Source organism: Shewanella sp. 8A (assembly GCF_023475945.1).
Classification (GTDB): Bacteria; Pseudomonadota; Gammaproteobacteria; order Enterobacterales; family Shewanellaceae; genus Shewanella; species Shewanella xiamenensis.
This window is the reverse complement of the sequence record NZ_JAMDJP010000002.1, coordinates 57,672-115,342: the sequence shown is the minus strand read 5'-3', so window position 1 is coordinate 115,342 and position 57,671 is coordinate 57,672. Positions and strand designations below refer to the sequence as shown.

General features: G+C 45.0%; 54 protein-coding genes (2 of these 54 cut by a window edge). 30 read left to right on the top strand and 24 right to left on the bottom strand.

Annotated elements, in window-relative coordinates:
* The 4 genes from zapD to M0413_RS02070 form a co-directional block, all read left to right on the top strand.
* A protein-coding gene (gene zapD / locus M0413_RS02085; protein ID WP_037413632.1) for a cell division protein ZapD crosses the window boundary here: on the top strand, positions 1 to 451 show its 3' portion. The gene continues 284 nt to the left of window position 1, outside the view; 451 of the gene's 735 nt are visible here — the last part of the coding sequence; the start codon falls outside the window, past its left edge; its stop codon occupies positions 449 to 451.
* Positions 452 to 546: 95 nt separating this feature from the next.
* Positions 547 to 756, top strand: coding sequence for a DNA gyrase inhibitor YacG (gene yacG / locus M0413_RS02080; RefSeq protein ID WP_037413634.1), 210 nt, complete (start codon positions 547 to 549; stop codon positions 754 to 756).
* Between the two features lie 86 nt (positions 757 to 842).
* Positions 843 to 1,238, top strand: coding sequence for an 8-oxo-dGTP diphosphatase MutT (mutT, locus tag M0413_RS02075; RefSeq protein WP_037413635.1), 396 nt, complete (start codon positions 843 to 845; stop codon positions 1,236 to 1,238).
* Between the two features lie 143 nt (positions 1,239 to 1,381).
* Complete coding sequence (locus M0413_RS02070; RefSeq protein ID WP_144346672.1) at positions 1,382 to 1,918, top strand: thioredoxin family protein; 537 nt, start codon at positions 1,382 to 1,384, stop codon at positions 1,916 to 1,918.
* An 87-nt stretch (positions 1,919 to 2,005) separates the two neighbouring features.
* Here the strand turns inward: M0413_RS02070 and M0413_RS02065 are convergent, their stop codons facing one another.
* Positions 2,006 to 2,932 carry a Ppx/GppA phosphatase family protein gene (locus M0413_RS02065; protein WP_037413637.1) on the bottom strand — a complete coding sequence of 309 codons (927 nt, stop codon included), beginning with the start codon at positions 2,930 to 2,932 and terminating at the stop codon, positions 2,006 to 2,008.
* Positions 2,933 to 4,252 carry an ATP-dependent RNA helicase RhlB gene (rhlB, locus tag M0413_RS02060; RefSeq protein ID WP_037413639.1) on the bottom strand — a complete coding sequence of 440 codons (1,320 nt, stop codon included), beginning with the start codon at positions 4,250 to 4,252 and terminating at the stop codon, positions 2,933 to 2,935. It lies immediately after the preceding gene.
* Positions 4,253 to 4,403: 151 nt separating this feature from the next.
* Between rhlB and trxA the strand changes: the two genes are divergently transcribed.
* Entirely contained in the window at positions 4,404 to 4,730 is a 327-nt protein-coding gene (gene trxA / locus M0413_RS02055; RefSeq protein ID WP_011070766.1) for a thioredoxin TrxA, read from the top strand.
* A gap of 212 nt (positions 4,731 to 4,942) precedes the next feature.
* On the top strand, positions 4,943 to 6,208 hold the full coding sequence (gene rho / locus M0413_RS02050) for a transcription termination factor Rho (RefSeq protein ID WP_037413641.1): 1,266 nt from the start codon (positions 4,943 to 4,945) through the stop codon (positions 6,206 to 6,208).
* A gap of 112 nt (positions 6,209 to 6,320) precedes the next feature.
* Here rho and M0413_RS02045 read toward each other — a convergent pair whose 3' ends face one another.
* From M0413_RS02045 to M0413_RS02030, 4 genes are all read right to left on the bottom strand, one after another.
* Positions 6,321 to 9,779 (bottom strand): zinc-dependent metalloprotease, encoded by a 3,459-nt coding sequence (locus tag M0413_RS02045; protein WP_037413642.1) that lies wholly within the window; start codon positions 9,777 to 9,779, stop codon positions 6,321 to 6,323.
* A gap of 22 nt (positions 9,780 to 9,801) precedes the next feature.
* The gene (locus M0413_RS02040) at positions 9,802 to 10,671 is read right to left on the bottom strand and encodes a hypothetical protein (RefSeq protein ID WP_047534358.1); all 870 of its coding nucleotides are present in this window, start codon (positions 10,669 to 10,671) and stop codon (positions 9,802 to 9,804) included.
* A 62-nt stretch (positions 10,672 to 10,733) separates the two neighbouring features.
* On the bottom strand, positions 10,734 to 11,153 hold the full coding sequence (locus tag M0413_RS02035) for a hypothetical protein (RefSeq protein WP_188871154.1): 420 nt from the start codon (positions 11,151 to 11,153) through the stop codon (positions 10,734 to 10,736).
* A gap of 301 nt (positions 11,154 to 11,454) precedes the next feature.
* Entirely contained in the window at positions 11,455 to 12,384 is a 930-nt protein-coding gene (locus tag M0413_RS02030) for a LysR family transcriptional regulator (RefSeq protein ID WP_037426378.1), read from the bottom strand.
* 119 nt (positions 12,385 to 12,503) lie between these two features.
* Here M0413_RS02030 and M0413_RS02025 point away from each other — a divergent pair, with 119 nt between their 5' ends.
* Entirely contained in the window at positions 12,504 to 13,526 is a 1,023-nt protein-coding gene (locus tag M0413_RS02025; RefSeq protein ID WP_037426381.1) for a zinc-binding alcohol dehydrogenase family protein, read from the top strand.
* On the top strand, positions 13,523 to 13,807 hold the full coding sequence (locus M0413_RS02020; RefSeq protein WP_047534353.1) for a putative quinol monooxygenase: 285 nt from the start codon (positions 13,523 to 13,525) through the stop codon (positions 13,805 to 13,807). The genes M0413_RS02025 and M0413_RS02020 overlap by 4 nt, the downstream gene beginning before the upstream one ends.
* A gap of 64 nt (positions 13,808 to 13,871) precedes the next feature.
* Here the strand turns inward: M0413_RS02020 and M0413_RS02015 are convergent, their stop codons facing one another.
* From M0413_RS02015 to M0413_RS02000, 4 genes are all read right to left on the bottom strand, one after another.
* On the bottom strand, positions 13,872 to 14,603 hold the full coding sequence (locus M0413_RS02015; RefSeq protein ID WP_037413651.1) for a fumarate reductase iron-sulfur subunit: 732 nt from the start codon (positions 14,601 to 14,603) through the stop codon (positions 13,872 to 13,874).
* The gene (locus tag M0413_RS02010; protein ID WP_249553011.1) at positions 14,603 to 16,609 is read right to left on the bottom strand and encodes a fumarate reductase flavoprotein subunit; all 2,007 of its coding nucleotides are present in this window, start codon (positions 16,607 to 16,609) and stop codon (positions 14,603 to 14,605) included. The genes M0413_RS02015 and M0413_RS02010 overlap by 1 nt, the downstream gene beginning before the upstream one ends.
* Positions 16,610 to 16,672: 63 nt before the next feature.
* Positions 16,673 to 17,344: a fumarate reductase cytochrome b subunit gene (locus M0413_RS02005; RefSeq protein ID WP_224021181.1), complete on the bottom strand. Its 672-nt coding sequence runs from the start codon at positions 17,342 to 17,344 to the stop codon at positions 16,673 to 16,675.
* Between the two features lie 231 nt (positions 17,345 to 17,575).
* Complete coding sequence (locus M0413_RS02000) at positions 17,576 to 18,301, bottom strand: fumarate reductase cytochrome b subunit (protein ID WP_047534338.1); 726 nt, start codon at positions 18,299 to 18,301, stop codon at positions 17,576 to 17,578.
* 427 nt (positions 18,302 to 18,728) lie between these two features.
* Between M0413_RS02000 and prmA the strand changes: the two genes are divergently transcribed.
* The 6 genes from prmA to M0413_RS01970 all read left to right on the top strand — a co-directional run bounded on the left by prmA (position 18,729) and on the right by M0413_RS01970 (position 23,378).
* Positions 18,729 to 19,610: a 50S ribosomal protein L11 methyltransferase gene (prmA, locus tag M0413_RS01995; protein ID WP_069453756.1), complete on the top strand. Its 882-nt coding sequence runs from the start codon at positions 18,729 to 18,731 to the stop codon at positions 19,608 to 19,610.
* 174 nt (positions 19,611 to 19,784) lie between these two features.
* A complete protein-coding gene (gene dusB / locus M0413_RS01990; protein WP_037413666.1) occupies positions 19,785 to 20,753 on the top strand; it encodes a tRNA dihydrouridine synthase DusB in 969 nt (322 codons plus the stop codon).
* A gap of 16 nt (positions 20,754 to 20,769) precedes the next feature.
* A complete protein-coding gene (gene fis, locus M0413_RS01985; protein ID WP_006083371.1) occupies positions 20,770 to 21,075 on the top strand; it encodes a DNA-binding transcriptional regulator Fis in 306 nt (101 codons plus the stop codon).
* A 210-nt stretch (positions 21,076 to 21,285) separates the two neighbouring features.
* A complete protein-coding gene (locus tag M0413_RS01980; protein WP_139122604.1) occupies positions 21,286 to 21,657 on the top strand; it encodes a hypothetical protein in 372 nt (123 codons plus the stop codon).
* Positions 21,658 to 21,711: 54 nt separating this feature from the next.
* Complete coding sequence (locus M0413_RS01975; protein WP_069453759.1) at positions 21,712 to 22,404, top strand: hypothetical protein; 693 nt, start codon at positions 21,712 to 21,714, stop codon at positions 22,402 to 22,404.
* Positions 22,405 to 23,012: 608 nt separating this feature from the next.
* On the top strand, positions 23,013 to 23,378 hold the full coding sequence (locus M0413_RS01970) for a hypothetical protein (protein ID WP_069453760.1): 366 nt from the start codon (positions 23,013 to 23,015) through the stop codon (positions 23,376 to 23,378).
* Positions 23,379 to 23,700: 322 nt separating this feature from the next.
* Here M0413_RS01970 and M0413_RS01965 read toward each other — a convergent pair whose 3' ends face one another.
* The 7 genes from M0413_RS01965 to yjjG form a co-directional block, all read right to left on the bottom strand.
* On the bottom strand, positions 23,701 to 25,128 hold the full coding sequence (locus M0413_RS01965) for a DUF3987 domain-containing protein (RefSeq protein WP_069453761.1): 1,428 nt from the start codon (positions 25,126 to 25,128) through the stop codon (positions 23,701 to 23,703).
* Positions 25,128 to 26,039 carry a primase-helicase zinc-binding domain-containing protein gene (locus tag M0413_RS01960; RefSeq protein ID WP_069453762.1) on the bottom strand — a complete coding sequence of 304 codons (912 nt, stop codon included), beginning with the start codon at positions 26,037 to 26,039 and terminating at the stop codon, positions 25,128 to 25,130. Before M0413_RS01960 ends, M0413_RS01965 begins: the two co-directional genes overlap by 1 nt.
* A complete protein-coding gene (locus tag M0413_RS01955) occupies positions 26,029 to 26,319 on the bottom strand; it encodes a hypothetical protein (RefSeq protein ID WP_069453763.1) in 291 nt (96 codons plus the stop codon). The genes M0413_RS01960 and M0413_RS01955 overlap by 11 nt, the downstream gene beginning before the upstream one ends.
* Before the next feature lie 119 nt (positions 26,320 to 26,438).
* Positions 26,439 to 26,597: a helix-turn-helix transcriptional regulator gene (locus tag M0413_RS23105; RefSeq protein ID WP_502957296.1), complete on the bottom strand. Its 159-nt coding sequence runs from the start codon at positions 26,595 to 26,597 to the stop codon at positions 26,439 to 26,441.
* 134 nt (positions 26,598 to 26,731) lie between these two features.
* Positions 26,732 to 27,595: a hypothetical protein gene (locus M0413_RS01950; RefSeq protein ID WP_069453765.1), complete on the bottom strand. Its 864-nt coding sequence runs from the start codon at positions 27,593 to 27,595 to the stop codon at positions 26,732 to 26,734.
* The gene (locus M0413_RS01945; RefSeq protein WP_069453766.1) at positions 27,595 to 28,848 is read right to left on the bottom strand and encodes a tyrosine-type recombinase/integrase; all 1,254 of its coding nucleotides are present in this window, start codon (positions 28,846 to 28,848) and stop codon (positions 27,595 to 27,597) included. Before M0413_RS01945 ends, M0413_RS01950 begins: the two co-directional genes overlap by 1 nt.
* Before the next feature lie 277 nt (positions 28,849 to 29,125).
* Positions 29,126 to 29,830, bottom strand: coding sequence for a pyrimidine 5'-nucleotidase (gene yjjG, locus M0413_RS01940; RefSeq protein WP_069453767.1), 705 nt, complete (start codon positions 29,828 to 29,830; stop codon positions 29,126 to 29,128).
* Positions 29,831 to 30,208: 378 nt separating this feature from the next.
* Between yjjG and M0413_RS01935 the strand changes: the two genes are divergently transcribed.
* From M0413_RS01935 to M0413_RS01910, 6 genes are all read left to right on the top strand, one after another.
* Positions 30,209 to 31,111, top strand: coding sequence for a LysR family transcriptional regulator (locus M0413_RS01935; protein WP_249553009.1), 903 nt, complete (start codon positions 30,209 to 30,211; stop codon positions 31,109 to 31,111).
* A 160-nt stretch (positions 31,112 to 31,271) separates the two neighbouring features.
* Positions 31,272 to 31,628 carry a hypothetical protein gene (locus M0413_RS01930; RefSeq protein WP_249553007.1) on the top strand — a complete coding sequence of 119 codons (357 nt, stop codon included), beginning with the start codon at positions 31,272 to 31,274 and terminating at the stop codon, positions 31,626 to 31,628.
* A gap of 116 nt (positions 31,629 to 31,744) precedes the next feature.
* On the top strand, positions 31,745 to 31,975 hold the full coding sequence (locus tag M0413_RS01925; protein WP_249553005.1) for a hypothetical protein: 231 nt from the start codon (positions 31,745 to 31,747) through the stop codon (positions 31,973 to 31,975).
* Between the two features lie 420 nt (positions 31,976 to 32,395).
* Positions 32,396 to 33,559: a DNA cytosine methyltransferase gene (locus M0413_RS01920; RefSeq protein ID WP_249553003.1), complete on the top strand. Its 1,164-nt coding sequence runs from the start codon at positions 32,396 to 32,398 to the stop codon at positions 33,557 to 33,559.
* Between the two features lie 76 nt (positions 33,560 to 33,635).
* A complete protein-coding gene (locus tag M0413_RS01915) occupies positions 33,636 to 36,605 on the top strand; it encodes an ATP-binding protein (RefSeq protein WP_249553001.1) in 2,970 nt (989 codons plus the stop codon).
* Entirely contained in the window at positions 36,598 to 38,457 is a 1,860-nt protein-coding gene (locus tag M0413_RS01910) for a response regulator receiver domain (protein ID WP_249553000.1), read from the top strand. Before M0413_RS01915 ends, M0413_RS01910 begins: the two co-directional genes overlap by 8 nt.
* A gap of 4 nt (positions 38,458 to 38,461) precedes the next feature.
* Here M0413_RS01910 and M0413_RS01905 read toward each other — a convergent pair whose 3' ends face one another.
* Both M0413_RS01905 and M0413_RS01900 read right to left on the bottom strand, forming a co-directional pair.
* Entirely contained in the window at positions 38,462 to 39,760 is a 1,299-nt protein-coding gene (locus M0413_RS01905; RefSeq protein WP_249552998.1) for a restriction endonuclease, read from the bottom strand.
* 297 nt (positions 39,761 to 40,057) lie between these two features.
* Positions 40,058 to 41,173, bottom strand: a complete 1,116-nt coding sequence (locus tag M0413_RS01900) for a Fic family protein (protein WP_249552997.1) — start codon at positions 41,171 to 41,173, stop codon at positions 40,058 to 40,060.
* Between the two features lie 303 nt (positions 41,174 to 41,476).
* Between M0413_RS01900 and M0413_RS01895 the strand changes: the two genes are divergently transcribed.
* A complete protein-coding gene (locus M0413_RS01895; protein WP_249552995.1) occupies positions 41,477 to 42,325 on the top strand; it encodes a sulfotransferase family protein in 849 nt (282 codons plus the stop codon).
* A 15-nt stretch (positions 42,326 to 42,340) separates the two neighbouring features.
* Here M0413_RS01895 and M0413_RS01890 read toward each other — a convergent pair whose 3' ends face one another.
* The 4 genes from M0413_RS01890 to M0413_RS01875 all read right to left on the bottom strand — a co-directional run bounded on the left by M0413_RS01890 (position 42,341) and on the right by M0413_RS01875 (position 47,448).
* A complete protein-coding gene (locus tag M0413_RS01890; RefSeq protein ID WP_249552994.1) occupies positions 42,341 to 43,765 on the bottom strand; it encodes an MFS transporter in 1,425 nt (474 codons plus the stop codon).
* A 99-nt stretch (positions 43,766 to 43,864) separates the two neighbouring features.
* On the bottom strand, positions 43,865 to 44,929 hold the full coding sequence (locus M0413_RS01885) for a phosphotransferase enzyme family protein (protein WP_055647870.1): 1,065 nt from the start codon (positions 44,927 to 44,929) through the stop codon (positions 43,865 to 43,867).
* Entirely contained in the window at positions 44,913 to 45,794 is an 882-nt protein-coding gene (locus M0413_RS01880; protein ID WP_249552992.1) for a nucleotidyltransferase family protein, read from the bottom strand. The genes M0413_RS01885 and M0413_RS01880 overlap by 17 nt, the downstream gene beginning before the upstream one ends.
* Before the next feature lie 157 nt (positions 45,795 to 45,951).
* Positions 45,952 to 47,448 carry a hypothetical protein gene (locus M0413_RS01875; protein WP_069453775.1) on the bottom strand — a complete coding sequence of 499 codons (1,497 nt, stop codon included), beginning with the start codon at positions 47,446 to 47,448 and terminating at the stop codon, positions 45,952 to 45,954.
* Positions 47,449 to 47,821: 373 nt separating this feature from the next.
* On the opposite strand from M0413_RS01875, the gene gmk reads away from it, so the two are divergent.
* The 9 genes from gmk (at position 47,822) to M0413_RS01830 (ending at position 56,990) form a co-directional block, all read left to right on the top strand.
* Positions 47,822 to 48,445: a guanylate kinase gene (gmk, locus tag M0413_RS01870; RefSeq protein ID WP_069453776.1), complete on the top strand. Its 624-nt coding sequence runs from the start codon at positions 47,822 to 47,824 to the stop codon at positions 48,443 to 48,445.
* A gap of 58 nt (positions 48,446 to 48,503) precedes the next feature.
* Positions 48,504 to 48,782, top strand: coding sequence for a DNA-directed RNA polymerase subunit omega (gene rpoZ, locus M0413_RS01865; RefSeq protein WP_007651394.1), 279 nt, complete (start codon positions 48,504 to 48,506; stop codon positions 48,780 to 48,782).
* 43 nt (positions 48,783 to 48,825) lie between these two features.
* Positions 48,826 to 50,928: a bifunctional GTP diphosphokinase/guanosine-3',5'-bis pyrophosphate 3'-pyrophosphohydrolase gene (gene spoT / locus M0413_RS01860; protein WP_037426421.1), complete on the top strand. Its 2,103-nt coding sequence runs from the start codon at positions 48,826 to 48,828 to the stop codon at positions 50,926 to 50,928.
* A gap of 22 nt (positions 50,929 to 50,950) precedes the next feature.
* The gene (gene ridA / locus M0413_RS01855) at positions 50,951 to 51,334 is read left to right on the top strand and encodes a deaminase RidA (RefSeq protein WP_011070722.1); all 384 of its coding nucleotides are present in this window, start codon (positions 50,951 to 50,953) and stop codon (positions 51,332 to 51,334) included.
* A gap of 232 nt (positions 51,335 to 51,566) precedes the next feature.
* On the top strand, positions 51,567 to 53,231 hold the full coding sequence (locus M0413_RS01850; protein WP_249552990.1) for an AMP-binding protein: 1,665 nt from the start codon (positions 51,567 to 51,569) through the stop codon (positions 53,229 to 53,231).
* A 158-nt stretch (positions 53,232 to 53,389) separates the two neighbouring features.
* Positions 53,390 to 54,340, top strand: coding sequence for a calcium/sodium antiporter (locus tag M0413_RS01845; protein WP_069453779.1), 951 nt, complete (start codon positions 53,390 to 53,392; stop codon positions 54,338 to 54,340).
* Positions 54,341 to 54,525: 185 nt separating this feature from the next.
* Complete coding sequence (locus M0413_RS01840) at positions 54,526 to 55,230, top strand: tetratricopeptide repeat protein (protein ID WP_249552988.1); 705 nt, start codon at positions 54,526 to 54,528, stop codon at positions 55,228 to 55,230.
* Between the two features lie 84 nt (positions 55,231 to 55,314).
* A complete protein-coding gene (locus M0413_RS01835) occupies positions 55,315 to 56,394 on the top strand; it encodes a sensor histidine kinase (RefSeq protein ID WP_249552986.1) in 1,080 nt (359 codons plus the stop codon).
* Positions 56,394 to 56,990, top strand: coding sequence for a response regulator transcription factor (locus M0413_RS01830; protein WP_037413708.1), 597 nt, complete (start codon positions 56,394 to 56,396; stop codon positions 56,988 to 56,990). The genes M0413_RS01835 and M0413_RS01830 overlap by 1 nt, the downstream gene beginning before the upstream one ends.
* Positions 56,991 to 56,995: 5 nt before the next feature.
* Here M0413_RS01830 and M0413_RS01825 read toward each other — a convergent pair whose 3' ends face one another.
* Positions 56,996 to 57,671, bottom strand: partial view of a DUF1963 domain-containing protein gene (locus M0413_RS01825; RefSeq protein WP_249553126.1) — the 3' portion only. Its footprint extends 440 nt past the window's final position; 676 of the gene's 1,116 nt are visible here — the last part of the coding sequence; its start codon lies beyond the right edge, outside the window; it ends in the stop codon at positions 56,996 to 56,998.

Below are 57,671 nucleotides of genomic sequence, written 5' to 3'. Positions count from 1 at the left end.
AGAACCATTACAACGTCCCGAACGCTGTGGGAGCCAGCTAAAGCAAGACAGATTCTTATCTGCTCTCAGGCAACGCTTTGGTATGCCAGGTGCCTGCTGTAACTTCGACCTTCCCCAACTGCATTTTTGGCTCGCCAAACCCTGGGAAGAAAGACGCCAGGATTATCAAGCTTGGATAAGTCATTTCGATCCCCTACTCACACCCATCACGCTTTTGCTTCAACTGACCCGCAGTACCGCTGATTTCGATAATGCCACCGCTCATGCCGGTTTTTATCAAGGGGATAGCACTCAAGCCCTGTCATTAGTTAGAGTCAAAGTCGATGCTTCCCACGGTTGTTATCCCACGATCAGTGGCCATAAAAATCGTTATGCCATTCATTTTGTACAATTCGATCAACAACGCCACTCAGACCGTAGCATCGAATTCTTACTAGCGACCTGCGCGTGAAGCCTTTACACTAAAGCCATTGATAACCGTTATTCGTTATTCGTTATTCGTTATTCGTTATTCGTTATTCAGCAGTAAATCAAGAGATCCCCATTATGCCGTTAACCGTCAACTGCCCAATTTGTAAAACTCCAGTACAATGGAGCCCTCAGTCAGAGTTCAAACCTTTTTGCAGTGAGCGCTGTAAGATGATCGATCTCGGTGATTGGGCATCGGAGAAACACGCCATTCCAGTCAAATCTGAGTTTGATGTCGACGCTTTAGACGAACTTGGTTACGACGAAGAAAGCTTCTTTAAAGAATAAGCCTCATACAACAACTCCGTATATTTACCAACGACCAGAACCGACGAGTCTCGGATTGTTGTTCATACAGTGATAAGTAGAAATTTATGACAAAACGTATTCATGTTGCCGTGGGCATTATTCTTAATACTGACGGACAAATCCTACTCGCCAAGCGCCCAGAGCATTTACATCAAGGCGGCAAATGGGAATTTCCCGGTGGAAAAGTGGAGCAAAACGAAACCGTTACCCAAGCCTTAATTCGTGAGTTAAAAGAAGAAGTGGCGCTTAACGTCCATTCGAGCGAACCTTTTATGGCCTTAAGCTACGACTACCCAGATAAACAGGTACTACTCGATATTCACACTGTGAGTGACTTTACGGGCGAGGCGCAAGGGCTTGAAGGACAACAAATCGTCTGGGTCGATAAGCACGAGCTCACCCATTATGACTTCCCTGATGCTAATAAACCTATCCTCGCCAAGCTATTAGCACAAAACTAATCACATCTTTTTATGGGTAATAGCCAGATTTACATTAGCGATACGTGATCTGGCTTGCAGCAAATTCATTCACAACTTTTACAAAACGTAAATTAGTGCTTGAATGCAAATTCATTATTCTTCTTCGATTTTGAGGGCATATCATGCACAATAACGTTAAAGCATTACTCGCCACGACCGCGTTATTTTTTAGTTGCCAAGTACTAGCAAATGGCGGCTGTGGCTTTGAAGAGCAAAAACAGGGCTTGATTGCCACCTGCAGCGAGGAGAAACAAGAAGTGATTTTAACCGGTGTAGTTGAAGCGCAACATTTAGTAAAAGATCTCAATGAGTTTGCTGAGGGCTACAAAAGCTACCAAGTCGATACCGACGCCTTAGCACCACTCAAAAAAGTCACAGAACCAACAGAAATCGTCGTGATTATTGGTACTTGGTGCCCAGACTGTCATCGCGAAACGCCACGTTTTATCCGCATTATCGAAGAAGTGGCGAACCCCAATATTAAAGTGACTTATATTGGTGTCGATCGCAGCAAGCAAGACCCTGAAGGACTGGCGGCAAAATACGAATTCAAACGTATTCCTACCTTTATCGTGCAACAACAAGGTAAAGAAATTGGCCGTATCGTAGAGCGTCCAACCGTCTCGCTCGAAAAAGATTTAGCCGACATCTTAAAGTAATCGTACCCGAATAATAACAAAGGCCGCCAAGTGTAAACTTGGCGGCCTTTGTCTTTTAATAATAGATGTGAGGTTATACCAATCGTATTAAATCGCTTCTTCTAAAATCCGCTGCGCCAGCATCACTAACACACCCTCACGTAATGCTCCACCTGATAGCGCCAACTGCTCAATTCCTAAGAGTTCAAAGAGCGCAAGTAAAATCGCCACCCCTGCGGCAAATGTCGGCGCACGTTCGGCGCTTAAGCCGATAATCCCCTCAAGACTCACATCTTCCTCGGCGAGGATTTCCGCTTTCAGCTGTGTCAGCACAGCCAAAGTGATGATTTCAGACTGCTTACGGTGCATTAACACTTCGACCACAGATTGCACTGCGCCAGAAGCCCCCACTACACAGTGCCATCCTAAGTCTTTTAGCCTTTGCCTATGTTCACCTAAGACTGCTAGCACTTCCTGTTTAGCATCGTCAAAATCGAGCTCTTGCAACGGCGCGTTGTTGAAGAAACGGCGGTTAAAGGTCACGCTGCCCATAGGCAAGCTAGTCTTAAACTGAACCTGATGACCATCCCCGATAATAAATTCGGTACTTGCTCCACCAATATCAATCACTAAGCGTCGACCTTGGCCGCAGGTTGTTGCCACCATACCTTGATAAATCAGCTCAGCTTCACGCATGCCCGAAATAATCTCAATCGGGTGACCGAGAAGGGGAATTGCCCTCTGATTAAACTCGTCGGCGTTATTGATAGTACGCAGTGTTGCTGTGGCAATCACAGCAACATGATTAGGATGGACTTTATGTAGTGCTAACATTTGGGCAAACATGGCGAGGCAATCTAAACCTCGTTGCATCACTTCCTGTGATAAATAACCGTCTTCGCCAATCCCTTCGGCTAACCTTACTTTACGTTTGTACTTAGCAATAATATGTGGCTGACCACCTTTTGTTTTAGCGATCAGCATATTAAAACTGTTAGAGCCTAAAGTAATGGCAGCATAAGCGGGTGTTGGCATTTACGGCTGTCTACGCGTCCTGTCATGGCGAGGTGGACGACCACCACTACGATGTGCACCTTGAGTACGACTCACCCCAGAGCGCTCACGTAAATTACGAGCTCCCGCTGGATGTTTACGATGAATCTTAGCTGGCTGTGGAATATCATCCAGTAACGCATCGCGGTCATAATTACTCACTGGGATTGAGTGATTAATATAAGTCTCAATCGCTGGTAAGTTTAGTGCGTATTCCTCACAGGCAAAACTAACTGATACCCCTTTGTTCCCTGCTCGCCCAGTACGACCAATACGGTGAACGTAATCTTCACAATCATCAGGTAAATCATAATTGTAAACATGGGAAACATCGGAGATATGCAGGCCACGTGCAGCCACGTCAGTCGCAACCAAGATATCTAATTGACCTTGCGTAAATTGCTCTAGGATTCGAATACGTTTCTTCTGCGGCACATCCCCAGTGAGCAAACCCACACGGTGACCATCACCCTCAAGCCAAGCCCATAAGTTCTCACAGCTATGCTTAGTGTTTGAAAAAACAATGGCTTTCTCAGGCCAATCTTCTTCAATCAGCGTTAGCAATAAACGCATCTTATCTTCTTGGGAAGGATAGAAAATTTCTTCTTTGATATTCTTTGAGGTTTTTTCTTCGGGGGCAATTTCGACTTTCACCGGATCATTCATATGATCATAAGCCAACTCTTGCACCTTCATTGAAAGCGTCGCTGAAAACAACATGTTCAGGCGCTGATCAGCATTAGGCATGCGTCGGAATAAGAAACGAATATCCTTGATAAAACCGAGGTCGAACATACGATCGGCTTCATCTAACACCACGGCTTGAATCGCATTTAAGCTAATAATGCCCTGACGCACATAATCGATAATCCGTCCGGTTGTACCGATTAAGATGTCAACACCTTGGTCTAGCACTTTACGTTGGACGTCGTAACTCTCACCACCGTAAACAATCCCCACCTTTAAGCGAGTATGTTTCGCTAGTAAAATCGCGTCCTTAGCAATTTGAATGGCTAATTCACGGGTGGGCGCCATGATAATGGCACGCGGTTGATTTAATTGACGCCCTTCAGGAACAGGGGTCGACAATAAATGGTTAAATGTGGCAACCAAAAACGCCATTGTCTTGCCAGTGCCCGTCTGAGCTTGGCCAGCGATATCTTTTGATTGAAGTAATACGGGTAATGATAACGCCTGAATCGGCGTACAAAATTCAAAGCCGTTCTCGGCAAGGGCCTGTTTAACCTCAGGATGCAGAGGTAAGTCGGCAAATTTTTGATTTGATAAATGTGTTTGGCTCATAGCGCAAGCATACCATTTGGGGTTGCAATAAGATACTCGATCGTTTGAAATAGCCACATTGTAAAAGGTAACTTGAAAAGCTATTTTTCAGCCCCAATATACATGGTAAGCCATTAACAAACCAGCAATGGCAACCAAACTGGAGAACATCATGAGCGATAAAATTATATACCTGAGCGACGACAGCTTCGAAAACGACGTATTAAAGGCCGATTTACCAGTATTGGTAGACTTTTGGGCTGAATGGTGTGGTCCATGTAAAATGATCGCGCCAATCCTTGACGACGTTGCCGAAGAGTATGCCGGTCGCGTAACTATCGCTAAATTAAACGTTGACCAGAACAACGTTTCTCCAGCGAAATACGGCGTTCGCGGCATTCCAACATTGCTGTTATTCAAAAACGGTGAGTTGGCAGCGACCAAAGTTGGCGCGCTCTCTAAAACTCAGTTAAAAGAGTTTATCGACGCACAAATCTAATTTGTTGTCGTTATGAGTGACCTCCGGCACAAGCTGAAATTAAATTGTGCCGGAATGCCCCTAAATTTCTGGACGCCCCGCTTTGTTAGTGCTACTTTAATAACCAGATTCTTTCTAACTAAACCACTTCTCGCTCGTCAATCACTATCCTGAATCACAAACTTTACTGATTGATCGCGGTAAGCTTTGTCGCGTAACACAAGATCCCCAACATGAACTTAACTGAATTAAAAGACACGCCGATATCCGACCTAGTTTCGCTAGCCGAAAACATGAAACTCGAAAATATGGCCCGTGCTCGCAAGCAGGACATTATTTTCTCCATCCTTAAAGCCCACGCCAAAAGTGGCGAAGACATTTTCGGTGGCGGCGTATTAGAGATACTCCAAGACGGATTCGGTTTCTTACGAAGTGCAGATGGATCTTACTTAGCTGGCCCTGATGATATTTACGTGTCACCAAGCCAAATTCGCCGTTTCAACATGCGAACGGGTGACACCATTTTTGGTAAGATTCGTCCACCAAAAGAAGGTGAACGTTATTTTGCCCTGTTAAAAGTTAACGAAGTTAACTTTGATAAACCTGAAAACTCTCGCAATAAAATCCTCTTTGAAAACTTAACCCCACTCCACGCAGAAGAACGTATGCGTATGGAGCGTGGTAATGGCTCAACTGAAGACATCACTGCCCGTATTCTGGATTTATGCTCACCTATCGGTAAAGGTCAACGTGGTCTGATCGTTGCGCCACCAAAAGCGGGTAAAACGCTATTACTGCAAAACATTGCGCAATCCATTACCTACAACAACCCTGAAGTGGTATTGATGGTTCTGCTGATCGATGAACGCCCAGAAGAAGTAACCGAGATGCAACGCCTCGTTAAAGGTGAAGTTATTGCATCTACCTTCGACGAACCAGCAAGCCGTCACGTACAAGTGGCTGAAATGGTTATTGAAAAGGCTAAGCGTTTAGTCGAACACAAAAAAGACGTGGTGATTCTGCTCGACTCTATCACCCGTTTAGCGCGTGCTTACAACACTGTTATCCCTTCATCAGGCAAAGTGTTAACCGGTGGTGTGGATGCAAACGCCCTGCACCGTCCAAAACGCTTCTTCGGTGCAGCACGTAACATCGAACACGGCGGCAGCTTAACCATTATCGCTACTGCGTTAGTCGATACCGGTTCTAAGATGGACGAAGTGATTTACGAAGAGTTTAAAGGTACTGGTAACCAAGAGCTGCATCTGTCACGTAAAGCCGCTGAAAAACGCGTCTTCCCTGCGATTGACTTTAACCGCAGCGGTACTCGTCGTGAAGAGAAGCTGACAAATCCTGACGAACTGCAAAAAATGTGGATCCTGCGTAAGATCCTCAATCCAATGGATGAAGTCAGTGCAATGGAATTCCTCATTGATAAGCTGGCGATGACTAAGACTAACGAAGAATTCTTCACCGCGATGAAACGCGCAAAGTCTTAAGCCATATAAGATTGTATGAATAATAAGGCCGCTCACTGAGCGGCCTTTTTTACGTTTTACACATGGTGATGGATTGCAAAGCCGCGGGTGCGGCTCACTCGATTCAAGTGACTTAATCAAGCACAGGCAAATAACTGAGAACTAACTGATCTCGGCTTAGTTGCCCATCAATTATCTCACCTACTGTACCGTTGTTTAACTTGATGGCAAGCGTGGCCTCGCCGACCTGCGCCTTAAAGGTTTCCATTTCTTTAATTCGGTTGATCAGCGCCAATGCTAAAGTGTTTTCTGCGGTCGCAGCATACACACGGCCATTTACTGTCACTTCCGCTTGTGTGGCTAATGCAGGGCCGGCTAGATGAATACCGACGTATTCACGCCATACTCTGGCTTTTTGCTCGCCTTGATAATCACTGTCAACCGATGCAAGTACCACTTGCCGTAATATCATCTGCAGTAAATTGCTCTTACCTTTTGGTTGGCCGTTAACAGTATCAAATTGGAAGTAACGTGAAACTGAACGATCGTAATTAGGTAATGGCTCAATACTTTGTTGGGCAAAATCAGTGTAATAAGGCAGATAGCTATCGAGCTTACCACTCACGCCACAGCTTTCGGTAAAGAGCGGTGCATTACCACGAGTCAGCCCAGGGCCTTCACCCATGGTCATCTTACACAACATATCTTGGAACACTGGACCCACATTCGGTAAATCAACCAATGCTTTGTAACCACGACTCGATGTGCTGCGGGGCGTTGTACGTGATACTAAGGCTCGCACGGCTAACAATTTATCAGGCCATACACCTAACACGTCGCGCTCATTCACATACGGATGGTTAGGTGAGGATGCAGGCGTTTTAATACCATTGAGTAAGCGGCCCGAAAAGCTAACATCAGCCGTTAATAAATCCTGAAATTGAGGATTTATTTGCGATTTAATGATCAACTCTTTCAAGGCTTCTGGGGAATCAGAGAACTGACTGATCACCTCACCCGGCTCAAATTGCGCCTTCATATCGCCGCTTTTAAAACGATATTGCTCAAGTACCTTAGCAAAATTGTACTGCTGTCTTAACGCTACGCTGCCATCAGCTTGTTTGTATGTGACGTCCAATGTGGCGTCGTTTTCTCCCACTAGCTTAAGGAAGAAGTCGGCCGACTGATTCATTGCCCGCTGATTCGCACAATACCAAGCCTCGCTACCTGCCGCAGCCAGTCGGTCGCACTCACCTGCAAAAAAGTTTTCTGATAGACCAAATAATTGCTCTAAAAAGCTCACATCTTCAATGAATTGACGTATCTCATCAAACTGAACTTTACGATTAATGGTGTAACTTAGACTATGATCCTCAAACAAAGATTGACGATTATGGCGTAGGTTCATGGTCTCGTAGCTATCAAAATACTTATCGATATAGAACTGGTTAATATCATCTAAGTTTTTACCCGCATCACCACGATTACAGTTGCTGTTAAGGGACACATGTTCATCTGTGCAATAAGAATACTGACGTAGGCTATTGTTTTGCTCAATATTATAAAGTGCGCCAAATCGGGTATCCCCGTTAACAATGCCTTTGGCAAGTTCGTCGCGACGCTTAGCATCTTCCGCTTTGAGCGATACAAATTCGTTAGCCTTTGTTTCCACTTCGCGGGCATAGCCAAAACGTAACGCCGCTAAGTCATAGGGTTCAAACGTGGTTGCAAACCGATTCACGTTGTAGTCCATTTGGCTCGAAAACTCGGCATTAACAGTAATATCTGGGTAACCTGCATCGCTAAAGGCGGCTTTTAACTCCGTCAGTTGTGCTTGGTTAAAGGTATTGTCGTGGTCGCGACTCCCAGCAAAGTTATGTCTTAAGCCAAAGGTATGCCCTAATTCATGGGTCAAGGTGCCGGCAAATGCTTGTGCAGCAAGGGCTGTAGTTAATGAGTCTTGTAAACTTATCGGCAAATCTTCAAATGCCGCTAATTTACCGCCCACTTTGCCATCAACCCACATTTCGGCTTTTTTCCAATCAATTTCATGACCTTTGATACCGCGAGGTAATTCACGATTACTACCACCTGTAGCAAACACGGTATCCACATGCATCATTGAATTTTCAGACCAAAACGCTTGTGTTTTTTCATCAAAATCCGCCAAAGCATCGAGACTATTATCCTTAGGCGTTAATAACATTGATTTGGGTGCTGCAATAAGCTGCTGAGTCGGTTGTTCAAATGCCGCCGCCTCAACTGGCACAGCATCAACGCTGACATCTGGCTTGTTCAGATTCGACACATAAGGCTCGCCCGTTAACGATGTGACTGAATTCGCGTCCAATTTGCCTCTGTTATAATCTAAACGCACTTGGCGATAGTAACGTACTGCGCCTTGTTTTAGATTCGAGCTGTATTGATTGACTCGCGCACTCACAATTTCGCCTGTAAGCGGGTTTGCCGCGGATGGGCCATAACCCGCCAAACCATTATCCAGCGGTTCATCAAATAAAGTGATGTTGCTATAGCGCAGGTCGCCATGGCGTTTATCGTGGGCTTGCTCAAGTTTTATCTGTGGAAAACCCGTTTTATACAACTTGTTTTGAATGTTAATTGCCGTCACGGACTCGATAGCAGCATCCAAAAAGGGTTTATTTTTCGCATCGTAGAAATTATTACTCAGGTAATAAGTCAGTTCCGATTTGGCCGGATTGAAGCGATTCATGTAGGTACGCACATACCCGTCAACGCCCTCTGAATCAGTCGCATCACGGTAAGTATGGGAAGAGGTAAAGAAACCAAATGCGCCCTTTTCATTTTCGGCATAGGGAATCGCTTGATAGTCTTTACTGGCTAACTGATCCACCGCCACAATCGAAATAAACTCAGTGGTCGTAAAGGATAGATTGTCGAGGTTGCCACCGTAAAATTGGTTAAAGCAACTTGGTGAAGCCTGATAGGTATGCTCAATTTCAAAGTTAACCACGCCCTTAGCTAAATCCATCTCATAGCCTTTTTGGCCTTGAGTATTCACTAGACGCGGGGCCTCTGTTTCAGTCACACATTCACCAAAGGTAAATATGTCATTAATGCCCAACTCGGCAATTTTAGCTTTGGCAAAATCGGGGACAAAGTAGCGCTTATCCTGCCATGTTAAATTAGCATCGGTGTTAACTTGCTCTACGTTAATACACTCACGCCATTTATCTTCGGTACATTTAAAGTCGATATATTCGCCAGGAATGGTTAACACTGGCGCTTGGTTATACTCATTAGGATAACGGCTGTCATGGCCTAATCCGATATTATCTCGGTCAATTTGACGTACTTGGATACCATTCTCCGTTTTATGCAAGGTTACCAACTTAGGATCACCTTGGGTAAAACCTCGCACCTCGGCGGCATAACGCGGAGCCTTACCCACGCTGCGAATGTAGAGATATTGCCGCTCAGTGGCTTTATCGATGTCGGCTGTGGTGACTTGCTTTTCATCTTTGGGGAGTTCTTTATAAGGCTCATCACCGGCACCACACCCCACAAGGGTCAGTGCGCTGGTTATCGCCAGACATACCATGGACTTCTTCATAGATTCCTCTTAACTACTGTTTTTATAGATATTTAGTAACTGACAAATAAAAGGTTGAACTCTTTTTGTCATAAATCTCAAATCCCTGAGATGTCCCCACTTCTGGGTTATAGAAACGACCACTATTGTTATGACCAACAGCCAACACCCAGTCAGGCTTAAACGACCAACCGAGTTCTTGGGCGAAGGTAAATTGATCGTCGAGTCGGCGACCGTAATAGTTTTTGGATACTCGATAACGACCACTCACATCCAAATACCAATTAGCCGTAATTTGCCAATAAGCATCGAGTAATCCATCGAGTTGCTGTTCAACTAACACGCGCTCACCAGCGGTTTTGTATTGGTAAGCGTTGTAGCGATAGCGCGGTGAAAAATAAAAACTTAGGTTATCTAGCGGGCTCCAAAATAAGTACGCAGCAATACGCGGTGCATATTGCAACCTATCCAATTTTGATTCGCGCTCTGCGGGCAGATACACACCTAAACTGCCTTTGAATGAGACGGTATCGCTTAAGGCATACAGTGGTGTACGGTATTCCAGCAAAGGGTCATAAAAACTGGACTCTTTGCCATGCAATGTTTGCTTTTCGCCCCCAAGGGTAAACAGCACATTGCCCCAATTTGCCTTGTAATCGATCCGGCTATCGATGTTATAGGCTTGATAGGCGTAATAACTATCCGAGTCATAAATGTTTCGGGTAAACCCAACATTAACGTAGCCAGACCATTTTGCAGCTTGTGCATCCGTGGCTAACTCAAATTCATTGACAGCCAATACTTGGCCGACAAATGAAAAACTCGCCAGCATCACCTGCAAGCAGAAAAGCACAGACCATTTATTTCGTCGACGAGAAATCGACGAATAATATTGATTATTCGTTGGTTGCATAATAAAACCTTGATTTATATTTTTATGAAAATATTGATAGTTAGGATGCGCTCTATATAGCGCTAGGATGTACTTGCTTGAATAGACTTTATCCAATTAAGTAAAATGGAATAACAATGTTCCAAATTAAGAATGTAACTACGCAGAAAAATAGCTGAAATGAAATAAATAACACTAAATAAAACAAAAAAAGACAGTCCAATAAATATGCTTTCAAAATTAGTTTCACAAAACCAATTCCAAAGTGTAACGCTATATTCATTCAGTACGATTGTCGATTTATGGCCCACAAACTCACTCTGCGCCACAAGTGTCGAAGCCATTAAAAAATCATTCTTTTCAAAAGAATAAATTTCATTTTTAGCTGAAACACTTAGCGATAAGCTCAACCATAATATTCCGAGCACCAGTAATCCACCGACTATGGGATGAAGATGTTTCGGTATTTTTGAGTAATTTTTTGTGGCTAATTTAGTTAACATTTTCAGTCAATACGTCATACTATAAATAATCTCCACTGTGACCCACAGCTAAAGATACAAAACGATACATTTATCGCATCATACGCACGAAAAAAAATGCTTTTCAACTCAAGCCAGCGACAACTCATATGTAATTAAAATAAATATGAGTTAGATCAGAAAAAATTAGCGACATTAAACATAAACAATACAATTCACAACAGAAAAAACCGCCACAAAAAACAACTTAAATACATATTAAAAACAATAAATAACAATATGCAATGCGATTATTTACATATACCACCATAATGCAAATAGCTTAACGGTAGTTTGGGATAATATGATGAGCAGCCAGTTGAGTTTGCAATTCTTTACAACGGCGACGTAACATTTCGCGAAGCAGTAACACCACGGGTGTGACATGTTCGCGTCCAGGGCACACTAAGTATAAATTGACCGACTCGCCGCGATATTCTGGCAACAAGGGCACTAAGCGCCCAGCCATAATATCCTCTGCCAAATCTAAGCTCGACTTAAACACTAACCCCTTTCCTGCTACCGCCCAGCGGCGCGCAATTTCAGCATCATTCGCACTACGATTCCCCGTGACGCGGACTTTACATTCCTGGCCATCACGCTCAAATTGCCATTGATCGTGAGTTCTCTCATCTAACTTATAAAACAAGCAATTATGTTGTGTTAGCTGCTCTAAGGTTTCGGGTTGACCAAATTTAGCAAGATAGTCCGGCGATGCACATAACACTCTGTCGGCACTGCAAATCGGAAAGGCAACTTGATTAGAATCCTGCGGCTTACCATAACGCACCGCCACATCAATTTTATCGTGGTAAAAACTGCTGATATTGTCGCCCAAATGCAGACGCACTTGCAGCTGTGGAAAATCCAAGAGAAAGTCATCGAGCCAAGGGACAAATAAGTTTCGCCCAAAGTCAGATGAAACCGACAGGCTTAAGGTGCCAGAGACCTTACCTTTATCGCTGGCAATCGCCTGCTCTCCAAGGGCGAGATCACTTAAGGCACGGCGGCAATGGATCAGGTAACGCTCCCCTTGAGCGGTTAATCTAAGGCTGCGAGTCGTGCGCACAAACAAACTCGTATCAAGCTGTTTTTCAAGACGTTTAATCGCTGCGCTCGCTGAAGCAGCAGAGAGGTCCATTTCGGCCGCTGCGGCCGAAATACTGCCGCAATCGGCAACGCGAACAAATAAGGCGAGATCATTAAGCAACATGATTATCAAATTTCCTTTGAAAAAATTACAAACTTTACCCCGTTTATCTAAAGGTTAATATTTCACACAATGGTGCTCAATGACAAGTGACAGACATGAGTCGCCAGTGAGGAATGATTATGAGAGCCGTAGGTTACCAAACAGCAGGCGCAGTCGATGCGCATAATGCATTAGAAAACATAACATTAGCCAAACCAACTCCAACGGGTTTTGATTTGTTAGTCGAGGTTAAGGCCATATCGGTTAACCCCGTCGATACCAAGATCCGCGCATCAAGCTCAGCGCCTGCTGGGGAGTATAAAATCCTCGGTTGGGATGCCGTCGGCGTTGTAAAAGCTATCGGGGACAAAGTCAGCCTATTTAAGGTAGGCGATGAAGTTTGGTATGCCGGCGATATTAGCCGCAGTGGCAGCTATGCCGAATATCAGTTAGTGGATGAGCGCATTGTCGGCCATAAACCGCAAACCTTAAGCAACGCACAGGCGGCAGCCTTACCCTTAACCAGTATCACGGCTTGGGAATTGCTGTTTGACCGTTTAGGTCTACCACAGGATGGCTCCGCCACGGATGCACGTATTCTGATTATCGGTGCGGCTGGCGGTGTGGGTTCGATTATCACTCAACTGGCGGTCAAATTGACTGGAGCAGAGGTTATCGGTACCGCATCACGGCCAGAATCAGCAACTTGGGTGCAAACCTTAGGTGCCGATGCAGTGATTAATCACAATAAACCCCTCTCGGAAGAGCTGGCTAAGCTCGATATTGCCGATGTCACCCATGTGATTAGCCTGACCCAAACCGATAAGCACTTTGACGAAATTGTAAAAGTGCTCAAACCACAAGGAAAACTGGCACTGATTGATGATCCGGTAGCCCCGTTAGATGTGATGAAGCTTAAGCGTAAAAGCCTGTCGCTGCATTGGGAGCTGATGTTTACCCGCAGCCTGTATCAAACCGAGGATATGATTGCCCAGCACCATCTACTCAATCGTATTGCCGAGCTTATCGATACCGGCAAAGTAAAAAGCACCTTTGGTGAGCATTACGGCACGATTAATGCGCAAAACTTGCTAAAGGCCCATGCACAAATTGAGTCGGGCAAAGCGATTGGTAAAATTGTGCTTGAGGGATTTAGCCAATGAAAATCACGGTTTTTGCGCAAATCCAAGCGCATTCAGGCCAGAGTGATTCACTCTTTAAAGTCCTCAAACAACTGGTAAGTGACACCCACACCGAGGCAGGTTGTTTTGAGTATACGCTGCATCATTCTTTAGATAATGCTAATCAGTTTTGGATGTATGAAGTGTGGCAATCCCAAGCAGCACTGGATGCGCATATGGCAAGCCCACACTTTAATACCTTTGTCGCCACCTCCGAGCAGTTAGTAGAGAAAGTCGAGATCCATAAGAGTTATGCTTGCTAGCATCACCAACAAGAAAGCGCCAAATTTGGCGCTTTCTATTTTTAAATCAACTGCGTAAATAAAGCTAAACCAACGTCATCGCCATTTTTCGGCGTAGATAAGCAATCTGTTGCATATGGGGTAAATCCTTCGGACAGTTGTCTTGGCAGCCGAGCAAGGTCATGCACCCAAACACACCATCCTGATTACCGATCACATGGTAAAAATCCTCCGCAGTGCGGGCATCACGGCTATCGAGTTCAAAGCGGGCAATTTTCATCATGCCAACTGCACCGACAAAGGTCTCGCGCATTTGCTTGGTCGCGCAGGCTGATACGCAAACGCCACACTCGACGCAGCGCTCCAACTCATACAGGCGAGCAGCTTCTTCAGGAGCCATAGGATCTTCGAGGCGATGGATGCTGATATCATTCGCCTTAGGATGTAACCATAGCTTTAACCGTTCAGCGAGTTCACGCATAAATTTACCCGTGTTAACCGATAAATCACCGATCAATTCAAAGCCAGGTAATGGCATCAGGGTGATCTCGCCCTTGGGATATTTGGCGGTTAAGGTGCGGCAAGCTAATGTCGGAAAACCATTGATCACCATAGCACAACTGCCACAAATCCCTGCGCGACAGACAAAGTCAAACTGCAACGACGTATCTTGCTCTTCTCTCAGCTTATTGAGGGCAATAAATACTGTCATCCCCGGCGTTTCGGTGAGCTGGTAACGCACCATTTTCGGCTTATCGTTTGGCTCCTGTGGATCATAACGAAAAATATTAAAGGTTAACTGGCGACCTTGGGTCATTATGATTTTTCTCCTAACGCATTGGCAGAGGGTTTTTGTAAGGTATCACTTAAACGTTCATTTTTAGCTTGCAGGCTGGGTGGCAGCTCGAAAGGCATCAGCGCCGCTTGGCGTTGATAGCGATCGGCATCCTCCCCGAGCACAGCCAAAATTTCAGCAATTTGTTGCTCACGTTTAGCGGTATCGGGGTGAGCAATCGCATTGTCGATACCATAACCCCGGTATCCCGGTGGCAGTTCCATCTTCATCACATCTAGCGGCTCGTAGCTCAACACGGGTTCCAACGCATTGGCATCAGGCCAACTGGCGAGGGTGCGATTAAGCCAATCGCGGTCATTACGCTGCGGATAATCCTCACGGGCATGGGCACCGCGGCTTTCGGTGCGAGCTGCCGCACCACAGGCCACGGTCAGCGCGACTTTGAGCATACGCTTTACCCTCAATGCCTCCACCAGCTCAGGGTTGGCGTGGCGTTTTTTACACTTAATGCCGAGTTTGCGTGAACGTTCAAGCAGGGCTTTTAGCTCATTCACCGCTTTATCAAGCTCTGGGCCGTTACGGAAAATCCCCACGTAATCCATCATAATTCGCTGCATTGCGTGCTTAAGTTCGAAGGGGTTTTCTTGACCATCGCCATCGACTAAGGTGTCGATCTCAGTCTGTACTTGCCGCATAAATTTTTCGGCAAGCTGGGTATTGATTTCAAGGCTATTATTCTCACAAAAATCAGCGACATATTTACCAATAATCATACCGCCCACTACGGTTTCGGCGAGCGAGTTACCGCCCAAGCGGTTAAAGCCATGCATATCCCAACAGGCGGCTTCGCCCACACTGAATAAGCCCTTAAGCTGCGGACTTTCACCGGTTGCTTTGGTGCGAATGCCACCCATGGAGTAATGCTGAGTCGGACGCACGGGTATCCAATCCTTTGCAGGGTCGATCCCAAGGAAGTTCTCACAAATTTCTTGCACTTCACGCAGGTTGGTTTCGATATGTTTGCGCCCAAGCAGGGTGATATCGAGCCATAAATGCGGGCCATAGGGGCTATCGACGCCCTTACCTTTACGCATATGTTCGGTCATGCGGCGAGACACTACATCCCGCGATGCCAGTTCTTTTTTCTCTGGCTCATAGTCCGGCATAAAACGGTAGCCGTCTTTATCCCGCAGCAAGCCACCGTCACCGCGGCAACCCTCTGTGGTTAAAATCCCTACGGGCACAATCGCCGTTGGGTGGAACTGCACCGCTTCCATATTACCAAGGGTCGCCACGCCCGTTTCGAGTGCCAGCGCCTGACCTATCCCCTCGCAGATAATCGCATTGGTTGAAACTTCGTAAATACGGCCATAACCGCCGGTAGCGATGGTGGTTGATTTCGCCACATAAGCGCGCAATTCACCCGAGATTAGGCAGCGGGCAATCACCCCGTGACAACGCTCTCCATCGTGGATAATCGCCAGCGCTTCGACGCGCTCATGGACCGGAATATCCATCGAAATGGCTTTGTTATCCATGGCATAGAGTAAGGAGTGACCCGTACCATCGGCGGTGTAGCAGGTGCGCCACTTTTTGGTGCCACCAAAGTCGCGGGCATTAATTAACCCATGGGCTTCTTCGGCTTCCTGTAGAGTAACTTTTTGTGCGTTAACAATGACTTCCCGTGGACCAGCACTAACACGTGACCAAGGCACCCCCCAGTTGGCTAACTCACGTACTGCCTTGGGCGCACAATGGGCAAACATTCTCGCGACCTCTTGATCACAGCCCCAGTCAGAACCTTTCACAGTGTCTTGAAAGTGCACATCTTCATCATCACCCATGCCTTTAACTGCGTTGCCAAGGCTTGCCTGCATTCCCCCCTGCGCTGCGGCGGAGTGAGAACGTTTGGCAGGAATAAGCGATAGCACTAAGGTATCCAGCCCACGCTCTTTAGAGGCAATGGCAACCCTTAGCCCTGCCAATCCGGCACCAACCACTAATGAATCGGTATAAATCAGTTTCACGCCTGCTCCTTAACGGGTACTGCTGTTATTGTTTTAGGACAACACTCTTTTGTTATATTTCGCTCAACTCGCATGGGGTAAAAATGCCAATAAAGAGGCAATCCCTACAGTGACAAACGCGATACTCACAATAGTTTTAATCTTACGTAAACGGCTGCGACTATTAAGATCACGCGCCGCGCCCCACTTCAGTGCTACGCGGTAAATCCCGATGGCCGCATGTAACTCCACCGTCAGCAATAGCGGCAGATACACCATCCACACGCCTTGGTTCCAAATCCGCTCGGCGCTGCCCTGCGGACCTATGGTTTCAGGCGCCGAGCCAATAAGCCACAGATGCACTGGCAGCAATAACAGGATCACCACACCCGTAATGGCCTGCCAGCGCCACAGGCGAGTATCGCTGTGATTAATCACTTGCATCTGCTGTTGCAGCGCCCTTTGCTGACGCAAACTCATCGGTAGCTTCTGCAATGCCACTAGCACATGCACTAACGCTAAAGCGGCAATACCGATGGCAATACCAGTCACCACCCAAGGGTAACCATGACCATCACTAGAGAGAAAACTTAGCTCCATAGTGCGAGCAACCCAGTTCATGGCATCGCCACCCAACAATATGGACGACACCAACACTAAGTGACTCCACAAAAACACCGCCAGAATGACACCCGACACACTCTGGCTTAAATCCAGCCACGCACTCCATTTTTTTATACTTAGTTTGATTGCCATTGCTTTCGCCTCGCGCCACAGGCTCTATTGAGCCAAGCTCATTAAGTGATCTTTAAAAATTAATATCGCTCACAAATCCAACAACAAACCTGAGTTAGATCAACTAGGAGGCGAATAATTAATCGAATGCTTAACTATTAGCGATAGAACCAATAAAAACGAGTGGCAGCGACACAAAATCCTGCGGCGAATTATCTCAGTGCAACGCGCGCAGCAGGATTGGCATTCAAATTACTGGGGCACATAGGGCTGCACAGGAACACTCAACTCGCTGCCGATCAACATATAAGTAACTAAGCTAGCGCTACCTAGGCACAACAAATAGATAATCAATACCTTAGCGAGTTTACGTAAGCCGGAGCGTTGAGTGGTAATGCCCCACTTAACTGCCACACGGTACAAACCAATCATGGCGTGGATCACCACTGCGGGCAGCAATAAGGCATAAAGCAGCCAAGCATTATCGTGATAAACACGCTCGGCGGATAAATGTGGGCCAATCTCAGGATTTAAGATCATGGTAAACAGATGTACAGGCACCAAGAAAAACAGAATAAAGCCAGTAATGAGCTGCCAAAACCATGCATGGGTATCACGGTGATTAATGCCACCTAAATGCGAGCGCAATGCCCGCCACTGACCCAGTTGTGCCGGAAACCGCCTAAGCGCAACTGCGGCATGCAATATCACCACTAACAGCATAAAAACCGAGAAGACTTTAGTAACCATCGGAAAGCCATGGCCTGTACTACTAAACATACCGCCTTCAAGCAGTTGTACAACTTGGTAAAATGCCTCTTTGCCCAGCAAAATGCTCGACTCGAAGTGCATATGCAACAACAGGAAGCATCCCAACATAATGCCTGTCGCGCTCTGTAATCGATCAGCCTTAGCCGACCAAGGGTGACCTATCCCCTGTGTTTTCACCCTAGTGTGAACGCGCGTTACGCTTATCATCTTGCTTTTACCTTTGATGGTTTGTTGACACCTCTTTGCAAACTACACCATAGCAGCAACAAAATACCCGGCTGAGTGTCACAGATTTAAAGCGTGAGGCAACTCACGGGAGCAGCGTCAACTCTTAGAAGGCGATCACAAAAAGCAAGTAAAAAACCAAACAAAGGTAAAACCAATTAACCATTATATTTCATATGTTTATACTAAAAATCGAAACGACCGGTTCGCATTTTCGCACAAAAAGGATGACTGACTAACTCTTTGTCGGCGTAGAATAAAATCCATTTATCACTCGCCAATCCCCTGCTGCACAGCAACTCATTTATCTAATTGAACAATGCGAAATTGCCACCGAATTCTGCAATTTAGCGCGGTTTGGGTATACAATAGCGTGATATTTTTTAACCCTAGCCACAGGATTTAACCCATGCCTTGGATCCAACTCCGCATTAACACTAACAGTGATGATGCAGAAACCATCAGCGACTTACTCATGGAAGAAGGCGCAGTCTCCATTACCTTTGAAGATGGTAAAGACACCCCGATTTTTGAACCTAAACTGGGTGAAACCCCGCTGTGGCAAGATACCGTGGTTGTCGCGCTATTCGAAGCCGATACCGATCTAACCCCAAGCATTGAGATGCTGAAAACCCTGCCGTTTTTAGGTGAACACTTCAGCCATAAAATCGAGCAGATTGAAGACAAAGACTGGGTCCGCGAATGGATGGATAACTACCACCCAATCCAATTCGGTAAACGCCTGTGGATTTGCCCAAGCTGGCGTGAAGTCCCCGATCCAAGCGCAGTCAACGTGATCTTAGATCCGGGTCTGGCCTTCGGCACAGGCACTCACCCCACGACAGCACTGTGTTTAGAGTGGTTAGACAGCTTAGATCTAAGCAACGAAGAAGTGATCGACTTTGGTTGTGGCTCAGGCATTCTTGCCGTTGCCGCCCTAAAACTGGGCGCGAAAAAAGTCACTGGTATCGACATCGACTATCAAGCCATTGACGCCTCAAAAGCCAATGCCGAGCGTAACGATGTTGCCGACCAACTCGAGCTCTACCTGCCTGAAGATCAACCCGCCGATCTTAAGGCCGATGTATTAGTTGCCAATATTCTCGCAGGCCCACTGCGCGAACTCGCCCCCCTTATCGCCGACCGAGTCAAAACAGGCGGTAAATTAGCCCTCTCTGGACTCCTAAAAGAGCAAGCGCAAGAAATCTCTGACTTTTATAGCCAATGGTTCGACATGGACGAAGCGGCTCACAAAGAAGATTGGAGCCGCTTGACAGGTACGCGCAAATAACGCTAAAGGGTGGCGCAACATGCGCCACCACTGGCTTAGACTAATTTTGCCGATTACTTCTCAAGGCTAAAAAGTCAAGAAAAAAAATTGCTCCTAGGTCATTTATTGACCTTTTCACAGCCAATAAAAAGGGCTACTATAGCGCCCCTTTGAAGAGCTAAGGTGAAACAGTAAATGCAGATTGGACCCTATCAACTGAAGAATCAGCTGATCGTGGCACCAATGGCAGGTGTCACCGATCAAGCTTTCCGTAATCTCTGTCTTCGTTATGGTGCAGCCTTAGCGGTGTCGGAGATGCTTTCATCCAATCCTGAGGTTTGGGATACGGATAAGAGCCGCCAGCGTATGACACATTCTGGTGAGGAAGGTATTCGCTCAGTGCAAATTGCAGGTGCAGATCCAGAGTTAATGGCGCAGGCCGCCCAGTTCAACGTTGAACAAGGTGCCCATATCATTGATATCAACATGGGATGTCCTGCAAAAAAAGTGAATAAAAAGCTGGCTGGCTCAGCCCTAATGCAAAATCCACCCCTCGTAAAAGACATTTTACAAGCCGTGGTAGCTGCAGTAGATGTGCCCGTTACGTTAAAAATTCGCACAGGCTGGGAGCCTGAACACAGGAACGGTGTTCAAATCGCCCAGATTGCCGAGGATTGTGGCATCGCCTCGCTGGCCGTTCATGGCCGCACGAGACAATGCATGTACAAAGGCGACGCCGAGTACGACACCATTAAAGCAATTAAACAGAATGTCTCGATTCCTGTTGTCGCAAACGGGGATATCGACAGTCCGGAGAAAGCCCGCTTTGTGCTGGATTACACCGGTGTCGATGCTCTGATGATAGGACGGGGTGCTCAAGGACGACCTTGGATTTTCAGAGAAATCCAGCACTACTTGGAGACGGGTAATAAGCTAGCGCCCATTGAGGTGGTAGAACAGCGTCAAGTGATGCTGGAACACCTCACCAAACTTTATGATTTGTATGGTGAATATAAGGGTATCCGCTTCGCCAGAAAACATATCGGATGGTACCTAGACCAGGAGGATCAGCGCCAGTTTCGGGCTGACTTTAATCAGCTGGAAACCGCTGCAGAACAGTATTCCCTCGTGGAATATTATTTTGATGAATTAGTAAAGAATTAATAAAGAGCAGAATAGAATGTTTGATCAGACAACTAACACAGAAGTTCACCAGCTTACCGTTGGCAAAATCGAAACCGCAAACGGCACTATCAAGCCCCAGTTATTACGTGACGCTGTTAAGCGTGCCGTAACTAACTTCTTCGCACAGTTGGACGGTCAGGAAGCACAAGAAGTGTATGAAATGGTGCTAAGTGAAGTTGAAGCACCTCTGCTTGACATCATCATGCAACACACTCGCGGCAACCAAACCCGCGCAGCAAACATGCTAGGTATCAACCGCGGTACTCTGCGTAAGAAATTAAAGAAATATGGCATGAACTAATCTTTTAGATTAAGTGATTGTTAGAAAAGGGGTTAACCTGCAAAGGTTAACCCCTTTTCACATTATGAACCCACACTTGAACCCACAACTAACAATCTACTCGCATTAGAATTTATCTTGCTTGCCTACTACTCGTAATGTTTATACAGTGCATTTATCAAGGGCCACCGTGTATGTACATGGGGGACATTTATAAGGATAAGGACAATCATGAAATTAATTGTGATGATAGCGGTTCTACTGGCGCTTTCCGCTTGTACATATACTTCAAACATGAACGTAGGGACTAATTTCAGTTCTGAGCAAGCAGCTAAAATAGAAAAAAACAAAACAACTGATAGTGAATTAGTGGCTCTTTTAGGCCAACCACAAGTTAAGACTGTTATAAATGAAACCGATGTAAAATGGATTTATAGCTACACAGAGGGCAGTGCTTCGACACAGGCCTTAACAATGAAAACCACCTCTGATTTTACTATTCATACGCTTGATATTTTACTGAGAAATGGCGTTGTTCTTAACTTTGCTGAAACGCATACTCCAATGAACATGAACTTGAACACACAAAGCACAATAAAATAGCTGCTAACCCTTAACATTAGCCCGTTAATGGTACCAAACTTGTAGACGTGGAAAATGGACATATTAGATAAATATCATCTTAAAGACTGGTGGCTAGAAGCACTAACTCCTAGCCAAAGGGAGCAAATTGCCAATGATTACCAGCCAATGGGCTTAATAAGTAATCCCCCGTTTTTATATCAACCACTTTCTAATAATGGACATAGTGGCATGGGTATCTGCGGTCTAATACACGTTCTAGCTTGTGTTGCTAAGGATCAAGCTAAAGATATTTTATTAACAAAAACAGAAAGCGTGACAATTGCAGAATACTCTAACCCGAAAACAAACCTCATTGATGTTCACCTTGTGTTAGGCTCACTTATCAAACATCACTACGCGTTGCGGGAAAAACTCGACCACTACGAAAGGGCAAAAGAGCTGTGTTTAATGCAAATAGCCATAGCCGATAAAACAGCCAACAAATTTCGTCACCCCGAAAAACCTAAAGAATTAAAACGGCTTCATCAATTAACGGGTATGAAGCACCCTTATTATGACGAACCTCAAATGCTGCCCTCACATACAGGCTACAAGCAACTAGCGATTATTCTTGAGAAAGAAGGCGATCTTGAAGGTGCATTAAAAATATCTAAGCAAGCTCTAAAGCAAGGATGGACAGATAATTATGAAAAACGCATCGACAAACTTAACCAAAAGCTAGCGAAGAAAAAGATAGCCAAAGTCCGCACAACACCAAATAGCTAGATTTAATATCACTACCCACTGTTTCGACGAACCGCGCCCCTGTATGTTTTGAAGTAACCGAAAAGTGGAGTATCTAACGTGTCAGAAAATAGACTAATGTGTGTGACTCAAGCCGATACCTTCCCACTTTTTAAAAGCCATTTATCCTTCCATGAATGGCGCTCTAACGTGTGTAATATGTCCCTCCTAACGTGTCACAAAACTGGTGCCAAGTTCTAACGAGTAAGATAAGTTTTACCCTCACCGTGACTTCCAATTAATACCTGTTTGACCTTGGAAAAATCTTGCCGCTTTTTTATGAGTGAGAAAACCCCTCACTATTCGAGCATAACTTTAACAATATCAGGCTACTGAGTGCCGAAAAACCATTGCATACGGCTAGACCACATTAAGGCACTGGCGAGGGGGCGGACAATTACGGAAAACGAATTGCCAAGCTAACAGCTAAACTCGCCAACCGAAAACAGCCTTTTTATTAGGTAAGAAAACTCAATCCCAACACTCAAAAGGTTATTAGAGATTTCAGAAAACAACCATTCAACGCTGTCGAAAAAACAACCTCAACCATATAAGATAATGACTTTAATACAAAGGGAACTAAGTACGAAATGAAATTATCGCAGCTAAAAAAATGTATTTTAATTCTACCGTTGGGGTTATTTGTTGTTGGATGTAGCCCTGTAACACCAAAAGATCCCGATGAAATAGGGGCGTATGTTCAATGTAAAGATGCCGTTTCTGAACGACTAAAAGCACCGTCTACCGCTGAATTTTCGGCCTATTCCGCAACATCAGTAACGAAAACCAAAATGTCTTTAAAAACTGGCGGGGATAAAGAAATTACTTTTGTGGTTAATGGTTCTGTAGACGCACAAAACAGTTTTGGAGCCATGCTTAGAAACCACTATCAGTGCTCAGTGAGTGGCCGCACTGGTGGATATTGGAGTGTAATAGCTGTAAGTATCAACGAATAATTTTCACTATTGGCCTTACCTAAATAGTTAGCTGCTGATAGTCATATTCAAACTGTTGTAGTCCTATTGAACTAGATAAACAACACCTAAAATTATGAATTTAAATAACTAAATGCTTTTTGTTGTAATGTTGTGGCTGTTGTAGCTACTATTCTATTCAAGCGCTATGTTATTCCCATGACAAGCGTATCACCTACAACAACACAACAAACCAGCAAAAAACAATCATTATCCATTGATAAATATGGTTTTTATCTGTTGCAGTGTTCTTGTAATGGTTACAACACCTACAAAAAACCCCCATTACTGGGGGCTTGGCAGGCTAAACCATACGATAGCGCTCTGGCGTCCCCGCTAATATGGTAAGAAAGCCCCGACCAATACACTCCCTCAGTGCCGCTCTTATGGCGTCCGACTTACTCCCCGTCATATCCTTGAACGGTATTACCCTGCTGCGACTTTGGATAATTTCTCGTTCAGTTTTGCATTGGGCATTATCAAACATTCGCAGAATTGCCTCACATTCGGCTGACTTTCCGATCATTCCCTTTTCTTCCAATATCTGTCGCACATTGGCCGCTAACGCCTCAGCCATATTAATTGCGACAATGACAATTGAATAAGGAATAAAGCCACCAACCTCTTGCCCCATCATTAGCCTTTCAGCAATGTGCAATGTTGCTGCCAATTTCATTATCTGAATGTCTATTTTGCCAAAGATACCGCGCAAAATGCCGTGAGAATAAAGCGCCCCATCGGCTAGCAACGGTTCAATTTCTTGCTGCTTATTAGCAATAGCCTCCCAGCCTTTTGGCTCAATTTCCAAACTGACCAAATTATCTAATGCGGGATAGTGGTTAGTCTGTAGTAGCCAGTCTGCTATGTCGTTAACGGCTTTCGCGTAATCTTCACGCAATTTGCCATTAATCGCTGAGGGTTTACTCGTTCCAAACTGCCTTTGGCCTAATAAGGTGGGTTCACTCAGCATTAAAAAGCGCTCAGCGATGCCTGTACCGTTACTTTTGGCAAGAATGGTATCAATGCTGCCTGACTGCGCTAACAAGGTAACAGCACCGTGAACAAAGCCTTGATAGCCTTGGCGGGTCACACGACTAGCACTATGCCACTCACCATTAAAGCCTTTTAATAACAGGTCATTATCCGCTTTGCGGTCACTGGTTAAGCCTAACAGCACATCACTTAGCCCTTGTTCCGCACTAAACAGCGAGAAATAACCGTCATTCTGTTTGGCATAGTCTGTTTCTAGTGCCTCGGGGGTAGCATTTGAGCCTAATATTCGCAGGATTTTGGCGGGTTCATCGTCAGTTGCAGCATCTCTGCGACTCTCATTTACCCCTTTTATGGCTTTAAGGCAGGGGGTAGCTGCCGTTCGTAGCACCGAACTTTTAGCGGCTGCTGGAGGCTGTTCTCCTACCACATAAAGCCCTATCGGTAAGCGCTGTTCATTCGGATATTGCACGCAATATTTCAGCCCTGCATAACCTGATAAGATGCCCATTACCGACAATATAGCCGTATTGACAGGAAACTGATAAAACCGTGCAACCTCAGCACCAAACCTTACCAGCGCATAATGACTAGCGAGACTTTGCAAGTCTAACGTGGGGGCTTTATGGTTGATTAAATCATTACTAACGCCACCAGCTAAGGGTCTAATGGGGGTTAACTTACTCAGTTGCTGCCGTCCATTAGGATCAGCAAAATCAGTGCTTTTTGCTTGTTCATTCATTAGCAAGCCCTCGGCATAATGTAGCTACCGTTCGCAGCAATTGCGGCCACTTTTGCGTAATGCTCACCCGCACCGCTTAGATCGTTATCTGCCAAAATGATAATTTCCGCCTGTGGCCTAGATCGTCTAACGGCTCGCGCTACACCGACTAACCCGCCAGCATTAAACGCACATATGACTTGGCTATTTGCTATGTCCTCGGCAACTGCTGCACATGTGGCAAACCCCTCGCCAATGTAAATATCACCGCTTTGTGCTATCTGTGAACAAAGTGGAAACATACCGTCTTTAATCTGCCCACCAGCAAGGAAGATTTTTCTCCCATCAGTAGTGATAAATTGCAAACTGCTTAACCCTGACGGATTAAAAACAGGAATAACTAACGTTCCCTCAGCCAAGCAAATGCCATTCACCTTTATCTGTTTAGCTAACTCTAGCGAGCCAAAGGGTTTAACGTTTTTATGTTGGAGATAGCCATTTGTCCCTGTCGCCATTCGGCAACAAGTTCTCGCGATGTCACAGGCATACTGAGCTGCCCTTTCGCGCCGTTTGGACGCTTGTTGCTGCTGCCTTTGTTTTGCCTCGGATTGCTGCTGGTGGCGTATTAAGCGCTCAACATCAATAGGCTGCGCCATATCAAGCCCCACATAAGGCGAAACCATTAAAGCCGCTTCTCGTGCGTTTACGCTATGCACTTTAGCTACCAGCGATAAGCCATCACCACTTCCACAGCCTCGGCAAACATAAGTCCCGCGACGTTCTAAATCATCAAAGGTAAAACGGTCATGTCCGCCACAATTGGGGCATGGTTGCGCTTTGTTATATTGAATATCACCGCATAAGCTATTGAGTATGCCTAACCAATTACCATTAGCGAGCGAGGTGACATTGCGAATTAAATTATCCTTCATATTTTGTCCCCTCCCTTAATTGGTAGTGATAATTGCATAAGTCTTCAATGGCATACTTGATTGCCTGATTTAAGTTAACAATCTTAAAGTCTTCTAAAATTGCTATTTCTCGGATTTGGTAGTTAAGCCTTTCACCTTTGTAAGGCTGACCTTCGTAAAGCATTACTAAGGTATGGCGGTCGAGGTAAAACTGTACGCCCTTTGCACTGAGCAAGGTTTTAATATTCTCAACTGTGGCTGTTGGTCGCTGCTTAGGTTGCTTAAAAGTTAGATTAGTCATATTGCCTCCAACTTTTGCTTTGAATTGCAGACATGCTATGCTTCGCCTGATAGCTTTTTAGTCCGGCTTTCAACCAAGCCGCTAAAGTCTTGCAGGACTTGTAGCGGCATTTTTTTGCCTTATTCATGGTTGGTTGCCTCCTTGCTTTCAAGCCATTGTTGATATTGTTTTTGGCTCCATCCAAGGGTCTTTTTGCCTACTCGAAGCGGCGGCGGGAATTTGCCATCACGAACATAGCAAAAAAGCGTTGTGCGGCCTTTGTTTAGGTTCTTGCACATAGCTTTAATGCTAATGATTTGGTTTGGGTTTATTTGCATATTAACGACCTCGTTTGATTAAGTTCATCATCAATCTAAGGTAGTTAATTGAGTTATCAAAAGTATTGTTATAGTAAAAAAACGGGGCTTGTTATCTATTGATAAATATAAACTTTTTCGTCAGATTCGAATGCATACAAACTATCACCTCTTGCTAATATAGCCTCTCTTGATGACTCATACTGTATCGCTAAAAAATTATTGCCATATGCAAGTACTTTCGGCAGCCATTCAGGATTCATAATCGCTTCGCAATAATTTTGAGGTTTTTTACCCTCTGATGCTAAAACTTGTGAGTAAGCAAGAGCGTAGTGAACTACAGGTCTTGAAGCAATATAGGCATTTCGTTGATTCTTTTCAGTATCATAAGGATTACTAAATTTCTTTGTCCTCTCTTTAGTATAAAGGTTCATCACAGTATATAACGCTTGTGCAAACGTTCTTGGGTTATCTTCAGCAAACAACGTTTGCTCTTTCAAATATTGATCTACAGCCTGACCATGCCTCAACCGTTCTGTTATTCTTTTTGCCCCGAGATTGGTTGCAGATTCAATTTTGTCAATACTAGTCAAACTCCATCCATGCATATTTAAATTCAGTCTCGCCTTCGAATTAAATTTAGTGTTAGTACATTTAAGAATGCCAGCCATATTCGCCAATATAAATTTCTTTCGTTTACTTGCATCTGCTGGGAGCGGGTAAGCTAAAATTGCTAAAAATTCTATTGCACCGAGGCACTCAGTATCACTCAATGAAAATCTCATCGGAAAATGTCCACGCAATAAATCTACTTCTAATTTAACCCTAGCGTGCATAAACCAATCACCAGTACTCCATTTTTTGAAATCTATATTGGCGCAACATAAAGCCCACTTAAGGCTTGGGCACTCAAATAACATATCATCTAGCACACGCAAGACTCCATTTGAATGCAAATCAAGTTCTTCTATTATGGCCATTAACCCAACCTCCCCAGCATTACAACGTTTTGCGTATCACCTCGCAAAAGTGCCAACCTGTCTTGCCATAGATCAAGGGCCTTAAGTTTTTCGGGTAGATACTGGCTGCGGTTGTAGATGCCCGCAACGCCTTGAATGGAATGGCCGAGTAATGCCTCAACAATATGGGGCGCAACGCCTAAATCATTTAATCCTGTGGCAACTGTTCTGCGAATATCGTGTAAATTCCACTGATTTTGATGCCCTAACTGCTGCCACACCTTGCCACCCCAACCGCTCACGGCTGGCGCTCGTTTTAGCTCGCCAAGGAGGTATTCATTAGGGCTTGATGCAATTAATGACTCTATAAACGGCTTTATTGCTTGGGGGATTGGCCGCATGATTTCGCCACTTTCCCCTTTTTTCTGGTCTTTATCACTCGTTTTATTGTGCTCTGGTGGCACTGTCCAAATCATCCGATTAAGATCCCATTCGCGTAATGTTGATAGCCTAAGCTCTTGAGTGCGACAACCAAAGCTAATCAGTAGCATGAGTAAATTGCGGTAATAGGGCAGCATTTTGCCTTGGTCAACCCAGCGCACTAACTGCGTAAATTCGTCCCAACTGGCATCATCGACTAATCGCCTTGAACGCTTGGCCTGCTTATTGGCTCCTATTGCTTCATGGTCAAGGTCGAAAACATCTCTATTCACCTCAAAACCGCGTTTAATACAAAACTTAAGCGCCTGCTGTACGTTGCGTAACACATAGCCAGCCGCCACAGGATACTTTTTAGCTCGGGTTTCAAAACAACTTAGCCAATGGTGCTTACTCACTGCGTTTATCGGCAAATCACCAATGTGAGGCACAATCCATTTATTAAATTGCTGGCGATGTTTATCAGCATTCACACGCTTTTCATCAGCATATTTTTCAAGCCAATAACTCAACGCATCGGATACCGTCATTGGCTTTAAACGCTCATCTTTCACTATCTTTAGCTGAATAGCAGGATCATGCCCTTCATTTAGCCAGCCTTTACATTGCTGCGCCTTGGTTCTGGCATTCTTGAGGGTTAACCCCGTTTCCTCACCGTTGTACTCACCAAGGGATACATTTTTAGGCTTACCGTGAATACGATACCGATAAACAAACGTCACTTTGCCGCTACTGCGCCACAATACAGTCAGCCCCTCACCGTCCGCCACTTTGCGCGGCTTAGTATCAGAGTGACCTTTCAACATGCCTTTTAACTTCGAATCAGATAGCGCCATTTTGAACCCACAGTTGAACCCACACTTAAGCCTGTTCAACCTAGAATAAAGGTGAACAATACAGAACACAATTGATTAACCATTGATACTAACCGCAAGAAAAATAACGAATTAGATAAACTAAAGTGAACAAGATAAAACAGAGAAAAACATTGAAAGACTTAATATGGCATGAACTAATCTTTTCGATTAAGTGATTGTTAGGAAAGGGGTTAACCTGCAAGGGTTAGCCCCTTTTCGCATTATGTGTACGGCAATATGTACCCCAAATGTTGTCTTAAAGCCCCAGTATCTGTTGCAGCTCTTGATGGGAGTTCACTTGATAATGTGGGGTGATCCCCGCTGGCGCAGCATGGCCATGGACGTTGTACCAACAAGTATGAATACCGGCATTGATACCACCTTGGATATCGGAATGCGGGTTATCACCCACCATTAATACTTGCTCACGCGCTGGCCGCCCCATTAACTCAAGTGCATGCTCAAAAATACCCACATCGGGTTTGGCGATGCCGACTTTTTCTGAAATCACCAAAATATCAAAATGATGCTGTAAACCAGTACGCTCTAAACGCACTGTCTGCAACTCGGTAAAGCCATTGGTAATAATCCCCAGCTTAGCCTTACCTTGCAATGCCGATAGCAATTCGCGCGCACCAGGCAGCGGCGCACAAATCTCTGCCATGGCGGCTAAAAATGCACTGTTTAAGATTTGTGGCGATACATTAAGCCTTGCCGCCCAAGGCTCAAAACGGATAGTTTGCAGCTCTGCGGCACTGATCTTGCCATCCTGATAAGCAACCCAAAGCGGTTTATTTACCCTTTGGTATTCCTCAAAATCGGCCTGAGTAAACTCAACACCAAAGCCAGTAAACATCAACTTTAGTCCTTCAAAGGCATCGAAATAAAATAGCGTTTCATCGGCGTCGAAAAGCACCCAATCATAGGGCGTGGCCGAGGAATAGGTTTGGTTTGAGGACAAAATAACACTCCTAACAAAAGATAAAATGTAACTAATTAAAAATTGCCACCACTGGCAGTATAGGGAAGCCGCTAGCACCATAGCAAATTAACGCATCGCCAAACTCAACTTGGGATCATGCAGTCGGCCTCATCCAACATGGCATCGAACGCGCAAAACAGGCGCAAGATTCTATTTATGGGAACACCGTTTTTGTTGCAAAATAGTCTACTATCTTTATCCATGACGGATAATACCGTGACAATACAACCTATCGTTGAACATAACTCAACAGTAAACGCGCCCTGTCTGGTTTATCTCTTGGCCCGCTTAATTGAAGACTGATTACATCGAATCGAAATGCAGTAACCGACCTCGCCTCAACAGAATAGGACGCACATGGAACATTTTTCTGCTCTACCCATTTTTGTCACTGTGGTCGAATGCGGTAGTTTTTCTGCGGCGGGACAAAAGCTTGGACTCAGTAAATCAGCCATCAGCAAACGAATCACACAGTTGGAGCAGCACTTAGGGATTCAACTATTACAACGCACCACCCGCAGCTTAAGCCTAACCGACGCTGGCGCGCGCTATTTCGAGTACATTCGCCCGGCGGTACAGCTCACCCAAGAAGGATTGGATGCCATCTCTGAATTGCAGCAAACACCTAGAGGCAATTTGCGGATTTCTGTACCTATGGTATTTGGACGTTTGTATATTTCGCCATTAATAGCTGAATTTTTAAGGCGTTATCCCGATATCCAGCTACAAATGCAGATGGATGATAAGACTACAGATTTAATTGCTGGCGGATTTGATCTGGCCATTCGCATCGGCGAATTACCCGACTCCAGCCTTATCGCCCGTAAAATTGCCCCTTGTTTGAGCGTGATTTGCGCGTCCCGCGCGTATCTAGCGCAGCACGGTTTACCCATGACGCCCTGCGAGTTAACTCAGCACAACTGCTTGTTTTACAGTTACTTTCAAAATGGTGTGGAATGGAGTTTCCACAGTCCCGATGGCGTGCAACGTGTTCAACCCAAAGGCAACTATCAGGTCAATAATAGTGATGCAATCCATCAGGCCTGTCTCGATGGACTTGGCATTGCCAACCTACCGCGCTTTATTGTTGAGCCAGCTCTGCAAACCGGACATTTACAGGCGTTACTTACAGACTATCCGCTACCCGAACATGGCATTTACGCCGTGTATCCACAGCGAAAATACCAACCGACCAAAGTAACGGTATTGATTGAGTTTTTGATGGAGTTCTTAGCAAAAAATAGGGCAATTATTAGCTAGGGTTAACGATAAATACGGCTTTACATAATGGTTATAACGAACATAACCACACAGCAAAAATAGACTAATGAAAACACATTTAAACCAGATAAAACAGTTCGTTAAGCAAATACCTCAGCTATACTTAACATCACTTAATGCGATGATTTAAGGCAAAAAAATGAGTGCTTATCAGCAAACATTTGGCGATAAATTTGATCTTGGCTTCAACCTAAGCTTATACCCATTTCTCATCGATAAAAGCTACCAAAACGACATGTGTCCCAGCTTTTACTTCAAACACAACAACCACTATTTTATTCTTTGGGTCGACTATGCCGACCCCATCTGCCGCGAAGAAGATTATCCCCGCTACAGCATCATTTCAGCCGTAAATGACGGCGACAACCTACACCCAGAAATCCGTACAGCTTCTCAACCAACACTACAGCTTGAATTTGAACAACCCAGTGACCTAATTCACTACCTTGAGCAGATAAAACAGCAACTGAGCGCCAAAGTCGTTTCAATACGATAACCACGACATAAATGCCCGACTAATAAAATAAAACTATTCGATGTGACTCATAGTCCGTGGAACATACAACAGCAATGACTGAAAATATAAGCCTACCATTACACTAGGTTTACATCATGGAATACCAATCCGTTAGCCAGTTTGAAGAGGCTTACTTTGTCGCTTATGAAGAAGAATGGTGTGGATACGTGATCTACATCGAACGAAACCCAGATCGGTTCAGGGGAGACTTTGAATGGTTTGTATGCTTTGATAATAAAGTGATTCAATCAGGGCTAGCATTTCATTTTGATTTTGCACTGGCAGAAGCACAACAATTTATAAATTCTAGGGCAAAAGAGGATTAGTTGCTTATAGGTGGCTCACTCATTACCAATTGATATAATTATCAAATTTAAAAAATAGAGCGTAAAGTGATACATGAAATGAGTCACTTAACCTACATTATTTCCCCAGTGACACGCCGTTCATACCTCCATGTAGGCTCGACTAAAACCTCCCTGTTTTAGACGGTCACTGGTGCAACAATGTCGATTCTAATATGGCCTCAGCTCTATCAGGTATCTGTACTTATAGCTCCAAAAGCATTTCTGCAAAAAAGCTTTCTAACGACTAAGCATGTGGCGTTATTTTGTTCGATGTGAATATAAGTTAGTCATTAAGTTTTATCACAATTACAAACTCCTCAATCACAAACTAAAAGCTAGCGGAATAGTGCTTGCCATGTATAATTTGCGGTTCGAAATTTGAGTTTGGACTGATGATTAATGAAAGCGATAGATCTATTTTCGGGTGCTGGCGGCTTATCTCTTGCCGCACATCAATGTGGCATTGATGTCATCGCAGCTATCGAACTAGATACAGCCGCTACCATTACTTATCAACGTAACCTCGTTGAACGCCTAAAAGCACCAACTAAGTTAATTAATGGCGATATTAATGCTGTCGACTTGCCCGCCTTAATGACAGAGTTAAAGCTCAAACCAGGAAAATTGGATTTGCTCCTTGGTGGCCCTCCATGTCAAGGCTTCTCTACTCATCGGATTAACGGTGCAGGTATTGATGATCCCCGAAATCAGCTTCTGTTGAAGTATTTTGATTTTGTTGATGGTTTACGACCAAAAGCGTTCTTGATTGAAAACGTGGCGGGACTTTTATGGAAACGCCATGAAAACTATCTCAATCAGCTTCTAGCTCTCGCTAAAACCCATGGTTATACCATTCATTTTTGCGACATTCTCAATGCTAAAGACTATGGCGTGCCACAAAACCGTAAACGTGTTTTTATCTTTGGTACACGTAAAGACCTGAATGTTGATGCTGCAAATTTTCCCCCAGCAGCGACACACTTCTCACCGTCTAGTAATAAATCACCTTACTGGAAAGCGGCCTCTACCGTATTTGAAAAAATACCAGCAGACCTTATCGAGCAATATATTGAAGAGTATTTTCGACCAAAAACTAAGCTTGCAGATGATGAAGCAAGAGATCTCCTGCTAAACCTAGAATATGGTGAAGCCGTAAAAGAGAATGATCCTTGTAACATCACAATGCGGCCAACACCTAAAATGATTAGGCAATTTGAAGCCACACCTTTAAATGGAAGCCGCGAAGACGCTGGCGAAGAATTTAGGCTACCCTGTCATTCAAATGGATATAAAGGTCATAAAGACGTATATGGCCGAGTAATGATCCACTTACCGAGTAATACCATCACTACCGGATGTAACAATCCCTCCAAGGGCCGTTTTGTTCATCCTTGGAAAAATCAAGGTATGACACTCCGCCACGCCGCTCGATTACAAACCTTCCCTGATAACTTTAATTTTTTAGGCACTTCAACTCAACAAGGTAAACAGATAGGTAATGCTGTTCCTGTTAAATTAGGAAAAGTGCTAATTAACACTATCAAAAAAATCATCACACCCTAGCTTAATTGTCTATTTATTCTGCCTAAAAAAAAGCATATTATCCTGACTAATAAGGAATTTTAGTTAGGGAAGCCCCATGCTCTCATCAGTATCATTTCAAACCCGTGCCCGCACAATTGACCATTTAGGTCGGGAACAAATTGCAGATTGTCCAACGGCAATTTCTGAGCTTTGGAAAAATGCTTATGATGCTTATGCACGTAATGTCGAGTTACATATTTTCGATGGTGACATACCAGTTGCAGCCTTGCTTGATGACGGCCATGGCATGAACCGTGCCGAATTCGAAACAAAATGGCTTACTGTAGGTACAGAATCAAAAACTAATGGTTTTGACATTCCGGAAGAAGATCGTGATGGTCTAACACTGAGACCTAAACAAGGACAAAAAGGTATTGGCCGTTTATCTAGTGCAGCCTTAGGTCCACTAATGTTGATTGTGTCTAAGCGAAAAAACGAAAATTTTGTATCTGCATTAATTGACTGGAGAATCTTTGAAAACCCATTTTTACTTTTACAAGATATTCAAATCCCTGTTACTGAATTTGAAAAAGCCTCTGATTTAATCGATGAGTTACCAAGTCTATTCGATCAGATGATGGGGAATGTGTGGGGTGACAGTAATGATGAAAAAAGAACGGCTAGACTAAATGATGCTTGGGACAGATTTACAGCACAAGAAAAAGCTGATGGCAATGACAAATCTACAAAAGATAAAATTGTAAATACATTAATAAACGATGTATTTAGTGAAAGACATCTATCTAAGTGGTCTGTATGGCAAAATATATCTATCAAAGGAACAGCAATGTTTATTGCTGATGTTTACGATGATATAAAATTTCAAATCTCGAAAGTTCCTTTTGCAGATGCTGAAGGGCCAGAGCAATTAGCAAGAGAAAGATTCCAGCAAACGCTATCAAACTTCACCGATCCATTTTCAAAAGACGATGAGCGGCTTATAACAGATTTTTGCTACTCTGTTATTGCTTGGCATAAAACAGTCCCTTCCCCTATTTTAGATAACGTTAATGAATTTGATATTCGAAATCTTGAAGATTTGGAACATATTATTGAAGGCACCGTAAATGACGAAGGCTACTTTAATGGTAGAGTCAAGGTTTTTGGTGAATGGATTGAAGGATATCAAGTAAAACCTAAAGTAGCCTACAAAACTCGACGTGATTCAGCATTTGGCTCCTTTCATTTAAGAGTTGGAACATTTGAACTACAGATAGGTAGTACAACTTTACCAAATGAACTACATTCAAAATTTCTTGATCAAGCTGAAAAATATGGTGGCTTTCGCGTTTACCGTGATGGGTTAAGGGTAATGCCCTATGGGCGTGTTGATAGTGACTATTTCTCAATAGAATTCAGACGTTCAAAAAATGCGGGGCGTTATTTTTGGGCAAACAGGAGAATGTTTGGCCGTATCGCAATAACCAGGGACCTTAATCAAAATTTAAAGGATAAAGCTGGACGTGAGGGCTTTATAGAAAATAGAGCATCGAAGCTATTTAGAGAAATTGTTGAAAATATATTAACATCAGTAGCTGATAAATATTTTGGTTCAAAATCCAACCTAAGAAAGCCGACACTAGAAAATATTAAAGAAGAAAAAGCAGCAATTAAAGCTGAAGAAGATAGAAAAAAACTTATATCAAAAGAAAGAGCGCGCATACGTAATACCATCAAGAAAGACAGTAATAAACTTTTAGCTCATGTAAAAGAAGTTATTGAATTACAGCAATCACTTTCTAGTTGGTTAGATTTAAAATCAAGTGATGAAATCCAAATAATTAAAGCCAAAATTGATGACTTAGCTTCCATTACCTCTGGCTTTTCTCTGAGCCCAATACCACCTAACTTGGGTCGCTTAGAAGATGATTACCGAGAGTACAGAAAACTAGAAATACAGGCTCAAGATATTATTAAAGACCTAACTTTCAGAGTAAACATTGCAATAAAGGAAAGCAAAGGTCAGACAGATATTCAAAAAGCAGAAGAAGTGTATCGAAGTAAACTAGCAAGTTTAAATTCTAGTATCACACGATATGCAGCAGAAGGCAAAGAGTTGCTAGCAAAGCAACAAACAGAATTTGACAGTTTAGTAAAGCATTGCAGAGAGCAATATAAAATCTCTTTGATGGAAGCACTAGAGGATTTGAAACTAGAAAAAGTTTCGCTTGAATATGTTATAAACAAATTGGATGAAGAACAGATAAAAACTGAAATTGAAAACTCACAAAAACTATCTCCTTATATAACAGCTCTAAATCGTCTAAATGAAGAAATTGATCTAGAAGGTTTAGCTATAGATAGCATGAATGAAACACTCAAGTACCGCGAAGAGATAACTCGCCTCCACGCACTAGCTCAGTTAGGTATAACTGTTGAAGTGATTGGGCATGAAATTGAGGGGTTAGACATGACTGTCACTCGCAGTCTCAAAACAATTTCTGAATTAAGTACGGATCCTCGAATAACACAAGCTAACATTGATGCATTAGAAGCCCAACAAATTTTGTCTGATAAATGGCGTTTTCTATCCCCATTAAAACTCTCTGGCGAAAAAATAAGTCGCACATTAACTGGTGAAGATATTTATCAATATGTAAGTAAATTCTTTAAATCCAACTTTAACGATAAAAATATCCAGTTTTCCGCTAGTGATGCATTTATAAATATGAGCTTATTTGACCAACCATCAAGAATATACCCAGTATTCATAAACTTAGTAAACAATTCACAATATTGGGTTGAACATGGCGACAGCATATCTAAACAGATACTACTTGACGTTAATGGTGATGAAGTCTTTATATCAGATAATGGTCCCGGTGTAGACAAAGATGATTTAGAACAACTGTTCACCTTATTTTTTACAAGAAAACAACGTGGCGGCCGAGGCATAGGGCTTTATCTTTGTAGGCAAAACCTTCAGGCCTCTGGACACAAAATAAGATATGAAACATTACAAGAGAATAAGTTACTTCCTGGCGCAAACTTTGCCATTGAATTCAAAGGAATGAAAAATGACTGATCAAACATTAACTCAACCACAAGTAACTTATAAAGACCTAATAAAGGAAGCCTTCATTGCACCAGTAAGGAATGTAACGGTTATTGACGATGAATATCCTACTTTACTAGGTTTTCTTGAACAGCAAATTACACAGGATAATCCTGGAACATTAAAGCCAAAACAGTTAAACCACACAAATATAGAACGATTGAAACGCATTTTAAATATGTGCCACGATACGCATAAATGGAGTGTTGATGTTTATGATGGTCAATCGCCAAAACTTGGTGCTTTACCTGATTTTCCTGAACACCTTAATCAAAGTGATTTACTAATTCTTGATTATCACTTAGATGATTCGCCAGAAATTGATGATGGAAAAAGGGCAAGAAAAATAGTAGAGCACTTAGTAAAAAACAATCATTTTAATTTGGTTATAATACATACCAAAGGTCATGAAGATGATATAAGCAAAGTTTTTGAACAGGTACTTAAGGACTTATATAAACCTCATTTTTTACCTAGCTATAATCCAGAATCTATCGAGACAATAGAGGCTTGGATGGATAATCAAGAAAGTGAAAGAGCCAGCCGATTTTTAGAATTAAAAATTAGCTTTCTTGATATTGCCTGTTTCTTAAACTTAAATTCAAATTCAACCTTATATAAATTTTATGAGAAAGAGCATATTTTCAATCCATTCAAAGAAGATATTGAATACATATCTAAAAAGACAGGCATTAGCACTGAAAATATTATAGCATGGAAAATAAACGATATATTAGGTGCTATAAAAGATGGAATAACCGCTGACATTCAATGGTCTTTTAATAAAAAAATTAACTTTATTAGTACTGGTAAAGCTTTCATTACTGTAGTAAAGAAATCCGACGAAGAACCTGTTGAGTTACTACATGAAAAGTTAACAGAGGCACTAATCGCACATAATCCGCCACCAATTATGTTATTACTAGCAAAAATTCGTCATGAACTTGATGAAAAAGGATTAGAGCAAGCTAGTGACATTATTAATGATCAACTTGCTCAGTCGGGTTGGCTAATTGATATGTACAACTCTCATCATGACGATGACTTTAAACATTTAGGGGCAATAAGTAGACATTGGGAACAGCTTTCAGCCGCTTCTAAGGAACCTTTGATTGAATTCTCTAAGCGTATGTATTCTGCTATTAGGAGTGAAACCGTGGATAAGTATGCAGCTACACGGCTTTTCTTTCCTAAGTATTTAAATAATGAGCTAAATCAAATTAAACATCTTAATGCCTATATTTGTTCATATCCCATTAATGGTTCTCACATAAATACAGGAACTGTATTTGAACTTGAGGATGGAGACGAGAAACAGTTTTGGGTCTGTTTAAGTCCAGCATGTGACTTAGTTCCAAATCAAGCCAAGAAAAGATGGGAGACCAGGCTTGGACAAAAACACTCTGCATTTCAAGCAGTTAAGCTTTTCGAAGTAACAATAAGTAACGATGATAGACCCAAGAACATTGAAAAATTTCAAAAAAGTATCAATCAAAATGAACATGTTTTTATTCGTTATAATGATGGCATAAAAACTTTTCGCTTTACTGAGAATGATATATCAAACCCAGTATGGGAAACATTTTATGCTTTAAACCATGGTAATTATTTTGAGGGGAATATTTTAAAGCTACAGCATTTGAGACCTGTACTGACTGAACCAAATGATCATGAATCAGATCCAATACCTCAGCTTAAGCTGTCAGATGTGAAAGATGTAAAAGCTATAGCATCTCTCCGATATGAATATGGTTTAAATTTGTTGCAAAAACTGGGAGGCAACCAATCACGTGTCGGTTTAGATTTCATATCCTCTTTATAGCAACCTAGATATTTAATATCTCTTCAGCTTGCCTTTGCTTTAATCGCGATGGATACACTGCATCCATCGCGATTAAAAACTCTGCGACATTGGAATACGCTTCGCTTTCATACACTAACTTAGCGACTTCCTCTGCAAGTCTGCGTCCATGAATCAAGACTATTGGATACTTGTCTTCAATCACTTCTCGTTGAACTGAATCTGAAAAATAACTGGTGGTTACATACACACCTAGCCAACCACGTTTCAAACGTGCCACGGTACGAGCAATATGATTACCACCCGTAGGTGTATTGAGTGACTCACATTTTGCCTGCCCTAGCACAATCAACTCCACTTTGGAGAATCCACTGCCCAACGTCACCTTACCGATAAAATCGGCACCACCGTCACCCGAGCCTTGAGTCACCCAGCCTTTTTGATAAATGCCAAGCTCTCTATCGATCACGCGTTCTGCAATAACCTCTGCAAGCGCCTCAAATCTATGCTTCTTGTTGGCATAGTAATCATAAATTTGATTTAAAATTTTATCGGACTCAGATCCCGGAATAGGCTTTTGATTTACCGTTTTCTCAAGACTCAGTTTGGAAACTCGACGGCGTAATTTATTAAGAGAATTACTGCCTTCATTTAGCCATTGTCGCCAGCTTTTAGGGGCGGCATTATTGGTTATCGCGAGCGAAAAGCCTTTCTTACGGCGGCTATTTATCCAATCCCATTCGAACACCTCATGCTCTGCGGCGATACAAAGCACCGTAAAATCAAAGGCATAATTTGTAAAAGTTCGAGCTAATTTATTGTCCCACTGGGTCACTAATTCAACACTATTAATGATCCCCAATCCATAAAATTGCGGATAACCTTTAGCGACGCCATTAACTATCGCCCGCTTAAAAAACAAGATAGGTGGAGTTAATAATCTCTCGTCCACACTGTGTGAATGGGCTAAACGAAACGCTTCAAGTAGTGCTTTATTTCCTGGCGCGGTAGCAGGATCTTTACCTGGTTCTTTGTTGTCACCAAAGTAGCGAATATGACCGTTATCAACGTCATAAAAATCTTCCCAGGGGGTTTCTACTGATCCTTTTTTATTTGGGCTACTAGAAATAAGTATTGCCGGGCGCACAAGTTGACCCAAGCTCGTTTTGATTTTGGCGCAGGGATTGATTCCCTTTTCAAGTTGCAGGTTGTTGGCGTCGATGGATTTGGTTAGAAAGTGGAAATTGAGGTGGCCATCTTCATACATGTTTTTACCACATGCTGGCTTTTTATATCTCAGTACATCACCAATCTGAATTTCCATTATTCGTCACCAATCCTTATCTAAGTAGCTTGGTGCAATATAACATACTGATATTTAATTAAAAGAAATGTGGATGCCAATTGTGAGTATGTGCTTATTCAACTGCTAATTTGTAACCCCATTCAAGGCTCACACTGAAGTTGACGCGATACAAGGGCTTCACAGCGGAAAATGGTATCGATAAGCAGGCCCTCTGCGCCATGGATGGCGCGGTGGAGCCCTCATGGAAGAGTTTACGGCGTGCCTGCGGGCGATACCATTTTGTGGCCACTGTTGAGACTTAAAGCTAAGCACTCACTACTGCCCACTCGGCAATAAGTACCTCGTACTTCGGCCGCCGGCGTCGGCTTTCACTAAAAAGCCTTGCTCGACCATTTGCGCAAGGTGACGGGTGGCGGTGGCGCGGCTCACCTTCGCGACTTTTTGATACTGGCTACTATTCATCCCTAATTCAAAATCGCCATCTAACATCCGATTGAGCACTTTGGCTTGCTCTTGACTCAATAAGGATTGATCGACATTTTGCCAATACTGCGTTTTTAGCAGAGTCTTGTTCACATCAGCCATCGCATTGAGTAAACAATCATTGAGGGTTTCAAAAAACCATACTAACCAAGGAGTAATATCGACATTACCCCTTTGAATGGACTCTAAAATGTCATAGTAGGCTTGGCGACGGGCCAGAATACTGACCGACATAGCGTAAAAACGAATTGAGCGTTTTTCCGCTTGCGCCAAAGCTAAATCGGTCAATAAACGCGTGATGCGCCCATTACCATCATCAAGCGGATGCAGAGTCACAAACCAAAGGTGAGTTATCGCCGCACGGATAAGCGGATCTAAACCCAGATCTTGCCGTGAAGCATTAAACCATTCGATAAACTGTGAGAGTTCAGCGTCCAAAGTCGCTCGAGAGGGGGCCTCAAAATGCACCGTTGGTTTATCAATGCGGCCAGAGACAACCTGCATAGGTGTATCGCCACGCAGCGCTCCACCAATAACGGGGTTAAACAGCGTATAACCTTGGGGAAATAACTGTTTATGCCAACCTAATATCCGCTCAAGGGTTAACTCTGTATCTAAATTTTTTAAGGCATCGAGCATAATGTCGGCTAAACCATCGGTTTGTGCCGTGGTCGGATACGGTTTGTCATCTGACACACCGAGTTTTTTAGCCAAAGATGAGCGCACCGAAGCCGCATTGAGCTTTTCACCTTCAATGGCGCTGGAATGGATAATGTTAGCGAGTAAGGTGTCGAGTGCCGCCGCTGAGGTTAACAGGTTGTCGTCGGGACTTAGCATTTGCTTGCCAAGCAGTTGGCCCTGATTGAAATAGACCTGACGCAGCAAGGCATCAATGCTGCTGGCATTCCAATGAAACTTAGGCCAATCGGCTTGCTGCCAAATCCACATATCCTACCCCATGAGTCAAATAACAAGCCTATTCTACTCACACAATGAGTCAATTAACAAACCTATTCACCTCACAAAATGAGGCAAATAATACAAGTAATCGCCTCACCTTGCCCAAATGCTTCTAGCATAAAGGAATTTATCCTGTTGATTACCTCAACAACGCAATACCGACGCAACGCTAGCTTTGCGCTACCAAAACCTGTGCACTGCGATATACTGCCAACGTTGATAAAACACTAATGCTAAACCCAATTTACACACCCATCACGACCACGCTGACAAGAATGCTGAGCCCAATCCATGCCTGATAACCCAACTATTGCCACCCTTCCCGATTCTCAAAGGCATAACCATAGTGAAGATGTGCAGCTCAATCAGCCACAGTGCGATTCAGCTAAACCAAATGACATCAGGCCAAGCTTACTCGCGCCGAATGCAACCAAGCCAAGTGCAACCAAGCCGAGTGCAATCGAGCCAAATGCGATTAAGCATGAGTCGGTTGTTGCCGAGCAAAAACAGAAGGTTATTTTTATCGGCTTACCCAGAACAGGGACAACGAGCGTAAGCGTGGCACTATTGGAGCAAGGCTTAAAAGTGGCACATATGGCGTTTACTAAAGCAGCCTTTATGCAGGCTGATGCGATTTCCGATGCGCCTTGTTTTAGCGATTTCAAGCAGTTAGATAAACTCTTCCCCGAGGCCAAATTTGTCTATATTGACCGAGAGTTAGACTCTTGGGTGCCGTCGATGCAGATGTTACTCAGCCGAATGCTGCCACATTTGGATGCCAAAACTGGCCGATTCCACCCAATCATGAAGCGCAGCTTTCGCCATAGCTTTGGCGTAGGTATAGTCGAAAATCCGCAGGATGAACAACATCTTATCGATTGTTATCAGCGTCATAAAGCTGAGGTGGTTAACTACTTTGCGGGCAGACACGACTTACTCAGTATCGATGTGAGCCAACAAGGTGCCCTCGGTCAGCTATTGGCTTTTATGGGCCTAGCCGCTAGCGAAAATCAGCAGAACTTTCCTAAGCTCAATGTCGGTCGCAATGTGGCTAGTTGGGATGAATATAAACACCCGAATAAGATCAGCGCCAATGCCTCGGGGCCTGAAAAACGTAAGTTCTTTGATTATAAAATCTAGGTTCTAGATTCTAGGTTAATCATTATTTTTCCGACGCTTAACCACAGTTAACCAGTCGAGACTCACGCCCGAAATCGCATTAAAGCCGCGAATACGGAAGATAAGTTGCAATAACTGCGGCCGAGGCCTGACTTTGGGTTCGACCGAGCGTGGAATAAACCACAGTGTCACAAATGCGCGCAGTATGGTCGATACTAAAAACACTACAAAAATCGGGCTACTGAGCCAAGCATTCCAGCCTGACCAGACTAAAAAGTCCGCCGCATGGGAGGCAATCGTGCCGCCAACCATCGCTCCCACAAACACCAATCCCGCACTGAGTGACGCTTGCAACGCTGCATAGGTCGCAAAGTCACTGCGAAAGGGACGAATATCATAAAGGTAATTGGCGGTACTTAAGGTAAAGCCGCTCCACGCCAGCCCAGAAAATGCCTGAATAAGGAGAATATACAGATAGTTATCGGAAAACAGCCATAGCAATGGCAAGCTTGGGATCATGCAACTGGTAATAATCATCACCAAACGATTACCGAATTGATCGCTAAATCGTCCCCAAAACTTTAGCGTCACAAATTGAGTCGCTATCGAGGCTACGCTCGCGAGCACAAACTCGATGTAGCTAAAGTGCAGGTCTTCCAGCATATACACAGCGAAAAACGGCGCCGATATGGCGACCATCGCCTGCATACTGGCCACAAACAAGCTGTACTGGCGAAAGGTTTTATCCTTCCATGCGCCGCGAAAGTTACCAATGGTTTGGATAAATACGCCCCGCTGCTTGGCTTCGCGCGGATCAGGATCGTGCATTTGCAGTAATAACCAAGCCGAGACAAAACGCCCCATAGCGGCAATCGAAAACAGCAGCGTAAAACCCAACCAGGCCATTTGCTGCGAATCGGTCAAGGTCAGAATGCCACCGCCAATAAAGAATACACTTAAGGATGCGCCCATAGTGAGTCGGGTACGCGCCGCGAAAAAGGCGCCGCGGCGACGTTCAGGTACAATCGACCCCATCCAAGCGCGCCAATGGGGTTGGATAAGATTAATAAAACCGTGATACCCCACGGCGAGCGCGATAAATATCCATACTGCGTGCTCAGGCCGAAAGGCCGCTAACGCGCCCATTCCTAATACCAACACAGCCTGTAAAGCTGCACAGTAAACGATAAAACTACGACGAGAAAAATGGCTCGCTAACCAGACAGAAACTAACTGCGACATCGCCCCAAAGAGCTGCGGTAATCCAGTAACAAAACCCATTTGCGCAAGACTAGCACCGAGAAAAATCGCGTAAGCATTAAAAAAGTTATCGCTGGTTGCCGTCATCATCGACGAGGCAACGGCTTCCTGCTGCGAGCGGCGCAGAGTACATCTTAACCAGAGATTTCTGGCGCTACGGCGCGCACAAGTTAATGCTGCGGGTACTTCGTGGTTGCCCATTCCAAGCCAAATCCATATGAGACTAAGGGTTTTTAATGGTGCAATTATGTCGTATATAAGCAAAAAACAAAACGCCCCGTTTGGGGCGTTTGATTAGGGCTAGAAGCAAGCCTTTAACTCGGCTTCTTGATCTAACAGGCTTTGATACAAGGTAAACTGGTTCGCCGCCCTATCCAGATTATGGCCCTCACGGTGCACGTGGAAATACACGTCGCCATTGAGATAATCCGTTAAAAAACGCACGCCGATCATCAGGCAAATGACTCGCGCCCCAAGCCAAAGGCTGCGTTTTTCGACCTCAGTTAATACCTCGGAGAGCTCACTTAAATAGCCACGGCAAATGGCGGCAAAGATCGACTGGCGCACTTTAACATTTTCAAGGGCAGTAGAATCTTCTTCCTCGGGCGAACAGAAGGTACGCACCATATCGCCAAAGTCATACATTAGATGACCTTTCATGCAGGTGTCTAAATCGATAATCGCCATGCTCGACATGTCGCGCTTATCAAACAGCATATTGTTGATTTTAGTGTCGTTATGGCAGATCCGCAGCGGTAACTGCGGCGAGATTTCAGCCAGTTCATCCAATAAACTCTGCTGCGACAGCGCGTAATCAACCCATTGACGGCACGACTCTAAGCGTTTGGCTTTATCCTGCTGCACCGCTTGGCGCAGCATTTCCATCCGCCCAGGCAAGTGATGAAACTGCGGGATCACATCTTCAAGCTCGGTGGCGTCAAAATCACTTAATGCACAGGCAAAGTGACCAAAGGCCTTGGCGGCCATTTCAGCTTGCGCTTCAGACTTCACCACTTCGATACTTAAACTATGGGGTAAATAACTGATCGCACGCCAAAATCCCTGCTCACCTAAGTCGATAGCAAGTTCACCCTCTTGGGTAAGACAAGGGCTAACCACTTGCAGACCATATTGCTGCTGCAATGCCTTTGCGCATAAATGATGGCTGATCTTATCGGCATTACTCACCAGCGCCTGCGGCGTCTTAAACACTTGGGTGTTAATACGTTGCAGCACCAATTCACCCGTAGGCCAACGCACTAATAAGGTGTCGTTAATATGACCATTCCCTAACGCTGAGATTTTTGCCTCGTCGGCTTCAATTCCAAAATGAGGCAACACTGACTGCCTAATGAGTTTTATCACCCAATAACTCCATTAATTTTTGCTTTACCCAGACAGTATCCTGCGGATAGGTCACACCGAGCCAAGGTTCGCTGGCCACATCAACATAGACGGGCACACCTTGCTCAATTGCCGCCTGAACCACAGCAGGCAAATAGCATTCCGATTTCGGCAATTGGCCCTGTTGTTCAATAAATGCGGTTAATTGCTGTTTAATAACATCAAATATGCTTGGCGAAAAGCCCCAGCAGGTCATGGATACCAGCGACTGTGGAGGAAGCTTTGCGAATCCCATTGGTCCTTCGCCAACAAAACCATCATCTTGCGCTCGAATATTTAACCACTCGGCGACCGAGCGTAACTGCCCATGCTCAACTTGGCATAAGCCACGGTTTACTCCACCATGCTCAGATAACGTCAGCTCGATAGGATAAGCCACCATCATCCAATCCTTAGGTCTCGCGGTTAAGCCTTGTGCTAACGAGGCAATGGCGCTGTCACCGTAAAAGTCATCGGCATTGATCACTGCCATTGGCCCTGTTACCCAATCGCGGGCACACCAGAGCGCATGCGCTGTCCCCCAAGGCTTTAAACGATGGCTAAAATCAGCAAGCTTTGCGTCTTGTGGTAAATCACTTAATGACTGGTAGCAAAAGTGATATTCAAAGTTTGCGGGTAAAAACTGCGTCAAGATCCCGGAGAGTTCCGCCTCAAGCTCAGGGCGGATCACTAATACGGCGCGCTGAAATCCACTGCGAATAGCCGATAAAATAGATAACACCAACATGGGTTCGCCCGCAGGCCCAAGGGAGGCTAACTGCTTATCGCCGCCAAAACGACTACCAAGGCCCGCCGCCATAATGACTAAGGTCAAATCTGTATTCATGTGGGATTGAGTTTTCAGTTCGTATTAAAGAAATTTTCCCGAACCTCGCCGTCATCGGCTATGCGAGTGCATGTAACACAAGATCGGAGAAAAAGAGGAGCAAAAGTGTAATCTACCCCTCTAATCCTGACTAGCATTTAAGCTTATTTTTATCTATTTAACGGGCTAAATAAGTTCCAAAGGCACGATTTGGCTCTAAAACCGCTTGGCTGCCTTTGAGGCTGAACTTATAACCACACAAACCAATGCTGCCACGGCGGGCTAAATCGGTAATGATATTAGCGGTATCAAGCGGCGTGAAACGCGCTTCAGTGGCAGAGTCGGCAAGCAAGTCCACAGTGATAGTGCGATACTCAGTGCCATTATTAAACACTAATGCACTACAACTCTTATCCCCCTTCGCCGTAGCAATAGACCACAGGTTTTGCGGCTTGTCGCGTTCACCCAACCAACGAATAATTAATACATCTTGCTCTAATGCCACCGAAAAACCGTCGGGCAGATCTAAGGTCACACGATCGCTTGCTGCAATAGGTGCTGAAGGCACCGCTGGCACAACCGACTCGTCTACCTGCGACTCATCAGAACTAGGCCATAATCCCCATACCAGCAAGACTAACAACACAGCGCCCGCACCGCCGCCGACAGGCAACCAGTAACGGCGCTCCAGCTTAGGTAATTTAGGCAACTTAACATAACGACGATAAGGGGCGAAAAACTCCGCCACGCCCCTAAACAATTCAGTCATCGAACCGGATTCTTTAGCTTCAGCGCGGCGACGACGCACTTCTTCAGCATGCTCGGTATCATTAAATACCTCAGCATTGTCATCGGGATCAAAGCGCCACACCGGCTCATCACTGTGCTCAGCAGGATCAAGCGGCGCACGCTTAAATTCTTCTCCCTGCAAATCCACTTGAGCTAAATCGACCTCGGCGAGGTCGATTCGCGTTTGCTCTACTCGGCTCGGATTGGCGGGACGAAAATCGGCATGCCCCTCAATTACAGCATCAGGCACCACAAAATCCGCTGGATTGGCAGTCATCTTAGTTAAGGCATCAAAGCGCAGCTCATCTTGGCGCAACACCTCAAGTTCTGGCTCAGCAACAGCAGACGAAATAGTTGGCTCTGTCTGGGAATAAGCTTCTGCCGGAGCCGCAACAGGAATATTTGCTGATACATCAGGCACCGCATTTTGCGCAGCAGCCGCCTTTGGCGTGATCACAGGTTCAACTCGGCGACGGGGGATCGCCTGCGAGATAGGCGCATCGAGTGCTGGTCCATAATAACCAAAACGGTAATCCACTATGGTTGGCGACTTCAAACGGGTTCCCCAAAAAGTCGCGCCAGCCCCCAACACTAACCCTAATATCGCCAATACTGGTGGCGCAGCCACAATATACAGAGCCAGTAAAATCAGTAGCGGCAGAATAAAGACTGCAACCAAGGCCTTAGGCTTAGCCGCATCATTTAAACGGCGCAGCGCAGTAAGGGCGAGCAAAGGTAAGCCCACTAACGCTAAAAGATACATTAAAAAGTTCGCCCCAAACGCGGCGACAGCCAGTGAAATGCCCAAATACACACCAACACTGATGGCCACAAAGCGGGGACGGGAATCACGCCCATGAAGGCAGAAAAGAGATTTTAACAGCACGACCCTTCCTTTATAGTGAAATAATTCAAGCGCACACGACCTTCTATGTCGTATAAGCATGAGCGTAACGAATTTAGCCGCACTTGTCAGTGCAATATGCCGCTTGAGATATAAAAATGCTGATTATATCCATCTAAAGCTAAATCAGGCTTAATTCTCAAGCTCAGCAAGGCTTAGGGACGCAGAGATGTTCAGTATCCAATCTTTGAGTCACAGTAAACCGTAAAAATGCACCAGCGGCAGCGCTAACTGTCGCAAAACATAAATAGACAACAATTGCCGGGTAACTAGCCCTAGCGTTTTTAAGGTCAAAATCTGTATAATACTCGGCTTTCTGGGCCCTTCTTGCGTTAACCAACTGGATATTTAGCTCATGACCGCACGCGGAAATTTATTTATTGTGTCAGCGCCAAGTGGTGCGGGTAAATCCTCGCTAATTTCGGCATTGTTAAAAGACAAACCTGCCGATATGCAGGTTTCAGTATCGCACACCACCCGCGCGCCACGCCCAGGTGAAATTGATGGTCAACACTACCATTTTGTTAATGTTGAAGAATTTAAAGCACTGATCGCGCAAAATGCCTTTTTTGAGTGGGCCGAAGTGTTTGGCAATTACTACGGCACATCGCGCCATGTGATTGAGCACACGTTAACTCAAGGTATTGATGTGTTTCTCGATATCGACTGGCAAGGTGCCCAACAAGTCAAAGCTTTGATGCCAGAAGCCGTGGGCGTATTTATTCTGCCACCCTCAAGGGATGAGCTAGAGCGTCGCCTGACTGGCCGCGGTCAAGACAGCCAGGATGTGATCGCCAGCCGTATGGCACAGGCGGTTTCTGAAATGTCGCACTATAAAGAATATGATTTTATTATCGTCAATGACGATTTTGACACAGCACTGGCGGATCTGCGGGCGATCATTCGCAGCCAACGCTTAACGGGTGCTAGTCAGATCCACGCGCAAAATGATATGCTTAACGATCTGTTGGCAGGCTAACTGCCATAGTGTACAATTTTGCGTCATTTTTTCCCTAGATAAACTGGAGTTTCAACACATGGCTCGCGTAACTGTAGAAGACGCCGTAGAACAAATCGGCAACCGTTTTGATATGATCCTGGTTGCGGCGCGTCGTGCTCGCCAAATCGCCGTGCAGGGTAAAGACCCTATGGTTGAAGAGATGAACGACAAACCAACGGTTATCGCCCTGCGTGAAATCGAACTAGGTTTAGTGAATGCTCACACTTTAGATGCTGATGAGCGTCAAACTGTGCGTGAGCGTGAAGCTGCTGAAATCGCAGCTGTTGCAGCCATCGCTGAAGGCCGTTCACTATAAGTTTGATTGAGTCACACCTGTTTGGGTAAAGGAGAGCTGCCACTTGTATCTGTTTGAAGGTCTAAAGGAGTCTGCTTCCGGTTACTTAGAACCTGAACAGGTAGAATTGCTCAAGCAGGCTTACCAAGTTGCGCGTGATGCCCATGAAGGGCAAATGCGCACTAGCGGCGAACCTTATATTACTCATCCGGTTGCGGTTGCCCGCATCCTCGCCGAAATGCGTCTCGACCATGAGACGCTGATGGCGGCATTGCTGCATGACACCATCGAAGATACCTATGTCACCAAAGAAGATTTAGCCGAACGATTTGGCGAATCGGTGGCTGAATTGGTTGAAGGGGTGTCTAAGCTCGACAAGCTGAAATTTCGCGATAAGAAAGAAGCTCAAGCAGAAAACTTTCGCAAAATGATGATGGCGATGACGCAGGATATCCGCGTTATTCTCATCAAGCTTGCCGACCGCACCCACAACATGCGCACCTTAGGCGCGCTGCGTCCTGACAAACGCCGTCGTATTGCCCGTGAAACCTTAGAGATTTACGCGCCGATTGCCAACCGACTTGGTATTCACAATATCAAGACTGAGTTAGAGGATTTGGGTTTTCAAGCCTATTATCCCATGCGTTATCGGGTATTAAAGGAAGTAGTGAAAGCCGCCCGAGGCAACCGTAAAGAACTCATTCAAGGCATTGAAGCTGCGGTACTCACCCGCCTAAACGATGCGGGCATTAAAGGCAAAGTGAAAGGCCGCGAGAAAAACCTCTACTCCATCTATAACAAGATGCAGAGCAAGGAACTGCAGTTCCAAGAGGTGATGGATATCTACGCCTTCCGCGTGATTGTCGACTCCATCGATACGTGTTATCGCGTGCTCGGTGCGATGCATGGCCTGTATAAACCACGTCCAGGTCGCTTTAAAGATTATATTGCTATCCCAAAAGCCAACGGCTATCAGTCGCTACATACCTCGTTATTCGGTCCCCACGGCGTTCCCGTCGAGATCCAAATTCGTACCGAAGATATGGATCAAATGGCCGACAAAGGGGTTGCGGCCCACTGGGCTTACAAAGGCGGCGCCGATGGTCAAGGCACCACCACGCAAGTGCGTGCCCGCAAGTGGATGCAAAGCTTGCTGGAACTGCAACAGAGCGCCAGCACCTCCTTCGAATTCGTGGAAAACGTCAAAACCGAACTCTTCCCCGAAGAGATTTACGTGTTTACCCCCGAAGGTCGCATTTTAGAATTACCGGTTAACGCCACCGCCGTCGACTTTGCCTATGAAGTCCACACCGATGTGGGTAACACCTGTGTCGGCGCCCGCGTTAACCGCCAAGCTTATCCGTTAAGCCAGCCATTAATCTCCGGCCAAACCGTTGAGATCATTACCGCTAAAGGCGCGCGTCCGAATGCCGCTTGGCTTAACTTTGTGGTCACGGGTAAAGCCCGCGCCAAAATCCGCCAAGTGCTCAAGAGCCTAAAAGCAGACGATGCCATTGCCCTTGGCCGCCGTTTGCTTAACCATGCGCTGGGTAAAACCAAGCTTGATAGCATCCCTGCCGAGCAGATTGATAAAGTCGTGCGCGATACTAAGCACGCCAATTTAAATTCCTTACTCGCCGACATCGGCCTTGGCAATGCCATGAGCATAGTCATCGCTCAACGTTTGATTGGCGATAATTTAGAGAATCAAGAGAGCCGCGATTCTCACCTGATGCCAATCCGCGGCGCCGAAGGCATGTTAGTGACCTTCGCCAACTGCTGCCGCCCCATCCCAGGTGATGCGGTGATAGCCCACGTGAGCCAAGGTAAAGGCTTAGTCGTCCACATGGAAAACTGCGCTAACATTCGCGGTTACCAAGGCGAGCCCGATAAATACATTCCCGTACAGTGGGATAATGTCGAAGGCGTCGAGTATCAAGCCAATCTGCGGGTGGAAATTGTTAACCACCAAGGCGCGCTGGCGAAGATCACCTCGATTATCGCCGCCGAGGGCTCGAACATTCACAACCTTAGCACCGAAGAGCGCGATGGCCGCGTTTACTTGATTAACCTGCGAATTTCGGTGAAAGACAGGATCCATTTAGCTAACGTGATGCGCCGTATCAGGGTACTGCCCGAGGTGTTGCGTACATCCCGTAATCGTTGATCATTTATGTAGAGAGAGCGTCATGGCAGAAAAAATCATTATCGCGACCGAAAACGCCCCAGCGGCAATTGGCACTTATTCTCAAGCGGTTAAAGTCGGCAACACAGTATATTTATCCGGCCAAATCCCACTGGTGCCAAGCACAATGCAGATCGTGAGCGATGATTTTGAGGCGCAAGTTGTGCAAGTGTTTGAAAACTTAACGGCCGTTTGTACCGCTGCCGGCGGCACAATCAACGATATCGTTAAGCTCAATATCTTCCTAACGGACTTAAGCCACTTCGCAAAAGTGAATGAAATCATGAGCCGTTACTTCAGCCAGCCTTACCCAGCTCGCGCCGCTATCGGTGTGAAGCAGTTACCTAAAGATTCGCAAGTCGAAATGGATGGCGTGATGGAGCTGTAAGCTTCAACTGATATGAAAGGCGCTTAGGCGCCTTTTTTATTGCCTAATGCGCCCCGCGACTCCTGCTCTGACCTGTGATTAAGTTCATTTTCATTTCATACTCGCCCATTAGGCTGTTTTGCAGATTTAGTGATTTTACAATCTTGCAAACTATTTGCGCGGCCTCACAAAACTCGCCATACTGGGCACCTATGTTGGGGTGAAAATAACAATAAAGAACAGGGAATTGCCTATGGATAAAGCGATTAAGACGCCAATTGAAATGCTGGCGCACTGGGCGAATACGCGTGGGGATGAGATTTATTTGCGCCAGCCAATCAAGGGGCAATACCTTGATTTCACGTGGAATGAAGTGCAAGAAAAAGTCCAACAACTCGCCGGTGCACTGCGTCATTTAGGCTTAGAGCCTGGCGATAAGATTGCCGTTCTGTCTAAAAACTGTGCCGAATGGTTTATCACCGATCTCGCCCTAATGCACGGCGGCTATATTAGCGTTCCTATTTATCCGACGGCGAACCCAGATACCATCCGCTATGTATTGCAACATAGTGGCGCCAAAGCAATTGTCCTCGGTAAGCTTGATCATTGGGCAGACCAAGAGGCGGGCGTCGGCGGCGAATTATTGCGCCTTGCGATGCCCTACGACACCATGCCAGCCCAATATCAATGGGAACAATTGCTCAATATGGGCAACCCGTTGATTGAAGCGCCATTACCCGAACCCGATCAGATAATGACGCTGATTTATACCTCGGGCTCAACGGGCCAACCTAAAGGTGCGATTCAAACTTTTGCCAGCTATGGTTGGACCTGCCAAGCGGTAGTGCGCGACCTACGCACTAATGGTAATGATAGATTGTTATCCTATTTGCCTTTAGCCCACATTACCGAGCGCGTGGCGATCGAAGGATCGTCTTTTTATTCAGGCAGTACTGTCGCATTCGTTGAAAGCTTAGACTCCTTCGTTGCGGATGTGCAGCGCGCTAAACCAACGGTGTTTTTCTCCGTCCCACGGCTGTGGAGCCTGTTCCAAAAGAACATTATCGACAAAATTGGTGTCAGCAAGCTCAATCTATTACTCAAGATCCCGCTCATCAGTAGCTTGGTGAAACACAAGATCCACAAAGGGTTAGGACTCAACCATTGCCGTTTACTCGGCTCTGGCTCAGCGCCTATTCCGCCCTCACTCATCCATTGGTATCACAGCATTGGTCTGAATATTTGTGAAGCGTGGGGCATGACAGAAAACTGTGCTTATTCCATCATCAACTACCCCTTCGATGCACGTAAAATCGGCACCGTGGGTAAACCCGTGCAGGACTGCCACATCCGCCAAGGTGAGGATGGTGAGTTACTCATTAAGAGCCCAGGCCTAATGACCGCATACTATCTGCAACCTGAAGCCACCGCGGCAGCCTTCGATGCTGATGGTTTCTTCCATACTGGCGATCTCTGCGCCATCGATGCCGATGGTTGTGTGACGATAACAGGCCGTGTGAAAGACAACTTTAAAACCGCTAAAGGCAAATACGTTGCGCCAGTGCCAATTGAGCGCAAACTTGCACAAGATCCCCATGTAGAGTTGATTTGCGTTATAGGCTCAGGCTTACCGCATCCAGTCGCTTTAGTGCAGCTTTCTGAGGGAGCCAACTTACAGGCCCGCGAAGAAGTGCGTACATCCCTTAAAGCGACACTCGATAGCGTGAATCCACATTTAGAATCCCACGAACATGTGGATGCCATTGTGGTAGTGAATGAACCTTGGACCATCGAAAATGATGTGTTAACGCCAACGCTTAAGATCAAACGCCACGTGCTTGAGAAAGCCTTTAGCGAAAGGGTGGACGGGATCCGTGGTGCTCAAGTACGCTGGGAAGATGAGTTAGTCGCAAAATAACGTCAAAGCGCACCGTTATGATTAAAGCACGCTCTTCGGCGTGCTTTTTTATGACATATTCTGTCAAAGCAAATTAAAAACACGTATCATGTACGCCTATCAGCGTAAGGTGATACACCTTAAATTAATTCACTCAATCAGGTTTAACAGAGTCCAAAATGCTTATTGCACTTTCAATTATCGGCGGCTTTATTATTTTAACCTTAGGCGCAGAGGCCTTAGTCCGTGGCGCAAGCTCCATTGCACTTCGTCTTGGGATTACGCCGCTGGTGATCGGCTTAACGATTGTGGCTTTCGGTACCAGCGCACCAGAGCTTGCGGTAAGCGTAAAGTCAGCCTTGGCAGGCAATAGCGGCATTGCACTGGGTAACGTGATTGGCTCTAACATCGCCAACATTGGCTTAATTTTGGCAATTACTGCGCTTATTCGCCCGATCCAAGTTCAATCGCAGATGGTAAGACGGGATATTCCACTGATGATCCTCGCTTCTATGCTGTTTTGGGGATTATTGCTAGATGGCGAACTCAGCCTGATTGACGGCATCATTTTATTATCACTCCTTGTCGGCTACTTGGTTTTCAGCTATTTCAGCGCCAAAAATACTACTGATGCCGATGGTGAAGTGATTGAAGAAGGTCCTAAAAATCCATTGCTTTCAATCGCGTTTATTATTGTCGGCATCGGAATGTTAGTCGGTGGTGGTATTTTATTTGTGAATGGCGCTGTTGATTTAGCCAAAGTGTTTGGTGTCAGTGAAGTCATTATCGGCCTGACTATTGTCGCTATCGGTACCAGCATGCCAGAGCTAGTGACCTCGGTTTTAGCGGCACTCAAAGGCGAAAGCGATATTGCTATTGGTAATATCGTTGGGTCAAATATATTTAATATATTAGGTATTCTTGGCGTGACCGCCGTCGTTTATCCTGTATCTGGGCTTGGTTTCCAACCCTTAGACTTTATTGTCATGCTAGCGTTAGCCGTAATCATTTTACCCTTTGCTTGGTCTGGCCTACGAATTGGTCGCCGCGAAGGTGCCACGCTGCTTATCGCTTACTTAGGCTACATGGTTTACCTCGTTAACCAAGCTAGCAGCCAAGCGGTAGTCTAACGATTTACGCGTTCACCTTAGCTTACTAAAACACCGGAGCCACTCCGGTGTTTTGCTATGTAGCCATTAAAGAATGACATTTGTCATGCCTAATTGATGACCTTTGTGCCTGCAATCGTGTCGAGGGATTTCTGATAATGAAGCCGTACCCAAGCAATGGGCAATCTCTTCAATAAGGAAATACCATGAAAACACTTTTACTGCTATCAAGCCTTGCCCTCACCTGCGTGCCAGCGTTCGCGGCTTCGAACTCTAGCCCCAATATCGCTGAGGCAGACAAAGCGGCTAACACACTGAATATTGATAAATTGCAACAGCTCAGCACTGCCACTCAAGATTACGAGGCGGCTTATGCCAACTATCGTTTAGCCATCAGCGCCAATGTGATGGGACAAAAAACCATAGCAGATAATGCCTTAGCTTCGGCTCAAGCGAGCTTAGAAATCTTAACCAATAGTCAAGCCGATGCCGAATCCCTAGCACTATTATCATCCGTGTATGGTATGCAAATCGCCTTGGATAACAGCAAAGGCGCTAAGCTTGGGATCAAATCCGCTAACGCCATTGCTCAGGCCGAACAGCTGGCGCCGCTTAATCCGCGGGTCACATTAGTAAAAGCGATTGCCGCCTATAATACGCCAGCAATGTTTGGAGGCAGCATGCAACAAGCAAAGACTCTCGCCAGTAGTGCGATTGAGCGATTTAATCAACCTTGCGAGAACATTTGCTGGGGTGAGGCCGAAGCTTACACTTGGCGCGGACTCGCAAAACAGGAGTTAGGTGACGCCCAAGGGGCTATCGAAGATTGGCAACAGGCGCTGCAAGTGGAAAAAGATTATGGTTGGGCTAAGTTTTTACTTCAGCAAAATCAGCAAATAAGTGCAAAATAATCCCAGAAAAGGCGAAAGGATTGGCTGACGTTTGAGGCCAATCCTACTCTCAGCAGCCGCAAAATGGATCTTAGGCGAAGCGATATGACAAATAACCCCCTACAACTTGAACGAAAGCTCGCATGGGTGTACTTAATAAACCTCGCGTTTTATCTGATACCGCTGTTTATTACGCCTTATCCTAGCTGGCAAATTATCTTAATTTTAGCCGTGCTGGTTCCCTTTATTTACTGCTATTTTTGGACCTACCGCAGTAATTTCCGCAGCGCCCATCGGCCTATTATCGGCATGTTAGTACTTGCTATAGCCATTACCCCCATTAATCCCGGGTCCATCTCACTCTTTACCTTTGCCAGTTTCTTTATTGGTTTCTTTTATTCCTTTAGAGTTAGCTTGTTATGCTGGCTCGGGATACTAGTTACACTGTTCTTGCTCAACTACGTTAGTCAATTCAATAGCTACTATTTTCCAATGTACGGCTCAGCCTTAGTATTAGGGGTTGGTATGCTCGGTAAAGCAGAGCGAAGACGTTACCAGCATAGATTGAAGGAGCGACAAAGCGCCAAAGAGATCAGCACCTTAGCCACTATGGTTGAACGGGAGCGTATCGCCAGAGACTTGCACGATATTATGGGGCACAGTTTGTCATCGATTGCGCTAAAGGCTGAATTGGCCGAAAAACTACTGGCGAAACAAGAATATCAACTTGCAACGACTCAACTACAAGAGCTAGGACAAATTGCGCGGGAAAGCTTGAGCCAAATAAGGCATACCGTCTCAGACTATAAACACAAAGGCTTAGCAAGTTGCATCACCCAGCTATGTAATTCACTCAGGGACAAAGGCATCTACGTAGAGTTAATCGGTGAATTACCAAAACTACCCGCCAGAACAGAAAGCCAACTTGTGCTGATTTTAACTGAACTCGTGAATAATATTTTGCGCCACAGCAACGCCAGCCAATGCAATATCACGTTTCGCGAGGAGCCGAATACGATCTTTGTTGAAGTCAAAGATAATGCCTTAGCAAGACCTTTTATCGAAGGAAATGGGCTCACAGGTATCCGTGAACGTCTCGATAGCCTCGGAGGTCATTTCAGTTATAATCTTGAGCAGGGATACGCCTTTACCGTCAGTCTACCTTTGCAGGGAGCAACAGATTAATGAAGATTCTATTGGCGGAAGATCAAGCCATGGTACGCGGCGCACTGGCGGCACTGTTAACCCTTGCTGGCGGTTTTACCATTACCCAAGCCAGCGATGGCGACGAAGCGTTAACTCTTCTCAAACAACAGCATTTTGACCTGTTACTGACGGATATTGAAATGCCGGGACGAACAGGTTTGGAGCTAGCAGCTTGGCTAAAGGAGCAACATAGCCAAACCAAAGTGGTGGTGATCACAACTTTTGGCCGCGCGGGTTACATTAAACGCGCTATTGAAGCGGGTGTCGGTGGATTTTTGCTAAAAGATGCGCCCTCAGAAACCCTCGTCAGTTCAATTCAACAAGTGATGGCGGGCAAACGCGTTATCGATCCTGAGCTGGCAATGATGGCAATTGGCGATGTCGACCCCCTCAATGATAAAGAACGCCGCGCCCTTCGGTTTGCCAGCGAAGGCAAATCCACCGCCGAAATTGCCGAGATGCTGTTTATTGCCGAAGGCACGGTACGTAACTATTTATCCGAAGCCATTGCCAAACTCAATGCGAGCAACCGAATCGATGCCGCCCGCATTGCCAAACAAAAAGGCTGGTTATAGCTCAGCTAGTAGTCATAAATGCAGTAAATGCGCTCGAATTTTCCCGATACGAGATCGTCTCGGTGGATAATAAAATTCAACCGCATAGAGTGCTCACTGTAGATGACTTTGAGCAGCACCAGATAATCTTCGGCATTACCACCTAACTCTGCCGCGGCGTGGAGTTCGGGGGCTTTATAGCGGCTATCTCCATAATCATTAATGCTGGCGATACCATCGTAATACGGCAGTGGCTGCTCGGGGACGAGCAATGCCTGCAAGTTAGATGACTGCCACTCGGTATTAGCCCATTGCGATTGAGTGAGAATCTGGCCGGGAATTAACCCCTGCTCATTCAATTGTATCAGCTCATAGCCCTTGAGCTGATCTTGCCACTCTGGTACAAATTCATCATCCACAACCTCTATGGCCTCCAGCACCATGGCTTGTTGCGGTTCTGGTAGCGCTTGTAAATGCGCCTTGGCTAACCTTACTAAATGCGGGTTGTCACTATTAATCATGTCAGGGGCTATCATCTTAATGCTAGCAATCCCCTGAAGTTGATAAGCCGCCTCATACTCATAGTTTGTACAGACAGCATCGTCGAACTTAAGTTCAGCAATCGTTCTCCCAGAGTTCAGTTGCTGATCTTCAGCGACATAATAAACATGGCCGCGAAGCATTTCCGAGAATCGCCAGCGC

Coding starts and splice junctions, on each gene's coding strand:
- M0413_RS01900 (WP_249552997.1), bottom strand. CDS start 41,173: ATGTGGATTTGGCAGCAAGCCGATTGGCCTAAGTTTCATTGGAATGCC.
- M0413_RS01945 (WP_069453766.1), bottom strand. CDS start 28,848: ATGGCGCTATCTGATTCGAAGTTAAAAGGCATGTTGAAAGGTCACTCT.
- M0413_RS02035 (WP_188871154.1), bottom strand. CDS start 11,153: ATGTTAACTAAATTAGCCACAAAAAATTACTCAAAAATACCGAAACAT.
- gmk (WP_069453776.1), top strand. CDS start 47,822: ATGACCGCACGCGGAAATTTATTTATTGTGTCAGCGCCAAGTGGTGCG.
- M0413_RS23105 (WP_502957296.1), bottom strand. CDS start 26,597: ATGTGCAAGAACCTAAACAAAGGCCGCACAACGCTTTTTTGCTATGTT.
- M0413_RS01840 (WP_249552988.1), top strand. CDS start 54,526: ATGAAAACACTTTTACTGCTATCAAGCCTTGCCCTCACCTGCGTGCCA.
- trxA (WP_011070766.1), top strand. CDS start 4,404: ATGAGCGATAAAATTATATACCTGAGCGACGACAGCTTCGAAAACGAC.
- M0413_RS02030 (WP_037426378.1), bottom strand. CDS start 12,384: ATGTTGCTTAATGATCTCGCCTTATTTGTTCGCGTTGCCGATTGCGGC.
- rho (WP_037413641.1), top strand. CDS start 4,943: ATGAACTTAACTGAATTAAAAGACACGCCGATATCCGACCTAGTTTCG.
- M0413_RS01905 (WP_249552998.1), bottom strand. CDS start 39,760: ATGGAAATTCAGATTGGTGATGTACTGAGATATAAAAAGCCAGCATGT.
- M0413_RS02065 (WP_037413637.1), bottom strand. CDS start 2,932: ATGCCAACACCCGCTTATGCTGCCATTACTTTAGGCTCTAACAGTTTT.
- M0413_RS01895 (WP_249552995.1), top strand. CDS start 41,477: ATGCCTGATAACCCAACTATTGCCACCCTTCCCGATTCTCAAAGGCAT.
- rhlB (WP_037413639.1), bottom strand. CDS start 4,252: ATGAGCCAAACACATTTATCAAATCAAAAATTTGCCGACTTACCTCTG.
- M0413_RS01975 (WP_069453759.1), top strand. CDS start 21,712: ATGGACATATTAGATAAATATCATCTTAAAGACTGGTGGCTAGAAGCA.
- M0413_RS01910 (WP_249553000.1), top strand. CDS start 36,598: ATGACTGATCAAACATTAACTCAACCACAAGTAACTTATAAAGACCTA.
- M0413_RS02045 (WP_037413642.1), bottom strand. CDS start 9,779: ATGAAGAAGTCCATGGTATGTCTGGCGATAACCAGCGCACTGACCCTT.
- dusB (WP_037413666.1), top strand. CDS start 19,785: ATGCAGATTGGACCCTATCAACTGAAGAATCAGCTGATCGTGGCACCA.
- M0413_RS01845 (WP_069453779.1), top strand. CDS start 53,390: ATGCTTATTGCACTTTCAATTATCGGCGGCTTTATTATTTTAACCTTA.
- M0413_RS02020 (WP_047534353.1), top strand. CDS start 13,523: ATGAAAATCACGGTTTTTGCGCAAATCCAAGCGCATTCAGGCCAGAGT.
- yacG (WP_037413634.1), top strand. CDS start 547: ATGCCGTTAACCGTCAACTGCCCAATTTGTAAAACTCCAGTACAATGG.
- M0413_RS01930 (WP_249553007.1), top strand. CDS start 31,272: ATGAGTGCTTATCAGCAAACATTTGGCGATAAATTTGATCTTGGCTTC.
- M0413_RS01935 (WP_249553009.1), top strand. CDS start 30,209: ATGGAACATTTTTCTGCTCTACCCATTTTTGTCACTGTGGTCGAATGC.
- M0413_RS02040 (WP_047534358.1), bottom strand. CDS start 10,671: ATGCAACCAACGAATAATCAATATTATTCGTCGATTTCTCGTCGACGA.
- M0413_RS02005 (WP_224021181.1), bottom strand. CDS start 17,344: ATGGCAATCAAACTAAGTATAAAAAAATGGAGTGCGTGGCTGGATTTA.
- M0413_RS01890 (WP_249552994.1), bottom strand. CDS start 43,765: ATGGGCAACCACGAAGTACCCGCAGCATTAACTTGTGCGCGCCGTAGC.
- M0413_RS01835 (WP_249552986.1), top strand. CDS start 55,315: ATGACAAATAACCCCCTACAACTTGAACGAAAGCTCGCATGGGTGTAC.
- M0413_RS01925 (WP_249553005.1), top strand. CDS start 31,745: ATGGAATACCAATCCGTTAGCCAGTTTGAAGAGGCTTACTTTGTCGCT.
- M0413_RS01980 (WP_139122604.1), top strand. CDS start 21,286: ATGAAATTAATTGTGATGATAGCGGTTCTACTGGCGCTTTCCGCTTGT.
- M0413_RS01915 (WP_249553001.1), top strand. CDS start 33,636: ATGCTCTCATCAGTATCATTTCAAACCCGTGCCCGCACAATTGACCAT.
- prmA (WP_069453756.1), top strand. CDS start 18,729: ATGCCTTGGATCCAACTCCGCATTAACACTAACAGTGATGATGCAGAA.
- M0413_RS01830 (WP_037413708.1), top strand. CDS start 56,394: ATGAAGATTCTATTGGCGGAAGATCAAGCCATGGTACGCGGCGCACTG.
- mutT (WP_037413635.1), top strand. CDS start 843: ATGACAAAACGTATTCATGTTGCCGTGGGCATTATTCTTAATACTGAC.
- M0413_RS01955 (WP_069453763.1), bottom strand. CDS start 26,319: ATGACTAATCTAACTTTTAAGCAACCTAAGCAGCGACCAACAGCCACA.
- ridA (WP_011070722.1), top strand. CDS start 50,951: ATGGCAGAAAAAATCATTATCGCGACCGAAAACGCCCCAGCGGCAATT.
- M0413_RS01960 (WP_069453762.1), bottom strand. CDS start 26,039: ATGAAGGATAATTTAATTCGCAATGTCACCTCGCTCGCTAATGGTAAT.
- fis (WP_006083371.1), top strand. CDS start 20,770: ATGTTTGATCAGACAACTAACACAGAAGTTCACCAGCTTACCGTTGGC.
- M0413_RS02070 (WP_144346672.1), top strand. CDS start 1,382: ATGCACAATAACGTTAAAGCATTACTCGCCACGACCGCGTTATTTTTT.
- M0413_RS01970 (WP_069453760.1), top strand. CDS start 23,013: ATGAAATTATCGCAGCTAAAAAAATGTATTTTAATTCTACCGTTGGGG.
- M0413_RS01965 (WP_069453761.1), bottom strand. CDS start 25,128: ATGAATGAACAAGCAAAAAGCACTGATTTTGCTGATCCTAATGGACGG.
- M0413_RS02025 (WP_037426381.1), top strand. CDS start 12,504: ATGAGAGCCGTAGGTTACCAAACAGCAGGCGCAGTCGATGCGCATAAT.
- M0413_RS01950 (WP_069453765.1), bottom strand. CDS start 27,595: ATGGCCATAATAGAAGAACTTGATTTGCATTCAAATGGAGTCTTGCGT.
- M0413_RS01880 (WP_249552992.1), bottom strand. CDS start 45,794: ATGAATACAGATTTGACCTTAGTCATTATGGCGGCGGGCCTTGGTAGT.
- M0413_RS01850 (WP_249552990.1), top strand. CDS start 51,567: ATGGATAAAGCGATTAAGACGCCAATTGAAATGCTGGCGCACTGGGCG.
- M0413_RS01920 (WP_249553003.1), top strand. CDS start 32,396: ATGAAAGCGATAGATCTATTTTCGGGTGCTGGCGGCTTATCTCTTGCC.
- M0413_RS02000 (WP_047534338.1), bottom strand. CDS start 18,301: ATGATAAGCGTAACGCGCGTTCACACTAGGGTGAAAACACAGGGGATA.
- M0413_RS02015 (WP_037413651.1), bottom strand. CDS start 14,603: ATGACCCAAGGTCGCCAGTTAACCTTTAATATTTTTCGTTATGATCCA.
- rpoZ (WP_007651394.1), top strand. CDS start 48,504: ATGGCTCGCGTAACTGTAGAAGACGCCGTAGAACAAATCGGCAACCGT.